The following is a 56,946-nucleotide window of genomic DNA, read 5'->3' as shown; positions in this document are numbered from 1 at the left end:
ACATTTGCCCAGACCCCTGCCTGCCCCGGCGGGGCCCCTCAGCTCGCAGAGACATCGGACGAAGACGCACTTCGGAATCCGAACACCAGGCAAAAAAAAGACCCGGCAGAGGGAGGGATCTGCCGGGTCCGGATTGCGTGGGGGGAGGGACCCACGCAATGAGCGTTGCGTCGCGTCAGTGGTTGTTCGCGTCCGCCGTTGATTCGTTGTAGCCCTGCACCAGTTTGGACCAGGCCTTGCCGGCCTGCAGGCCGAGACCGACCACATCCTGCTGGGCCTGGCCCAGCCGCTGCAGGTTGTCCTGCCACAGCTGTGCACCCTTGTTGAGCACCCCGGCCGTGTCGTCGCTGCGGGCCAGTTCACCCAGCCAGCCGCCGGTCGCGGTCAGGTTGCGCTCCATCACCTTCAACTGCACGCCGAACATGCTCTCCGCGTTCTCCAACGCCAGCCGGTTCGCACGCGTGGCTGCGGCGGCGAGCTGGCGGGTGGCATCACTGAAGCGATCGCTGAAGGCGGCGGCCATGGGGCATCAGGGAGTGGCTTGATGCATTGCAGCATACGCCGTTGATGCGGCAATGCAACAAAAATAACAAAGGCGCCCAAGGCGCCTTTGAAACACCTTTCAGATCAATGGGTTGATCAGGCCGTCGGGCCGCGGTAGCGGCAGCCGGAGGTGCAGGTTTCGTGCACGGTGATCTCGCTCAGCGCCGGCAGGCTGGGCTTGAGTTCGTTCCAGATCCACACCGCCAGGTTCTCGCTGGTCGGGTTCTCCAGGCCGGGGATGTCATTGAGGTAGTGATGGTCCAGGCGGTCGTAGATCGGCTGGAAGGCCGCCTTCACGTCGCCGAAGTCCATGATCCAGCCGGTCTGCGCCCCCGGCTCGCCCTCGACCTTCAGTTCCACCCGGAACGAGTGGCCATGCAGGCGCGCGCACTTGTGCCCCGGCGGCACGTTGGGGAGGCGGTGCGCCGCCTCGAGCATGAAGACTTTGAAGATTTCCATGGCGCGATTGTACGCCGCAGGTGGCCGGCCATCCTGAGCGGATGTTGGGCTTTCGTGAAGTAACTCTTTCCATCCGGATGAAGAGATGATAGTTTCTCTTATATCCGTATGAAGAGATGTTATTGGCCGGACCCCGGCCAGGCATGGACTACTGCGGAACTACGTCGCCCTTTCCACCTCCCCCACATCGTCATGCCCAAGCACACCCTGCTCGTGGCGGCCCTGGCCGTCGCTCTGGCCGCGCCTTTGTCCGCCGCCGCCGAAACCTCCGCCGATGCCAGTGGCGAAGCCAGTACCCTGGCCGCCGTGCGCGTCACCGGTTCCAACATCAAGCGCACCGATACCGAGGCCTCCAACCCGGTGCAGGTGATCGGCCGCCAACAGTTGGAACAGACCGGCAAGGCCACCGTGGCCGATGTGCTGCGTTCGATCTCGGCCAACACCGGCAACGCCAGCAACGAAACCACCAACAATGGTTGGGCGTCCGGCTCGGCAGGTATCGGCCTGCGTGGCCTGTCGCAGAAAAACACGCTGGTGCTGCTCAACGGCCGTCGCCTGGCCAACTACGGCTTCCCGGCCGGTGGCCTGTCCGATACCTTCGTCGATCTCAATGCGCTGCCGCTGGTCGCGGTCGAGCGCATTGAGGTGCTCAAGGACGGCGCCTCGGCGGTGTACGGCTCCGACGCCGTGGCCGGTGTGGTCAACATCATCACCCGGCAGAACTTCGAAGGCGCCGAGATCGGCGGCAGCTTCGGCGGTGCCGACCAGGGCGGCCTGCACGAGCAGAACCTGAAGTTCGTCGGCGGCCTGGGTGATCTCGACACCGATGGCTACAACATCCTCTTCAGCCTGCAGGGGTACAACCGCGAGCGCCTGGACCAGGACGAACGCAACCTGACCAGGAGCGGCATCTACACCGACAAGCCGGGTGGCCGCTGGAACGGCTGGTCGGCCAAGGGCGCGCGCTACCTGGTCAACGGCGTCTCGGTGCCGATGCTCGATGCCAACGGTAACTGCCCGACCGGTACCACCCGCGTGGCCAGCGCACCGATTGACGGCCTGGCCGGTGACACCTGCGGCTTCAACCAGGCACCGTTCACCACGCTGATCCCCTCCACCAAGCGCTACCAGGCCTATGCCAACGGCACCTTCCGCCTGAACGACAATGTCGAAGCCTTCGGCGAAGTGCTGTACAGCCAGATCAAGAGTGCCGCGTGGTTCGGCAGCAGCCCGTTCTTCACCCTGGAGAGCGGCCGCTTCGCACTGAACGCGAACAGCGGCCTGGCAGAGCCGGTGTCGTCGCTGCTGCCGGCCAACAATCCGTACAACCCGTACGGCCGCGCGATCCCGATCGAGTACACCTTCTTCGACCTGGGCGGCACGATCAAGACCAACCGTTCCACCGCCTACCGCGGCGTGTTCGGCCTGCGTGGCACCACCGCGAAGTGGGACTGGGAAGTGGCCGCGTTCGGTGCACGTAGCAGCGAGCGCGAGAGCGTGTCCGGTGGCTTCGCCAACCGCTGGGCGCTGGCCGACGCGCTGGCCACGGGCAGCTACAACCTGCTCAACCCGGCGGCCACGCCGCAGTCGGTGCGTGATTCGATCAACATCGCCACGCTGCGTCCGGCCGAATCCAAGCTGCAGGGCATCGATGCGAAGATTTCCGGCAGCCTGGGCCACACCTGGGCCGGCGAGATCGGCTTCGCTGCGGGTGCCGAGTGGCGCCGCGAAAAGCTCGACTCCAACAACCCGTGGCAGATCGATGCCGGCCTGCAGGTGCGCCCGGCCATTGCTGAAGTGCACGGCAAGCGCCAGGTCAGTGCGGCCTACGCCGAAGTGAACGTGCCGCTGGCCTCGACGCTGGAACTGTCCGCCGCCGCGCGCGCTGATCACTACGATGATTTCGGCGATGCGTTCTCGCCGAAGATCGGCCTGCGCTGGCAGCCGCTGGATGTCCTGCTGGTGCGCGCCTCGGCGTCGAAGGGCTTCCGTGCACCGTCGCTGTCGGAAAACTCCAACAGCACCAGCATCGCCTACGGCAGCGTGGTCGACCCGCGTGATCCGGACGTGCCGGGCTCGCGTCAGAACCCCACCTTCTTCACCGTCGGCAACAACGAACTGAAGCCGGAGCGCACCAGGAGCGTCAACTTCGGTGTGGTGCTGTCGCCGTGGGCCAACACCAACCTGAGCGTGGACTACTACCGCATCCAGCTGGACAACCTGGTCGGCACCAACAACACCCAGACCCTGGTCAACGACAACGTGGCCGGCGCCGTGCAGCGCGATGAGCGCGGCAAGCTGCAGGCGGTCTACAACCGCTACCAGAACCTGAGCGAGCTGAAGACCTCGGGCATCGATGTCGAGCTGCGCCAGCGCATCCCGACCGCGGCGCTGGGTGACTTCACCGTGTCCTCGGCCTACACCCACGTGCGCGACTACCGTCGCCCGACCGTGGTCGGTGGGCCGCTGGTCGACTACGCCGGCAGCAACCTGGGCGCGACCCTGCCCAAGGACAAGGCCACCACCACGCTGGACTGGAAGTACGGTGATTTCAACGCAGCCGTGACCTGGTACTACACCAGCAGCTACCGCCAGGAGGCCAGCACCGCCGCCAAAGCCGTGCAGCAGCGCGTCGGCAGCTACAGCCAGTACGACCTGTACCTGGCCTACACCGGCATCGACAAGCTGACCGTGTATGCCAAGGTGCAGAACCTGGCCGACAAGACGCCGCCGTACGACGCCTCGTTCCCGGGCATCCGCGCGCCGTACGACTTCAGCCAGTACGACCTGCGTGGCCGCTACTTCACGCTGGGCTTCGATTACCGCTTCTGATCCATCCGCCGCGGCCGGTCACCTGAGGGGACCGGCCGCGCGATCGTCTGCCGTTGTGTTCCAGGGGAGTCACCGTGTCCTTGCATCGCCGTGCCGTTCTTCCGTTGCTGCTTGCCGCCGCCACCGCCCTGTCCTCGCCGCAGCCGGCGCGGGCACAGAGCGCGTACTTCTTTCCGCAGGTCACCGACGCAGCGGCGTTCGATGCAGCGGTGCCGACGCCGGAGCAGTTCCTCGGCTACCCGATCGGCAGCCGTTACACCCGGCACGACCAGCTGGTGGCGTACTTCCAGGAACTGGCGAAACGCTCGGACAAGATCAGCGTGCGCGAGATCGGCCGCAGCTATGAAGGCCGCCCGCTGTTGATCGCCACCGTCACCGCTGCAGGCAATCATGCGCGGCTGGAACAGATCCGCCAGCAGCACGCGACCCTGGCCGATCCGGCGCAGCCGCGCAGCGCCGCCGGTGACAGCCCGGTGGTGGTGTGGCTGGGCTACAGCGTCCACGGCAACGAGACCTCCAGTGCCGAGGCAGCGATGCTGACGGCGTACTACCTGGTGGCCAACCGCAGCGCAGAAACCCAGCAATGGCTGCAGCAGGCAGTGGTGCTGTTCGATCCAGCGCAGAATCCGGATGGTCGTGACCGTGCTGCCAACTGGCACAACGCCTGGGCGTCCGACCCAGCTTCTGCCGACCCCGCCGACAAGGAACACGTCGAGCCGTTCCCGCAGGGTCGTACCAACCACTACTTCACCGATCTCAACCGCGACTGGCTGGCCCTGACCCAGCAGGACTCACGGCCGAAGGTGGAGGTGTTCCACCAGTGGTACCCGAACGTGCAGATCGACTTCCACGAAATGGGCAAGGACAGCACCTACTACTTCGAGCCCTCGCCGAAGAGCATGCACAGTCCGCTGATTCCGGCGGCGTCGTATGAATTCAACAAGACCCTCGCCAAGTACCACGCGCAGGCGCTGGATGCGCTGGGGTCGCTGTACTACACCGGCGAGAATTTCGACAACTTCTCGCCGGTGTATGGTTCCACCTATCCGGACTTCCATGGTGCCGTCGGCGTTACCGTCGAGCAGGCCAGCTCGCGCGGCCGCGTGCAGGAATCGGTGAATGGCCTGCTGACCTTCCCCTTCACCATCCGCAACCAGGTCGCCACCGGGCTGGGCACGGTGCGTGGCGCGGCGAGCGAGCGCAGTGGCCTGTTCGACCTGCAGAAGCAGTTCTTCCAGAGCGCGCTGAAGCAGGCTGCGCAGCAGCCGGTGAAGAGCTTCGTGTTCGGCGATGCGCATGACCCGGCCCTGACCCGTCGCCTGCTGGAACTGCTGCTGCTGCACCGGATCGAGGTGCGCGCACTGGACCGTGCCGTCACTGTCGATGGGCAGCGCTTCGATGCCGGCAGCGCCTACGTGGTACCGGTGCAGCAGGCGCAGTTCCGCCTGGTGCATTCGATCTTTGCCGAGACGCCGCCGATCAAGGGTGATGTGTTCTACGGCAGCACCAGCTATGCGATCGCACCGGCCTACGGCGTGGCCTTTGCGGGCAGCCGCAGCCGCATCGAAGGCGGCGCACGCGTGGCCGCGCTGCCGGTGGAGCGGGGCGCGGTGCTGGGCGGCGAGGCCGGATTCGCCTACGCCATCGACTGGCGCGACTACAACGCCGGGCGCGCGCTGGCCGCGCTGCAGGGCAAGGGCGTGAATGCACGCGCGGCATTCCAGCCGTTCACCACCGCGACCGCGCAGGGCGACATCAGCTTCGCCGCCGGCAGCCTGGTCATTCCGGTTGCCGGGCAATCGCTGCAGGGCGCGGCGCTGCTCGAGACAGTGACATCGGCCGCGCGCGAGGTGGGCGTACAGGTCCACGCGCTGTCCAGCGGCCGGAGCCGCGAAGGCATCGACCTCGGCAGTGACGGCGTCAAGGCGCTGCGCAAGCCTGCGGTGGCACTGGTGATGGGCGAGGGCGTGGCCGCCACCGAAATCGGATCGGCGTGGTTCCTGCTCGACCAGCAGCTGCAGTTGCCAGCCAGCAAGCTGGATCCGCAGCAGCTGGGCAAGGTACCGCTGGACCGCTACACCACGATCGTGCTGTCCGGTGGCACCTACACGGGCGTCGATGCCACGGCGGTGGCTGCACTGAAGCGCTGGGTGCAGGCCGGAGGTTCACTGGTGACCTACGGCAGTGCCTCGAAGTGGGCGATCGAGCAGAAGCTGGCCGACGGCGAAAAGCTCGGCAAGGAAGAAGAGGCTGCTGATGCAAGTCGCCGCGCGTTTGGCGACCAGCGCGACATCGCTGCGATCGAGCGGGTCAGCGGCAACATCCTCAGTGCCGATGTGGATACCAGCCATCCGTTGGCGTTCGGCGTGCCGCGCCGGCAGCTGGCGATCAACAAGGAGAACACAGTGACGCTGCAGCCGAGCGCGAACCCGTTTTCCACGGTGGTGCGCATCGACACGCCGCCGCGGGTGAATGGCTATCTGTCCGAGCGCAACCGCACGCGGGTGGCGGGTAGTGCGTGGCTGCTGGTGTCGGCGCAGGGGCAGGGCAACGTGGTGCTGTTTGCCGATGACCCGGCGCACCGCAAGTACTGGCACGGAACGGACCGACTGCTGATCAACGCGATCTTCTTCGGGAATCTGGTGAATCCGGCGAAAGCGCGGGGTTGAGGTGTTTGGCGCCGAGTTTCTGTTGTGCTTGGGAGGCAGGGGGCCTCAGCCAGGACACGCCGTAAACCCATCCATGGGGGCTCGATGGCGCCATCCTTGGAGCCAACGGTCCTGGCTGAGGCCCCCTGCCTCCCATGACAGTTTCCTGCGGGCGCGGACGCATCAGACCCCAAGGCGGGAGCAAGGGCAAAAGCAAAAGCAAAGCCAGGAATTGCGACTTCGGCTTTTGCCTTTGAATTTGAATTTGAATTTGGATTTGATCTTTCTTCTCCCGGCTACCCGGCGGGACAAGAAGGCGCAGGCAATGCTTGAAGCGGATGGGCATGGGGGCAGCGCAGAACCGTTGGCGCCATGGATGGCGCCATCGAGCTTACATGGACGTATTTACAGCGTGTTCTGCGCTGCCCCCATGCCCATTCGCCCTCGGTACTGCCACCGCGTGCTTTATCACCCGGTAGCCCGCAACAAAAAAGGACGGCGCGTCAGCGCCGTCCCTCGATAGCCCCCGCGCAGCGGGAAGCACCCTCCATGTCAGCTGGGATCAGCCGGCGCGACCGCCGCCGTTGCCACCCTGGCCACGACCGCGGCCGCCACCATTGCCACCACCGCCACGGCGCTGGCCCTGGCCGGCACCTGCACGCTGCTGGCCATTGCCACCGCCTTCGCGGCGGCCACCGCCGGCCTTCTTCGGGCCTGCGTGCGCGTGGCGCGGCGCATCACCGTGCGGACGGCGCGCATGGCTCTTGCGCGGTGCGCGCTCGCCGGTATCGTGCTCGGCCTTGCCCGGCGCACTGTTGCCCCAGCGGATCGGCACCTGCAGCTCGAAGCCCGGCACATCGCGGATGTCCATGTCGCGGCCCAGCAGGCGCACGATCGCACGCAGCAGCTTCACTTCATCCTGTGCCACCAGCGAAATCGCCTGGCCGGTCGCGCCGTTGCGGCCGGTACGGCCGATGCGGTGCACGTAGTCCTCGGCCACCATCGGCAGGTCGAAGTTGATCACCTTCGGCAGCTCGTTGATGTCGATGCCGCGCGCAGCGATATCGGTCGCCACCAGCACGGTCACGCGGCCGGCCTTGAAGTCACCCAGTGCACGCAGGCGCTGCCCCTGGCTCTTGTTGCCGTGGATCGCCGCGGTCTTGATGCCCGACTTTTCCAGGAACGAGGCCAGCTTGTCGCTGCCGTGCTTGGTGCGGGCGAACACCAGGGTCTGCTCGCGGCTGTCCTGCGCCAGCAGGTGCAGCAGCAGGTCGCGCTTGCGACCGGCATCGACCGGGTGCACGCGGTGGGTGATGGTTTCGGCCACGGTGTTCTTCGGCGTCACCTGGATCTGTTCCGGGTTGCGCATGAACTCCAGCGCCAGCTGGCGGATGTTGTCCTCGAAGGTGGCCGAGAACAGCAGGGTCTGCCGGTTCTGCTTCGGCAGCTTGGCCAGGATGCGCTTGATCGACGGCAGGAAGCCCATGTCGAGCATGCGGTCGGCTTCGTCCAGCACCAGCAGTTCAATGCCGGACAGGTCGATGCTGCGGCGCTCCAGGTGGTCGATCAGGCGGCCCGGGCAGGCCACCAGCAGGTCCACGCCACGGCGCAGGATGTCCAGCTGGTTGCCCATGCCGACGCCACCGTAGATGCAGGCGCTGGGAATGCGCAGGTACTTGCTGTAGCCGCGCAGGCTGTCGTGCACCTGGGTGGCCAGTTCGCGGGTCGGGGCCAGGATCAGCGCGCGCGGCTTGCGCGGGCCGCTGCGCACTTCCTGCGAGGCGGTGCCCAGGTGCTGCAGCAGTGGCAGGCCGAAGGCGGCGGTCTTGCCGGTGCCGGTTTGTGCGCCGGCCAGCAGGTCACGACCGGCCAGTGCCAGCGGGATCGCCTGCTGCTGGATCGGGGTCGGGTTTTCGTAGCCCTGCTCGGCAAGCGCACGCAGCAGGAAGGGCGCCAGGCCCAGCGATTCAAAAGACATTGAGTTTGCTCCAAGTACAAGAAACGCCTGTCCGAACGGACAGACGGGGGCAGATCAAACTGATCGGCTGACTCGGAGCGTTCCCGTGAACCGCGCTGCGAGAATTGGGTGCAGCCGGCACGAAGCGCAGGCTGGAATGCGTGACGAACGGCGTCGGAGTGGGGGCGGGCGAAGAGGGCGGACCCTGATCGCCGGCGATCCCGGAGGGAAACGGACGGCCGCTGCAGACCGTGCAAGTCTAAACGATGTTTGAGACTTCACGCAAAAAGACCTGTTCAGGTAGGGGTTCTCTCTGCAGGGCTGCGCCCTGCACCCGCAGAGGCTGAAGCAACGTCAAAGGCCGGGTTCCTGTGGGTAGGCGGGGTGGGTCCGGTGGCAGGGGGCGCTGCAAGTACGTCCATGTAAGCTCGGTCGCCGCATCCATGCGGCTCACGCCCCTGTCACCGGACCCACCCCGCCTTCGACAGTTTTCCGCGATCTGTCGAATCTCATTCGATCAATTTCGGTGTCTGACGGATCTCGACGATGAATGATGTGGATGTTCGATCAGTCATTGGGAACCTGTCGGGGGTGGGGCGGTGTGGGTGGGCAGGACCGTTGGCGCCATGGATGGCGCCATCGAGCCCCCATGGACGGGTTTACGGCGTGTCCTGCCGGCCCACACCGCCCCGCCCAACCAGCAGAAAGCCAGAGCCGCTTTTGACGTTGCCGTTGCTGTTGCATTGAGCAGGTGCAGGGCTGCAAGCCCTGCCGAACCCCCCACTACGGTAGGGTGGGCCGATGCCGCGCTGCAGCTTGGCGCCGCCGCAGATTTGATTACACTTGAAACTTGTTTGCCCACGACTCCGGACACCCACCCATGAAGCTTGGTTCTTTGAAGGAAGGCGGCCGCGACGGCACCCTGATCGTCGTCTCGCGTGACCTGCGCCACGGCGTGCGCGCCACCGGCATTGCCGCCACCCTGCAGCAGGCTCTGGAAGACTGGAGCCACATCGCGCCGCGCCTGAACGCCCTGTACGAATCGCTCAATGCCGGCGATGCCGACGGCGTGTTCGACCTCGACCCGCAGGCCCTGGCCGCGCCGATGCCGCGCGCCTATGAATTCGTCGACGGCAGTGCCTACCTGCCGCACGTCGAGCGCGTGCGCCGCGCCCGTGGCGCCGAGGTGCCGGAGAGCTTCTACACCGATCCGCTGATGTACCAGGCCACCAGCGCCGGCTTCTGCGGCCCGCGTGACGCGGTCAAGGTGGTCAGCGAGGACTACGGTATCGACCTGGAAGCGGAGATCGTGGTGATCACCGACGACGTGCCGATGGCGGCGACCCCGGAACAGGCCGCCGGCCACATCCAGCTGGTCGGCCTGGTCAACGATGTGTCGCTGCGCAACCTGATTCCGGGCGAGCTGGCCAAGGGCTTCGGCTTCCTGCAGTCCAAGCCGCGCTCGGCGCTGTCGCCGGTGTTCGTGACCCCCGACGAACTGGGCGCTGCGTGGCAGGACAGCAAGGTGCACCTGCCGCTGCTGACCCACATCAACGGCAAGTGGTTCGGTGCGCCGGAAGCGGGCGTGGACATGCAGTTCAATTTCGCCCAGTTGGTCGCGCATGCGGCCAAGACCCGTCCGTTGGGCGCCGGCACCATCGTCGGCTCGGGCACCATCGCCAATGAAGACACCAGCAAGGGTGCGTCGTGCTTCGCCGAGCAGCGCGTGGTCGAAACCCTGCGCGACGGCAAGCCGAGCACGCCGTTCATGTCGTTCGGCGACGTGGTCCGCATCGAGATGCTCGATGCCGCCGGTAACAGCATCTTCGGTGCGATCGAGCAGCGCATCGAACAGGCCGCCAAGCCCTGAGCATGGAGGCGGCCATGGAGATTCCGGTCGACGACGGCATCGTGCTGTACACCTACTGGCGATCCAGCGCCGCCTACCGCGTGCGCATCGGTCTGGAGCTGAAGGGCCTGGCCTGGGAGGCCCGGCCGGTACATCTGGTGCGCGACGGCGGAGAGCAGCACCTGGACGCCTATCGCGCGCTCAACCCGCAGCAGCAGGTGCCGACCCTGCTGCATGAGGGGCATGTGCTGACCCAGTCGCTGGCGATCCTTGAATACCTGGACGAGCGCTTCCCGCAGGTGCCGCTGCTGCCGGCCGACGCCGCCGGCCGCGCGCGGGTGCGGGCACTGGCCCAGCTGGTGACCTGCGACATCCACCCGATCAACAATCTGCGGGTGATGCAGTACCTGGAACGCAGTCTGCAGCTGCCGGCCGATGCACGCACGCAGTGGACGCTGCACTGGATTGCCGAGGGCTTTGCGGCGATGGAAGCGCTGTTGGCCAACAGCCGTGACACCGGCACCTTCTGCCACGGTGACCGCCCCGGGCTGGCCGACCTCTGCCTGCTGCCGCAGCTGTACAACGCCCATCGTTTCGGCCTGGACCTTGCGCCGTACCCGACCCTTCGCCGCATCGAGGCCGCCTGTCAGGCGCTGGACGCCTTCGACCGCGCGCGCCCGGAAAACCAGCCCGACGCAGCCTGAAAGTAGAGGGACGGAGGGGATCAAGTCGCAAGTGCATTCACGACTTAATCCCCTCCGTCCCCTTTTTGCAGCAGTTGCGCGAGATCATCGCGGAACAGTGCATAGGCCCGTTCGCGGCGCGCGCCATCGCCTTGTCGCAGCACCCACGCCGGGTGCACGGTGGCGTAGCCGCGGGTGCCTTCCTCCAGCGTGTGCCAGCGTCCACGGTCGCGCGACAGATTGAAATCACGGCCAAATACCGAGGCTGCCGCGGTTGCGCCCAGGCAGACGATGAGCTGCGGCCGCACGCGCGCAATCTCGCCCATCAGCCACGGCCGGCAGGCCTGGATGTGGCGGCTTTCCGGCCGCTTGTGCAGCCGCACCTTGCCACGCCGCTCATGGTGGAAGTGCTTCACCGCGTTGGTCAGGTACAGCGTGGCGCGATCGATTCCCAGCTCGGCCAATGCGCGGTCCAGCAACTGGCCGGCAGGGCCGGCGAACGGCTGGCCGCGCAGATCCTCGGTATCGCCAGGCTGCTCGCCGATCACCATCACCCGCGCATCGGCCGGCCCCTGGCCGAACACCGTCTGCGTGGCGGTCTCCCACAGCGGGCACTGGCGGCAGGCGCTGGCCTGCTGTCGCAGCGTCTGCAGGGTGGCGGTATCTGGGCGCGCTGCCGCAGCGTCCCCACGCATGGGAATCCTGCGCTGGGGTGCCTGCGCGGGCCGGTCATGCATTTCCTGCACGCGATCGCCCGCATCGCGCACCAGGCGCGGCAGCAGCTGCGCCTCGGGCAGGTGGCGCCAGTATCTGGCCGGCATCTCCTGCATCATCATCCGGGTGTTGAGCCGGGCCGGATTGAAGATGCTGGCGTAATAGGTCTGCCACAGGGCCTCGCGCGCATCCTCGGCCGGGGCGTCCTCGCGGCGTGCGCCGGGGCCGAAGGCCAGCGCCTGTCCATCCCAGGCGACGCTGCGCGAAGGAGTGAGGATGGCCCAGCGCATGCCGGTGAAGCGGCGTGCGAAGAACGGCGCGACCCGGTCGACGATGTGGTGCTGTGGCTCGAACCAGGCGATGAACGCATCAGGTTGGCCGGGCAGCTCGCGGAAGCGCACGAATGCCTTCATCTTGTGCGTGTCACGGCGGACGGCCTGGGCCAATGTCATCGCACGCAGCACATCGGCATCGGCGGGATTGGTCAGCACCGCGCGTTCGCCATGGGTGATCCGCCACAGCAGCCGGTACAGCAGTGACAGGCGCTGCGGTTCGCCATGGCACAGGCAGCTGTCGGCCAGTTCCAGGAATTCGCGCGGGACGCCGGGAACGCTTGCCTGTGCCGCCACCGGTGCCTGCTGCACCGGCGGCGCATCCAGCAGCGATGCCTCGCCGCCTTCGAGCCAGTCCAATTGCTCGGGCCGCACGCCCCGCAGCAGCGCATCACGCGCGCCGTCGCGCCAGGCCTGCAGCGACCACGGCGGATCCACCCGCTGCGACCAGCGCGGCGCGTCAGGCTGCCGGCGGTGCATCGAACAGTGATCCCTGGCGCGGCGGCGGGGCCAGTTGTGCTCGCAGCGCGGCCGGGTCATCCAATGCCTTGCGCGGGTGATGGTCGGCCAACAGCACGAACGGTAGCAGTTTGCTCATCGGCGCCTTCAGGCGGGCGATGTCCGCCACGCGCAGGCGCCCGTGCCGGCGCGCCATCAGCACGCGCTCTGCATTGCGCACGCCGAGGCCGGGCACCCGCAGCAGCATTTCCTTCGGTGCACGGTTCAGATCGACCGGGAAGCGTTCGGGATGGCGGATCGCCCAGGCCATCTTCGGATCGATATCCAGATCGAGCATTCCGCCTTGGGTGGTGTCGGTGATCTCGTCCACGCCGTAGCCATAGAAGCGCAACAGCCAGTCGGCCTGGTACAGCCGGTGCTCGCGTTGCAGGGGTGGGGGCTGCAGCGGCAGCTGCCGGCTGGCATCGGGAATCGGACTGAACGCGGAGTAGTAGACCCGGCGCATCCGGTAACTGCCGTAGAGGCTGTCGGCGCTGGCCAGGATCTGCTGGTCGTTGGCCCCGTCCGCGCCGACGATCATCTGCGTGCTCTGCCCGGCCGGGGCGAAACGGGGAGGGCGCGGGCGTGCGCTGCGGCTGGCCGTCGGCGCCACCGCTGCGGGGGCCTTGCGCGCCTCCTTGGCTTCCTCGATGCGCCAACGCAGTTCGCCCATCGCGCCGCGTATCGAGTGCACCGTCTTCTCCGGCGCCAAGGCGCTCAGCCCGGCTTCGGTCGGCAGTTCGACGTTGATCGACAGGCGGTCGGCGTAACGCCCGGCGCTGGCCAGCAGTTCCGGCGAGGCCTCGGGAATGGTCTTGAGGTGGATGTAGCCGGCGTAGCGGTGTTCTTCGCGCAGTTGCCGGGCTACCTCCACCATCTGCTCCATGGTGTAGTCCGCATTGCGGATGATGCCGCTGGAGAGGAACAGGCCCTCGATGTAGTTGCGCTTGTAGAAGTCCAGGGTGAGCGTGACCACCTCGTCCACGCTGAAGCGCGCGCGTGGCACATTGCTGGACACGCGATTGACGCAATAGGCGCAGTCGTAGACGCAGAAGTTGGTCAGCAGGATCTTCAGCAGCGATACGCAGCGGCCATCGGGCGTATAGCTGTGGCAGATGCCCATGCCCTCGGTGCTGCCGATACCGCCGCTGGCGCGCGAATCGCGCTTGCCCGAGCCGCTGGAGGCGCAGGAGGCGTCGTATTTGGCGGCATCGGCCAGAATGGCCAGCTTGCGGATGGTTTCCATTGAGGAAACCTACGGATGAGGGGTCTCATTGGATGAGACGTCCCCTGAATTCTTCAGGAAAAGGGGACGGAGGGGATCAAGTCGTGAGTGCATATACGACTTGATCCCCTCCGTCCCCTTTTTCGTGCGGTCAGAAGCCGTGGGTGATGCTGGGTGCGCCGGCCGAGAAATCCGCGTACGGGTCATGCTCGCCGCTGCTGCCTTCGGACAGGCGGAACTTCAGTGCCAGGCCATCGCGCGAGTCGGCCGCGCGCAGCGCTTCCTCCTGCTCGATGGTGCCGGCCTTGGCCAGCCGGAACAGGCACTGGTCGAAACTCTCCATGCCCTCTTCCAGCGATGCTTCCATCGCCGCCTTGATTTCGTGCACCTGGCCGCGACGCAGCAGGTCGCGGATCATCGGCGTGTTGAGCAGCACTTCGGTGGCCGGCAGGCGACGGCCTTCCTTGTTCTTCACCAGGCGCTGGCTGATCACCGCACGCAGGTTCAGCGCCAGGTTCATCAGCACGTTCTTGTGCGCGCTTTCCGGGAAGAAGTTGAGGATGCGCTCGATGGTCTGGTCGGCGTTGTTGGAGTGCAGGGTGGCCAGGCACAGGTGGCCGGTTTCGGCGAAGGCGATCGCCGCTTCCATCGTCTCTGCGTCCAGGATCTCGCCGATCAGGATCACGTCCGGCGCCTCACGCATGGCGTTCTTCAGCGCGTTGTGGAAGGCATGGGTATCCAGCCCGACCTCGCGCTGGTTGACGATCGACATCTTGTGCTTGTGCAGGTATTCGATCGGGTCTTCGATGGTGAGGATGTGACCGGTGGTGGTGCTGTTGCGGTGGTCGATCATCGACGCCAGCGAGGTGGACTTGCCGGAACCGGTGGACCCCACCACCAGTACCAGCCCGCGCGGGGTCATGATGACGTCCTTCAGCACCTGCGGCAGGTTCAGCTCCTCGATGCTCGGAATCCGGCTGCGGATGGCACGGATGACCATGCCCACTTCGCCGCGCTGCTTGAACACATTGACGCGGAAGCGACCGGCATCGGGCAGGGCGATGGCCATGTTGAGTTCCAGCTCGCGCTCGAACTGCGGCACCTGGCCTTCGTCCATCAGCGAGTAGGCGATCTTCTTGACCATGCCCGGCGGCAGGCCGGTGTTGCCCAGCGGATAGAGCTTCCCCTCGATCTTGATGTAGACCGGTGCCCCGGTGGTCAGAAACATGTCCGAAGCGTTCTTTTCGGTCATCAGCTTCAGGAAGTAGCCGATATCCATTGCGAATTTTCCCCAACGAAACGGCCGACGCCCGTTGCCAGCACGGTGTCGGCTTGACGACAATGGCCGTGAACCGACAACCGGTACGGCCTCCCCAATGAAACGACTTAGCTTCGCACGAATGCGCCACAGCCTGTATGTGATGGCGTTTGCATTCGCACTGTCTGCCCCCGCCTGGGCGCAGGATGGCGCGATGGAACTGGCCCAGGCCCGGCAGGCGGTCGACAAGGCCACCCAGGCCGATGCCGACCAGTACGCCCCGGACCTGATCGGGCTGGCCCGGCAGGGGCTGGAGCAGGCCCAGCGCGCCGCCGGCGACCGCCGCGAGCGCAAGAATGCCCCGGCCATGGCCCTGCGTGCCGCCGCCGATGCCGACCTGGCCCGCGTGCGCAGCGAGGAAGCCACCGTGACCGCCCAGCTGCAGCTGCGCCGCAACGAGGTCAACCAGCTGCAACGCCAGCTGTCGACCGGGGAGGATCGCCGGTGAAGCCGATGACTGCCGCAACCCTGGCCGCGCTGCTGGCGCTGCCGATCCTGGCCGTGGCCGCCGACAACCCGATGGTGGCGCAGCTGAGCCAGCGCCTGATGGCCATCCAGGCCAACCCGGATACCGCTGAGCTGGGCGCCTTCGAGCGCATGCAGGCCCAGCAGGCCATCGCCACCCTGGACAAGGCCAAGCGCCGCGACCAGGAGCTGGCCACCTACCTGGCCGAGCGCCGGGTGGAGATCGCCGAGACGGCCGTGCGTACCGCGCTGGCCGCCCGCGAGGTCGACCGCCTGGAGCGGACCCGCAGCGACCTGCTGATCGAGGCCAGCCGCCGCGATGCCGCGCGTGCCCGCCAGGAAGCCGAACAGCTGCGCATGCAGGCACAGATGCAGGCCGAGGAGGCTGAACGCCTGCGCCAGGCCGCCGAGGCCGAGACCCTGGCCCGCCAGGACGCCGAGAACGCCCTGACCAGCGTCGCCGGCAAGCAGCAGCAGCGCCTCAGCGCCGCCCAGCAGAACGCTGCCAAGCTGGCCCGCGAGGAAGCCGAGCTGGTGTCCGGTCAGAAGCTGCCGGGCTCGAAGTTCGATGGCCGCGGCGAGGTCTTCACCTTCCGTGGCGATGCGTTTGCCGCCGGCGCCTCCAGCCTGTCCGGCGGCGCCCGCAACCAGGCCAAGGCGTTGGCCGAATACCTGAACATCGGCAAGAAGGGCCGCCTGCGCATCGAGGCTTACGACAGTGCCAACGGCGTAGGCCAGAAGCGTGCCGAGGCCCTGCGCGATGCCCTGGTTGCGGCGGGTGTCGCGAGCAACCGGATCCAGCTTGCCGGCAAGAAGGCGGCCTCCACCCAGGCACGTTCGGCTGAGGTCATCATCGCCCCGTAATTGCTTGATATTGTTTGTTTTTCGTTGTGATGAGCATTCAGCCTGAACCCCGCCCCGGCGGGGTTCGGTCTTTTTGATGCAGGGGTCTTGTACCCCGCCTTGAGCAGGCGTAGGGTCAATCGTCCGGGACGCAATGCCGCGGACCGGACGATGGGAGGGCCGGGCCGATGCAAGCAGGGCGCGAACCGCAGCAGATCGACGTGCGCAGGCCAGTGCTGCAGGTCGTTGCAGGCGTCCAGGTGGTCATCGACCGGCGCTCCTCCATGAACAACGCCCCGTGCCTTGCGGCCGGGGCGTTCGTGTATCTGTCGAAGGAGGTCCATCATGTTTGAAGATCAGCCCCAGAGCGAGATCGACGCACGTCGCGCGCGTGATCCGGAGTTCAGGGCACTCCATGACCAGCACCGCAAGTTGAACAAGAAGTGCATGGACGCGGAGTTGGGTGTACTCCCGATCGATGATGTCACCCTGGGTCGCATGAAGCGCGAGAAGCTGCTGGCCAAGCAACGACTTCTGCGAATGTACGAAACACCGCTCCCAACGACGTCCCCCACGCTTTGACGCACCCCGTCACGCCCGGAACGGCGTGACCCGGCCATCGATGGCCCCGCCGGGCTCTCCTGCCCCGGCATCGCGGCACCGCCGATGAGGCGGCCGCGCCAAGGCACCACAGGCGGTGGTGCCTTGGCCTGCAGGCACAACTCACCGATGCGGGCGGTACCGGTCTCCTCGTCGATCCGGGGCCGTCCGCATCTCTTTCTGCGGGCTTGCGGCCCGTCTCCGCGCCGACCTGACATTCATCGCCATCCGACGGATAATCATCGGTCCGGCCCCCTGCGGCGCGAACCGAAAGTCCTCCGAATGCCCATTCATTCTTCCGTCCTCGAACTCATCGGCCAGACCCCGATCGTCAAGGCCCAGCGCCTGGACACCGGCGTCTGCGAGCTCTACCTGAAGCTCGAAAGCGCCAACCCGGGTGGATCGATCAAGGATCGCATCGGCCTGTCGATGATCGAGGCGGCGGAGCAGCGCGGCGACCTGAAGCCGGGTGCGACCCTGGTCGAGGGTACCGCCGGCAACACCGGGCTGGGCCTGGCCCTGGTCGCGCAGCAGAAGGGTTACAAGCTGATCCTGGTCGTTCCCGACAAGATGAGCCGCGAGAAGATCTTCAACCTGAAGGCGATGGGCGCCGAAGTCCGCCTGACCCGCTCGGACGTGGCCAAGGGCCATCCGGAGTACTACCAGGACCTGGCCAAGACCATCGCCGAGCAGACCCCGGGCGCCTACTTCATCAACCAGTTCGGCAACCCGGACAACCCGGCCGCGCATGAATTCGGTACCGGCCCGGAGATCCTGGAGCAGATGGGCGGCGACCTCGACGCCATCGTGTTCGGCTGCGGCAGCTCCGGCACCATGACCGGCCTGTCGCGTGCCTTCGCCACGCTGTCGCCGAAGACCGAGCTGGTGCTGGCCGATCCGGTCGGCTCGATCCTGGCCGAATACATCAATGACGGCGTGCTCAACGACAAGTCGGGCAGCTGGCTGGTGGAGGGCATCGGCGAGGACTTCCTGCCGTCGATCTCCGACTTCAGCCGCGTCAAGAAGGCTTACGCCATCAGCGATGCCGAGAGCTTCCACACCGCGCGCGAGCTGCTGGGCAAGGAAGGCATCCTCGGCGGTTCGTCCACCGGCACCCTGCTGGCCGCGGCACTGAAGTACTGCAAGGAGCAGACCACGCCGAAGAAGGTGCTGGTGCTGGTCTGCGATACCGGCAACAAGTACCTGTCGAAGATGTACAACGACTACTGGATGCTGGACAACGGCTTCCTGGAGCGCCCGCAGCACGGTGACCTGCGCGACCTGATCCTGCGCCCGTACGGCCAGCGCGACACCGTGGTGATCGGCCCGAACGACCTGCTGACCACCGCCTACCAGCGCATGAAGCTGTACGACGTGTCGCAGCTGCCGGTGATGGACGGTGACCAGCTGGTCGGCATCGTCGACGAAAGCGACGTGCTGCTGCACGTCTATGGTGACGAAGCGCGTTTCCGCGACACCGTCGCCACCGCCATGGTCAGCAAGCTGGACCGGCTGGACGTGAAGTCGCCGATCGAGGCGCTGCTGCCGGTGTTCGACCGCGGCCAGGTGGCGATCGTGATGGACGGCAACGCCTTCCTGGGCCTTATCACCCGTATCGACCTGCTGAACTATCTGCGCCGTCGCGTGCAGTAAGCCGTTGATCGCAGACGTTCGCTGCTGAATCCCGGTTTATCCGCGTCAAAGGTCGTTAAGGCCGCGCTGGTAGACTTCCGCACCTTCGATGGCGCCGCGTGTCGGCGCCCCTCAGGAAAGAACATGTCCAACGCTACTTCCCAGGATCGCGCCCTGGCCCTGGCCACGCTGGCCATCCACGGCGGCCAATCGCCCGACCCCAGCACCGGCGCGGTGATGCCGCCGATCTACGCCACCTCGACCTATGCGCAGTCCAGCCCGGGCGAGCACCAGGGCTTCGAGTACTCGCGTACCCACAACCCGACCCGCTTCGCCTATGAGCGCTGCGTAGCGTCGCTGGAAGGCGGTACCCGCGGCTTCGCCTTCGCCTCGGGCATGGCGGCCAGCTCGACCGTGATCGAACTATTGGACGCCGGCAGCCACGTGGTGGCGATGGACGATATCTATGGCGGCAGCTTCCGCCTGTTCGAGCGCGTGCGTCGCCGCACCGCCGGGCTGGATTTCAGCTTCGTCGACCTGACCGACCTGGCTGCGTTCGAGGCAGCCATCACGTCGAAGACGAAGATGGTCTGGATCGAGACCCCGACCAACCCGATGCTGAAGATCGTCGACATCGCCGCGGTGGCCGCCATCGCCAAGCGCCATGGCCTGATCGTGGTGGTCGACAACACCTTCGCCTCGCCGATGCTGCAGCGCCCGCTGGAACTGGGCGCGGACCTGGTCCTGCATTCGGCCACCAAGTACCTCAACGGCCACTCGGACATGGTGGGTGGTATGGTCGTGGTTGGCGACAACGCCGAACTGGCCGAGCAGATGGCCTTCCTGCAGAACTCGGTGGGTGGCGTGCAGGGTCCGTTCGACAGCTTCCTGGCCCTGCGTGGCCTGAAGACCCTGCCGCTGCGCATGAAGGCGCACTGCGCCAACGCTCTGGCCCTGGCCCAGTGGCTGGACAAGCACCCGGCGGTGGAGAAGGTGATCTACCCGGGCCTGCCGTCGCACCCGCAGCATGAGCTGGCGGGCAGGCAGATGGCCGGCTACGGCGGCATCGTCTCGATCGTGCTCAAGGGCGGTTTCGAGGCGGCCAAGCGCTTCTGCGAGAAGACCGAGCTGTTCACCCTGGCCGAATCGCTGGGCGGTGTGGAGAGCCTGGTGAACCATCCGGCGGTGATGACGCATGCCTCGATTCCGGTCGCGCGGCGGGAACAGCTGGGGATCAGTGATGCGCTGGTAAGGCTGAGCGTGGGTGTTGAGGATCTGGGGGATCTGCAGGTGGATCTTGAGCGGGCGCTGGGTTGATCCGATGAGCACTGTCGACGGACGTGGTCCGCTGCGCGATCTCTGGAATCATCGTGCGCTGTTGGGACGGATGGTCAAGCGAGATGTCCGGGGCCGATACCAGGGATCGATTTTCGGCACGCTGTGGTCATTCGCTACCCCCCTGCTGCTGCTGTGTGCCTACTGGTTTTTCCTCGGTGTCGTGCTGCAGGCGCGTTTTGGCGCAACGCCGCAGGTCGCCTTTCCCGTTGTCCTGTTCTCTGGATTGATCACTCATCTGTTTTTTGCTGAAGTTCTGGGGCGGGCCTCGGGGTTGATCTTTGAGCATGCTACTTATGTGAAAAAAGTGGTCTTCCCGCTCACGGTACTGCCGTGGATGACACTGGCAACCGGTGCGTTTCATCTATGCGTGAACCTGTCCATTCTGCTGATCGGCCAGTTCCTCATTGTAGGTAGCATCCCTCCGACCTGGCCGTTGATCTTCCTGGTGATGTTGCCGGCGCTGCCCCTGCTGCTCGGGCTGTCCTGGATGCTCTCCGCATTCGCAGTGTTCCTGCGTGATATCCAGCAGGTCGTGCCGTTGATTCTTACCCTGATGATGTTTGCCAGTCCCATTTTCTTCCCCATGGAGATGGTTCCTGAGCAGTATCGACCGTTCCTGGTCCTCAATCCCACGACCGTGATCATCGAGCAGGTGCGTGCGGTTGCCATTCACGGCGAGCTCCCTGATTTCCGGGTGCTGGGCATTTATTCGATCGTGGCTTTGGTGGTGATGAGTCTCGGCTACGGGGCATTTGTGCGCACACGCAAGGGGTTTGCCGATGTGCTCTGACCAATTGATTGTCGATGTCGATCATGTCGACAAGAGCTTCCTGCTGTACGACAAACCTTCGCATCGTCTTTGGCAGATGCTGCTGGGGAGTCGGCGTACCTTCTACCGGGAGCATCGTGTCCTCAAAGACATTGATTTCAAGGTGCTGCGAGGGCAGACGCTTGGCCTGGTAGGTCGCAACGGTGCAGGCAAGTCTACTCTGCTCAGCATACTGTGCGGAACGCTGACGCCGAGTGCCGGTTTTGCGCGAGTGTATGGCCGGGTGGCGGCGCTACTCGAGCTGGGCGCAGGCTTCAATCCGGAGTTGACGGGTCGCGAGAACATCGACCTCTGTGCACAGATCTATGGCCTCTCCGAGGAGCAGATTCGTGAGCGGCGAGATTCGATCATTGAGTTCGCCGACATTGGTGATTACATTGATCGTCCGGTGAAAACCTACTCAAGCGGCATGTTCACCCGCTTGGGGTTCTCGGTGGTCGCGCACGTCGACGCGGACGTGCTTATCGTGGATGAGGCTCTGGCGGTAGGAGATGCCTTCTTCGTGCAGAAGTGCATGCGCTTCCTCCACGCATTCCGCGACAAGGGCGGTACGTTGGTGTTCGTCAGTCATGACATGGGTGCAGTGACCGCGCTGTGTGACCGGGTCATCTGGTTGAAGGATGGCTGCGTGTTCATGGATGCGCCGCCGAAGCAGGTGGCGGCCGCCTATCTGGCAGATCTATACGAGGTAGAGCCTGTAGCAGACCTCCCTGGCCTGGATCAGTTTGTCCTAGACGATTCTGAGGAAAAAGAGGAAGAGGTGGATGGTCGCCTTTCCTGGTTGAATCACACCCAGTTTCGCAATGACATCCGGCTCGGAGCATTCAATGCCTCGCACGACTTCGGGGTGCGGGGCGCCGAGTTCATCAAGGGCGGGTTCTATGATCGCCAGGGACGCCGGCTTACCTGGGTAGTCGGCGGGGAGTGGGTCGAGCTCCGGTTGCGCGTGCGTGCCACCGCGCCGATTCGGTCATTGATCGTTGGTTTTGTTGTAAAGGATCGACAGGGGCAGCCTCTATTTGGAGACAACAGCTATCTGACCCATCGTGATGATCCAGTCAGTATCAAGGCAGGCGATGCGGTCGAGTTTTACTTCCGGTTCCGGATGCCGGTGCTGCCCGCTGGGGACTATGCGGTCAGTGCTGCCATTAGCGATGGTGTGCAGGAAGATCACGTCATGCACCAGTGGGTGCATGATGCTTTGATTCTCAGTAGTCGTGCCAGTAGTGTCGCGACGGGACTGATCGGAATTCCAATGCTCGAGATTGGTCATTCGAGGATGGCAACAACAGGGGCGTGCAATGACGCGGGAAAATAACTTTGATGCAATGCGCATTATTGCGGCATTGGTGGTGATCTTCGGGCACGCGCATCCGCTTTCTGCGCAGCCCGATCCGACGCTGCTTGGCAATGCCGTGCAAAGCGTAGCAGTCAAGATCTTCTTTGTTGTGAGTGGTTTCCTGGTCGCAAAGAGCTGGTGGTCCGATCCGCATTTCGGGCGCTTCCTGATCCGACGCGGGCTTCGTCTGTTCCCGGCACTGTTCGTGCTGCTCGCGTTGACCGTCCTTGCGCTGGGGCCGTTGTTCACGACGCTTCCGATTCATGAGTATCTTGTCAACGAGGGCACCATCCGCTACTTCGTCTACAATATTGTCCTCTATCCGGTGTATGCGTTGCCGGGGGTATTCGCGGGCAATACGTATCCCGGGGCGGTCAATGGATCCTTGTGGAGTCTGCCGGTAGAAGTATCGATGTATCTGCTTCTCCCGGTGCTTGCGACCATTGCGGCGATTGCCAGAAGCCGTATCGTGTTTGTCGCGATCTCGCTCATAGGGATCGCGCTGAGCCTCTACTATCTGATGATTGTTCCGGCAGAGAGCCAGATTGTTTGGTGGGGAACGGGTTCCCGCTCAGTGGCGGATGTCGGCCCCTACTTCTTCCTCGGTGCGATTATCGCAGTCACGCCGATGGAGCGCATGCTTAACCCAGGGACTGCACTCTTTCTGGTCGCCATTGCTGCGTTGTTTCAGTTGCCGCACTACTGGATGCAACAGCTGGTGCTGATGGTGGTGCTGCCCTACGTGGTCCTGTCATTCTCTACGATTGCCACGCCCATGATTTCGCGGGTCGGTCGATTCGGTGATCCTTCCTACGGCATCTACCTCTATGGGTTCCCGGTGCAGCAGGCCTTGTTTGCCGTTGGGGGCAATAGCATGGGGCCATTGGAGAACACTGCTTTTGCAGTGCCCATTGTCGTCGCACTGGCGTATTTGTCGTGGCACTCGGTCGAAAAGCGTGCCTTGTCGTTCAAGCCGGGCAAGCGCATCTCTGGCCGAACCGTAAACTCGAAGGAAATCCCCTCATCATGAAAGATTGCATCCTGATTACCGGTGGAGCTGGCTTCATCGGTAGTGCTCTATCTCATCTCCTTCGCGCTGAAGATCAGCGTCCCATCGTTGCCATCGACAATCTACATCCGCAAGTTCATCCTAAGCGGTTGCGCCCGGCGGACCTGCATCGGGACGTTGAGCTTGTGGTGGCCGATGTCTGTGAGCCAGACACCTGGGAGGCCTTCATGGCTCACTGGAGGCCTTCGCTTGTTGTGCATCTCGCTGCAGAGACGGGAACTGGCCAGTCCCTCAGTGAGGCATCCAGGCACACGCATGTGAATGTCACTGGCACGGCACGCATGCTCGATGCGTTCGCCGCGGTGGGTCATGTTCCGGATCGAATCGTGTTGACCAGTAGCCGGGCCGTGTACGGAGAGGGACTTTGGGAGAAGGCGACGGGGGAGCGCTTCCAGCCCGGTCAGCGTTCCAAGCGTATGCTTGATGATGCGCAGTGGGATTTCCCCGGCGCGACGGCAATTCCTTTCCGTGCTGACGTCACGCCGGCGAATCCGACCAGTGTCTATGGCGCCACCAAACTTGCCCAGGAACACATCATCAGTGCTTGGGCGCTCAGCTTCGGCACTGATGTTGCTATCCTGCGATTGCAGAACGTCTACGGTGCCGGACAGTCCCTCGACAACCCCTACACCGGGATCGTCTCACTGTTCTCCCGCCTCGCCAAAGCGAAGCAAAGCATTCCACTGTACGAAGACGGATTGATGCGTCGGGACTTTGTGTATATCAGCGACGTGGCGCGCGCCGTGCTCGCTGCGACGAAGGAGGCCGCAGCGGTCGGCCGGGTTTACGACATCGGATACGGATTGCCCTCGACGATCAAAGACCTCGCTGACGAGGTCGCACGCCATTATGGGGCGCCTGCGCCTCATGTCTGCGGCAAGTACCGGAATGGTGACGTTCGCCACGCGGGCTGCGACGTGTCCCGGTCTCTTGAACTTGGTTGGTCGCCAGAGGTCACTATGTCGCAAGGAGTCGCCCATCTCTGCGATTGGATTGATGTTCGTCTCTCGGGGGAGGGCGGATGATGACAAAGGATAATCTGCCACGCCTGGGCCGCCTTAGAGTTCATTCGATCCTTTACGGTAATGAACCTCATCGAATCAGCCAGGCGGTCGCTCATCTGGAACGTGCAGCTCACGTGGCCTTGGAGCAGGGCGTCTTTGACAGTGTCGAGCTGGCCTACGGGGACTGCTCGCCCGGCGATGAGTTGCGCGGTACCGTGCTTGCACAGGCGCGTGAGAACTCTGCGCTGGCCGGGGTCGAGTATCATTTCTTCGATGCCAACCTAGGTTCTGCGCACGGGCACAATCGACTGCTCAACATCGGTAATTCCGAGTTCGTGATCATCATGAACCCTGACATTATGATGGCGCCGAATGCGATCGTTGAGCTTGCCCGAGTTTTTTCTGACGAGAAGGTCGGAATGGCTGAGGCAAAGCAGCTGCCAATCGAGCATCCGAAACAGTACGACGTAGCAACCGGCGATACCTCCTGGGCGGCGACTGCCTGTACCCTCATTTCGAGAGAGGTGCTCAGGGCGCTCGAAGGCTTCGATCACCAGACGTTCTTCCTGTACTGCGATGATGTGGACTTCTCGTGGCGAGTTAAGCTTGCAGGCTACCGTGTTCTCTATTGTCCTGCCGCCGCGGCGTTTCATGACAAACGACTTGGTGACGGTGGTGAATGGAATGTTGGTTGGGCGGAGAAATACTACTCGGCCGAAGCTGCCATGCTGCTCGCCTACAAGTACAGCAGGCAGGATCTGGCGGAAGAGATCCATTCTTACTTCAAGAACAGTGGCGATGCTGTCTGGCTGAAGGCTGCTGACGAATACGCCCGGCGAAAGGTCGCTGGCGAGCTTCCTGCACAGCTTGATCCCGCGCACAAGGTTGCTGTTTTCACCAATGGCGCGTATGCCAACCATAGGTTCGGAATGTGATGGAAATCTACGACAACAGTTTTTCAGACCATAACGTCTATGGCCACATCGCCAGTCTCTTCGCCCGCTTCGAGCCAGCCGCGGGAAGCTATTTCCTCGATTTCGGCTGCGGTTTTGGGCGCCTCGCTGAGGTCGTGGAAGAGCGCTTCGGTGTCAAATACGTAGGTTTTGATATCAATGAGCCCGGTTTGGAGTCTCTCCGTGCGCGCGGATTTTCCGCGCACTATGCTGATCTTGGGGATGACGAAGCTGCGTTTGAGTTGGTGCGGCGCGTGCTTCCTGAAGGTGCTGCAATCGCTGCGCTATGCACGATTGACACGCTCGAACATCTTCCTGATCCACTTGCTGCGCTTAGGCTCTACGCTCGCATCGGGCGCGGGCATTCAGTTCCGCTTCTTGTGTCGGTGCCCAACGTCGCGCACACTGACATTGGCGCAAAGCTAACGGTGGGTCGCTTCGATTACACCGAGGCCGGCCTGCTTGACCATACTCACATGCAGTACTTCACCAGCGACCGATTCACCTCGTTGATGAAAGACGGTGGATGGCACGAGGTTCATCGCCACGATGTGTCGCTGATTCGCAGCGACCAGCATTTCCCCGCTCAGTTGCCTGTCCTTGCCCCGAAAGCACCGCTGGCTGAGCTACTTGCCGGAATTCGTGAGCAGGCCGACGGTTATGGGTATGTGAATCAGTTCGTACGTGCTTACCTGCCGGGGCCGGAAACTGGCAAGGTACACGTGCCTTACGTTGCTGCGCGTGAGCGTGAAGATGCTCCTTTCCTATCCGTCGTTATTCGCACTGTGGGGCGACGGATCGAAACCCTGCGCGAGTCATTGCTCTGCTTGACTGCGCAAACGTGCCAAGACTTCGAGATTGTTGTCGTCGGCCATAATCTGGATGTCCAGCGCCAGATCGCGGTGGAGCAGCTGATCGCTGAGCTTCTGGAGAGCGTCCGTCTTCGGACCCGGCTGGTCACAGTCGACGGAGGTGGGCGCTCCGCACCACTGAACGTTGGCTTTTTGTCAGCCGAAGGCCGTTATGTTGTTGCGTTCGATGATGATGACCTTGTGTTCGGTAACTGGGTCGAAACCTTCAAGGGACTGGAAGAGGGCAACTCTGGTCAGCTGCTGAGGGTAACGGCGGCCGCTCAGGATTGGGAGCGCATCAGGCGGGGCGACGCGGTGGCTTCTCGTGCGATCAGTGGGATGCGCATGCTCTATCCAGACAAATTTGAGTTGATTGCCCATCTGGCGGAAAACAGAACTCCTCTGCATTCCATCGCGTTCCCGCGAGTACTATTCTCGAATCTAGGTTATCGATTCGATCCGGAGCTGAGCACGGCAGAGGATTGGGATTTGATCATCCGAGTTGCTCCGTTGTCGGGTGTGGCCTCATCCAAGGTGGTTACAGCGCTGTATCGCCTCTGGAAGAGTGGTGATAATTCCACTTCTGCCCATGATCAGTTCGAATGGCAGAGCAACTATTTCAAGACACTCAAGAAGATCAATGCTGTTCCGCTTCTTCTGCCAGCGGGCTCGGTTGTCAAACTCCGGAAGATGTATCTGACGTTGGAGCGATTGCAGGGGCATGTCGAGGTTGATGTCGACAGTGCAATTGTGGTTGATCCGCAGATTGAAGACGATGCAAGGATCGAGCAACTTCGTCTGCGATATCATGAGTTGATAAATTCACTCTCGTGGCAGATGACCGGACCCCTGAGGCAGATCCGTCGAATCTTGCGGCGGCAGCCTCGATCCCGGAATCCTAGGATTTGGACAATGAGTGAGCAGGATTTGGAGTTCCACATCCGTCAGATCCTTAACTCATCTTCCTGGCGCCTGACGAGAGTTCTGCGATCGCTTCGACGTAAGTAGCGGAGAGTTACTGCGCGATAGCCGGTGGGCTATCGCGCGCCATTTTCGCGCGAGGGGCGGAACGTCGATGATGATGATCTCGGAAGTGTAGCGTGCGGCTTCGCAAATAGATTCAATTGGCATCTGAACGCCTCACAATGAACTACGTCTTGTGGGTAGACGTCCCACGGGAATCGGAAATGGGGTCATCTTCGTATCTCCTCCCCCGATGAAGACGATTGGGCGCAAGCAGGCGCTTAAGGGCCAAGCCGGGTATGCCGCGCTTGTAGTCGCGTCGGGCCCTGCACTCAATCAACGTGACGCCGTCATTCCACGATTGCTTGTTGGGGAGATAAGGAGCGGTAATCCCCCCCCGCTTTTAGCAGTCGCCAAAAGTGAAACTATGCTGCCAGTGCAAGTTTCTGCATTGGCGTGATGCCGCCGAGCGCCATGTTCGGCCGCTCATGGATGTAAGCCCATAGCCAACGAGTGGCGATGTCCTGGACCTGTTCGATGTCGTTGAACAGGTTGCTGGCAAGCCAAGCGTAACCCACGGTCCGGTTATAGCGCTCAATGTAGGCGTTCTGCTGAGGATTGCCTGGCTGGATGTAGAGCAGCGCGATATCGTGCCGCTCGGCCCATGCTTGCAGGGCTCCGCTGATCTACTCGGGCCCGTTGTCGCAGCGTATGGCGCGGGGCTCTCCGCGCCATTGAATGCCCTGTTCCAAGCTGCGGATGACGCGCACCGCAGGCAAGGAGATTTCGACCTCCATCGCTAGTCCTTGGCGGTTGAAGTCATCCAAAACGTTGAGCATCCGGAAGCTGCGTCCATCAGCCAGCTGATCATGCATGAGATCCATCGACCAGGTCTGGTTGGCCGCCTCAGGCACCGCCAGAGGCGCCGACACTTCCCGGACGATGCGCTTGCGCGGCCTGACGCGCAGATTCAGCTCCAACTCGCGATAGATCCGATACACGCGCTTGTGGTTCCAAGCGAAGCCCTTCACGTTGCGCAGGTGCAGGAAGCACAGCCCAAAGCCCCAATCGCGGTAGGCGCTGGTCAGCCTGAGCAACCAGTCGGCGATCATCGCGTTCTCTTGGCTGGCCTTGGCCTGATAGCGGTAGCAGGTCTGACTCACCTCGAACGTCCTGCACGCATGAACGATGCTGGTGATGCCTGCCTGGACCGCCTGCCTGGCCATCTCGCGCCGCTGAGACGGCATCACCATTTTTTGAGAGCGCTTCCTTCAGCAGCTCGGCGCTAAGCTGCGTATCGGCGTACAACTTCTTCAGCCGCCGGTTCTCGTCCTGTAGCTCTTTGAGCTGGGACACCGTGGACACATCCATGCCGCCGAACTTGCTGCGCCACTTGTAGAACGTCGCTGAGGTGATGCCATGCTGCCGGCAAAGGTCAGGGACAGGCGTGCCGGCCTCGGCCTGCTTGAGTACGGCGATGATCTGGCTGTCGGTGAATCGTGACTTCTTCATGGGATCTCCTCGGGTTAGGTTACGAGAAAATTCCACTTCTGGCTGCGGCTAATCTGTGGGGGAATTACCAAGGCACGGCAGTGCCACTCTGGCCAGAGGATGAATTCCGCCAATCTGAGCCTCATTGACTACGATGCTCGGTCCATCGAGCTGCGATCGTGCGCCCGTGCGCGCGTAGCGGCACTTCAATGAATCTGAAGTTGGCTTCGGCCAATAGCAGGGCTGTCCCCAGCGCTGCACATACGTAAACGACATGGCTGACTGGAGACGAGTGCGCGCCGACGCCGACCCACTCGGAAACTGGCTTGGCGAGATAGTAGACGGGCACATGGGTGAGATAAAGGGCGTAGGACCTGCTCCCGATGTAGGCAGCAAGTCGTCCGGCACGTCCGCTGATGCCCAGGTAGGAGTTGCCGTAGGAGGCTGCCCATACCAGCACGGCCGCCACTAACATGATGCAGGTCGTATGGAGCTGGATCACATGCGACTTTGCTGCAAGCATGCCGATGGACAGGATGCACAAGACAAAGAAGGTGAGACCGAGTGGCCTCCACCCGAGGAATTTTGGCTCTATCTTCTTCAGAAGCCCTCTGTCCGCTGCCAGCGCGATCAGGACGCCAGCTGCAAGCGCGTCGGTTCTGACGAACCAGAGAAGTGAAAGGATGGGGCGATGCAAGAGTGCCTGGACTGCAATGATGAGGACCAGGGCAACGGGTAGCCTTTTCCAGCCAAGCGTATAGACCAGTACCGGCAATAACAGATAGCACTGCTCTTCAAGCGACAGGCTCCAGTACACCTGGTTGATTCCGCAGCCTTGACTCTCGCCCGCATAGCAGGACCAGAAATGGAGGTTGGCGACATAGAGTGTGGCGGAGGCCAGATCCATCAGGTTCTGGCTCACACTTCGCAGGTGTCCATCATTGATGGGGAGTGCGCTCATGAGGACCACCACGAGCAGCCAGAAAATGGCAGACGGCGTCAGGCGCCAAAATCGTCGAATCCAGAACGGAATGGCCAGCCTGGAAAATGATGGGATTCGGGGGTGTTCACGAAGCAGGCTGGCGGTAATCACATAACCTGAGATGCAGAAGAAGATGTCAACGCCACCCCAGAAAAAGACGACGTCGGTGATCTTTTTGAAGGCAGGGCTCTGCCAATACAGGAGGATCTCCAAGTGCGCAAATAGGGTCAAGCCCACCGCAGCTGCGCGAAGGATCTCAATGTCGAGGTTGTGGGGTTGGCTTCGCAATGCGACTTCTCTGAATACCTGCACGGTAGTGTTGTCTTTCAGCGGGCGGCCGTGCTCACAGGCCTACGGGTCCGCGGCAATACCTGCATCCAAGCGGTCGTACCAGTCCGATTCACCGGAGGCGTCGCTTTCTATTATGAGCAATGAGGTCCCACGCCAGATATTCCTGGCGTCGCCGCATAGGGGGCTCAGTCCCTTCAGGATGCGCCTGCTTCGGGTTGACGCAGGACACCCGGTTTTCGACGTCCTCCATTTGCAAACTGAATGGCTACAAAAGCAGGAATCAACATGATGTACGGCGCCATGTGCTTTTCGAATTCGTAGTACCCGTCGCCCAGGACTACAAAAAGCGGAGCAATCAATCCAAAGCAGATAAGGGCGAAGAATGAAGTCGCCGTTCGGCGGACTGCAACAATGACTACCAGCAGAAGGGCGCCAAGCTGAAACGCCCACCCAGACAATCCAACTGCATTGAATCCGCGGTCTGCGATGGTTTTGGCCGAACGTAGATGGCTAAGCGAATAGTCCGACTGCCACGCTGTTGCCACTGTGTTCCGAAGCAGCGCCCATGCCAAAGCGGGTTGGCTGGCCACTCTCATCACGTACATGTGGGGTTTGCCTGCGTCAAATGCATTCTGGATCTGTACCGCACGGGTAGCGGCAGTCGCAGGGGACCATCGCTCGGTCGAAATCTCGGCTCCCGTTGGCCAATAGCTGGTCCCAAGCAGAGGGAGGCTCGGATCAGGTTCGTAGATTGAACTTCGAGCCTGCATGTCCAACCGATTCTCGCTGAAGTAATGCAGGCGCTGCTCGAAGGTCCTGGCAGGCCAGTCGGCAGATCGCTGTAATGCCCATCCGATACCATTGTAGGTTCTGTTGTAATTGTTGACCGCACTCATCTCGCCGAAATGAGCGAGATACGCTTGGTATGAGAATCCGCAAACTGTCAGGAAAAGACAGGTGGCCAGCTTTTGGCGGTAGCGGCCTCCCCGCGGATCCATCCAGAGCACCGTTACTAGCAACACCGGCAGCATCAGTATCATCTGTGCTTTGCATGCAAGGATGGCTGCCGAGCTGAGTGCGAAAAGTCGATACTTGCCTTCCTGGGTGAGGGCGATGATCCCTGCTGCAAGCGTTGGGGCGAGCGCGAGAACCATTGCTTCTTCATAAAGTGATCTGAAATAGACTGCGTAAATCCCAGTGAACACAGAAAGCGAGGCCACGGTTACCGTGATCGTTCGACGGAGCTGAGGGCTGGCCAGTCCCATTCGTACTAGGATGAAGGTCCCTGACAGGAAGACGGCAAGAAGCACGCTGGAGACCGTCCACATCGGCATGGATTTGGGGCTGCCGACTCGACTTGCAAGGCCTGTTAGTTGGGCGACACCAGCCATGAGAGAGTCTGGGGAAACCTGCTGCTCATTGCGGTAGGCGTACTCTTCCTTCAAGGGCTCCCATCCTTTGGTGAGGATCGGCATCGACTGGTGGACGCGAAGGAAGTCGCCATTGTTGATCATTCCCTTACCTGGGAATGTCAATCCGAGCGTCATAAGCAGAACAATTGCCGCGACGAACAGGGCGGCGGTGCGGCCTGATGTTTTCCAGAATCGCATTACTTGAACACCAGTCGTTTATCGAGATGGTACTTGATGATGTAGCCGGCTATGAGCCCTATCACACCGCCGACATATCTCATTGAATCTGAGTCGAATGCAAGTTCGAATGCGTACTCCGTGGCCCAGAAGACAGCTGTTGTTGCGAGTCCCATGACGCTATACAGCAGGAATGTCTTTGCTTCCTGGTTGGCGCTCTCGCTTGCGTAAAGAAAGATGAACTTCTTATCGAGGACGTACTTGGTGACTAGGCCGACGGCGGTCCCAATCAGCATGGAAATGGCAATTGAGAACGGTCCGGTGTAAACATATATGGCAGCCGCCTGTGCCCCGATATTTACTGCGATCGAGATGGCTGCAAATGCCATGTACAGGATTACAAGACGTTGAATTCTCACAGTCGAATCCTGCGGAATACGAATTCCGGGATGTTAACGATGATCTTCATGATCACGTACCAGAAAGAAGGCAGGTAGGCCATCGAGCGCCGCTTGTCGATGGCAGTGAGAATTCCTGCAGCGACCTGGTCGGGCGTGGCCCACATTGCGCCCTTCTTGAAGCTCGCCGTCATAGGGGTATCAACGAAGCCTGGCTTGATCGTAAGCACATTGATCCCGGCCTTGAACAGCCGCTGGCTTAGCCCGCTGAGATAGGCTGAGACTGCGGCTTTGGCGCTTCCATAGAGATAGTTGCTCGCGCGACCACGGTCTCCCGCCACGGACGAAATGACCGCCAGTGTTGACCCGGGCGTCAGCATGGGCGCCAAGCGATTACTCAGTGCGATCGTGGCGGTGCCATTGATGTGGAACTCTTGAAGCGCGTAGGTAGTATCCGTGTCGCATGTTGCCTGGACCGGGAGTGTTCCGTGTGCAATGAGAACGATGTCCAGTCCGCCGAGATTCCTGGTGGAGGTTTCAATCATCGCCTCATGCGCGGACAGATCCGCAACGTTGAGCACGCTTATTGTCACCGCATGGGCTCCACGGACGCTGAGATCTGCCGCTAAGTCCATCAGGCGCTCTTCACTGCGGCCAACCAGGTGGAAAGCGGCCGCGCGAGCGGAGAGGCGGCGAGCAACGGCTACGGCAATGGCCGACGTCGCACCAATGATCAGTACTTTCTTCATCTTTACTCCATCACGCGTCGCCAGAAATCAGACGATATTCGAGGGTCGATATGTTCCTGGAAGGCCCGCAACGCTGCTCCATATCCCTGCATGAATAGCGATGGCGCCATGCGTGCATCCTTGGCGGGGTACAGCGTGCCCCCTGCTTCGGCGACGATAAGATCGAGGCGCCGTAACAGTTGGAAAACCGATGGGCCGGTATTGGGGAAGTCCAGGGCAAGTGTTGTACCAGGGCGTGCAAAGGACAGCATCCCGGGCGAGGGGCGATCGCCAAATTCCTTCAACACAGCGAGGAAAGAGCCTTGGCCGCTGTCTGAGATTTGCCTAAGCAGGGCGGGGACGGCGTCCTGTGCCGCGTCTGCTGGCAGCACGCACTGGTGCTGCAGGAAGCCGCGCGGACCGTACATCCTGTTCCAGTGACCGATCCCGTCCAAGGGATAGAAATAGCTTTGATAATGCTGTTGGCTGCGTACCTGTCTTGCACTCTGTCGCCAGTAGTACAGCGTATTGAAAGGACGCAACGTCAGGCGGTTGACAAGCGACACCGGTGGCGTCACGGGGAATGTCAGCCTTTGGCCATTGCCGGGCACCGGGACGGATGAGTCCCCGGTGGCGTGGTTGCTGCGGATGAAGTGACCTCGTCCTAGGGCTTTCCCTTTGGCCAGACAATCGATCCATGCCACGGTGTACTCATGGCTCGCCGCGGATGTGGCTGATAGCCGGAAAAAATCTGAAAGCGAGTCAAAGCGGATGCTCTCGGTTTCCAGCCATGGGCCGGGAACACGCTTAAGCTGGATTTCGCACCAGGTAATCAGGCCGGTAAGCCCAAGGCCGCCGATCGTAGCCGCCAAACGAGCCGACGGTGCCTCCTTGCTCAGGACCTCTCGCGTGCCGTCAGAGCGCAGCAGTTCCAGCGCGCGAACATGGTGGCCGAAGGTGCCGGCGACGTGGTGATTCTTTCCGTGCACGTCATTGCTGATGGCACCCCCAAGCGTCGCCCATCGTGTTCCAGGTGTCACCGGCAGGAACCAGCCCTTTGGCAGGGTCAGGGCAATGACCTGCGCGAGGGTCACTCCAGCTTCGGCACGTAGGATGCCGCTGACTGGATCGAAGCTAATGAATCGGTCCAGCGGTCGGGTGCACAGCAGCGTGCCAGCCGAGTTCAAGCAGCTGTCGCCGTAGCTGCGTCCATTACCCCGTGGCAGCGCCTTGCCCTCAAAGTCGGGCAGAGCGGCGCGCCGGCTGTCAACCATGACCAGCCGCTGGTCCCGGGTTTCGGGGTATCTCCCCCAAGACGCGCCGTCCACTGTTAGATGGCCCCCAGCACGACCAGAACTCCCACGGCTCCTACGATCTGGCTGGCGCGGTCCGTCACGGCGAACACTATTGGATCGTCATGCATATGACCGCGGTGCGCAACCAACCAGACCCTGCTGATCCAGTACAGCAGCACGGGGCAGAGAAGCCAAAGAACTTGGGGGTGGTGGTAGAGCACTAGACTGGCGGGACTGTTGATATAGAGTGCGAGGACCATGACTGCGATGTAACCAGCGCTTGTGCCGAGGGACTGGATGAGAGACAGGTCGCTGACGTTATAACCCCGGCCGATGGCGGTCTGCTTCCCGCTGAGCTTGGCCGACTCGAGCTCGGCAAAGCGCTTCAACAGTGCCAGGCTGAGGAAGATGAACATCGAGAACGCAAGCAGCCAGAACGACATTTCCGCGCCGATCGCCACGCTTCCGCCGATGATCCGGACCGTGTACAGTGCCGCAAGCAGAATTACGTCGATCATGACGATTCGCTTGAGCTTCAATGAATAGCTCAACGTCATGGTGTAGTAGCCCGCCAGCACCGCCGCGAACTGCCAACTGCAGGCAAATGCAATTGCCAAGCCCCCGATTGTCAGCAAGGGAGCTGCCAACAAGCCGTGCAGAATGGGTATGCGGCCCGCTGCAAACGGTCGATTCCGCTTGCGTGGGTGCATGCGGTCGGGGGTGAGGTCCAAGAGATCGTTAAGTACGTACACTCCGGAAGCGCAAAGACCGAAGGCAAGGAATGCAATGATGGCTTGCGCGCCGGCCTCTGGATCCAGGATGCGATGGGCCGTGAACAAGGGGACCAGCACCAGGAGATTCTTCATCCACTGGTATATGCGCAGTGCCTTGACCCATGTGCGCAGGTCGGCCGTGGCTGGGGGAAGAACGTCTGTTACTTCAACAACGTCACGAGCACGTCGTGACAGCGCTGCCGGACCATTGACCACCATCGCAGAGGCGGCATGGCGCCAGACATCAAGATCGACGGAGCCATTGCCGAGATAGTCGAAGCCTTTTTCGCCGAAGCGCGCTACGAGTGCCTCGGCCTTGCGATGCCCGGCCAGGTTCTGTCGCCCGTTGCTACACATCACTTCTTCGAACAGACCCAGATGCTCTGCAATGGGCGCCACCAGCAGTTCGTCGGAAGCGGTGCATAAAACGCGCGGGCGTTGGGAGGTCGTCCGCAGTATCTGCAGCACGCGCTCATCGTAGGGGAGTGATTCGGGAGGAAGCGCCACTCTCTGAGCGAGCTCGCGCTTCAGGGCTGCTTTTCCCTTCAAAAGCCAGAAAGGAATAAGGAGCACGTAGAGAGGATTCCTGGCAAGAAGCGCTAGGAACGACTCGTAAAGCACGTCTGTACGCAGTAGCGTACCGTCCAGGTCAACGCACAGCGCGCGTTTTTCGAGGCTCACGTGATGAGACCTCGACTCGACTGGAACACGTTCAAGTACATTCAGGCCACTCCGCGGGCAATGGTTGGCAAGTATAGCGACTGGAGGTAGCAATGGCCCCGGCGACAGTTGCCGGGGCCAGCTATTGGTAATCGCCCGAAGGTCGGCTACAGCGCCTTTTCCAGCTCCGGCAGGATCGCGAACAGATCCCCCACCAGGCCGATGTCGGCGATCTCGAAGATCGGCGCATCGCCATCCTTGTTGATCGCGACGATCGTGCCGGCATCCTTGATGCCGGTCAGGTGCTGGATGGCACCGCTGATGCCTACGGCCACGTACAGTTCCGGCGCGATGATCTTGCCGGTCTGGCCCACCTGCAGATCGCTGGGCACGTAGCCGGCGTCGACCGCGGCACGCGAGGCACCGACGGCGGCACCGAGCTTGTCGGCCAGCTGGAAGATGACCTTGAAGTTCTCTTCCGAACCGACGCCACGGCCACCGGAGACCACGCGCTTGGCAGCCTGCAGGTCCGGGCGGTCGCTGGCACCAGCGGCGAGGCCGACGAAGCGGGTGTGGGTCGGCAGGGCTGCATCGACGCTGGCCGCTTCGATGGCGGCGCTGCCGCCCTGGGCGGCTTCCGGCCACGAGGCGGCACGCACGGTGGCGACCACGATCTGGTCGGCCGGGGCTTCCACGGTGATGATCGCGTTGCCGGCGTAGATCGGGCGCTTGAAGGTGTGGCTGCCTTCGACGGTCATCAGGTCGGAGACCTGGTTGACGCCCAGCAGGGCGGCCACGCAGGGCATCAGGTCCTTGCCGAAGGTGGTCGACGGGCCGAACACGTGGGTGTAGCCCTTGGCCAGCTGCGCGATCTGCGGCGCCAGCACCTGGGCGATGGCCTGCGCGTTGGCGGCGTTGGCCACGGTCAGGACCTTGGCGACGCCACTGATCTTCGCGGCCTCGGCGGCGACGGCGGCCGGATCGGAGGCCAGCACCACGACATCGATGCTGGCACCGCTGATGGCGGCGGCGGCGCTGACAGTCTTGGCGGTGGCGGCGTTGAGCTTGCCGTCGTGGTGTTCGGCGATGACGAGAATCTTGCTCATTACAGCAGCCCCTTCTGCTTGAGTGCGGCCACCAGTTCGGCCGCGTCCTTGACCATCACACCCTTGCTGCGCTTGGACGGTGCGGCGTATTGGGTGGTCTTGAAGGTATCGGCGGCTTCAACGCCGAGGTCGGCCAGCTGCAGGGTCTCCAGCGGCTTGGCCTTGGCCTTCATGATGTCCGGCAGCTTGATGAAGCGCGGCTCGTTCAGGCGCAGGTCGGTGGTGACCACCGCCGGCAGGTCCACTTCCAGCGTTTCCAGGCCGGCGTCGACTTCGCGGATCACCGTGGCCTTGCCGTCGGCAATGTCCAGCTTGCTGGCGAAGGTCGCCTGCGGACGGCCCCACAACGTGGCCAGCATCTGGCCGGTCTGGTTGGCGTCGTCGTCGATGGCCTGCTTGCCCAGGATCACCAGGTCCGGCTGTTCCTTCTCGATCAGCTTGAGCAGGGTGCGGGCGGCGGTCAACGGCTGGATGGCCTGATCGGTGACGACGTGAATGGCACGGTTGGCGCCCATGGCCAGGCCGTTGCGCAGATGCGCCTGGGCATCGGCCGGAGCAATGGTGGCGACCACGACTTCGCTGGCGATGCCCTTGTCGCGCAGGCGCAGGGCTTCTTCCAGCGCGATTTCATCGAAGGGGTTAGGGGACAGCTTGACGCCGTCGGTGACCACGCCGGAACCGTCCGGCTTGACCTGAATGCGGACGTTGTAGTCCACCACGCGCTTGTACGCGACGAGGATTTTCATCTGGTACGGGGTCCTTCAATAATGGAGAGAACGTCCGGTTCTCGCACAGCAACCGGTTCGGGGGTGGGATCCCGATTCTAGCTGGCTTGAGGGAACCATGCGAATGCGTATGGTTATGCTGCAGTGCAGTATGGCTCGTGTGGATCGGGTGCGTCGTTCACGTCACGCAGGCAGTCGTGAAGACGAACCACATGTATCCTGTACTGCTGTGCAGGGTGCTTGGTAGCGCCCCCTTGGATGAATTTAGATCAGGAGAACAGGTAGTGCCCACATGGCTTGTCACCGGCGGTGCCGGATTCATTGGCGGTAACTTTGTTCTCGAAGCGGTCGCCCGTGGCATCAAGGTCGTCAATCTCGACGCCCTGACCTACGCCGGCAACCTGAAGACACTGTCCAGCCTGGACGGCAACCCGAACCACGTGTTCGTGCAGGGTGACATCGGCGACAGTGCCCTTGTAGCCCGCCTGCTGGCCGAGCACCAGCCGGACGCAGTGCTGAACTTCGCCGCCGAAAGCCACGTGGACCGTTCCATCGACGGCCCAGGCGCCTTCATCCAGACCAATGTGGTGGGCACCTTGGGTTTGCTTGAAGCGGTACGCGACTACTGGAAGGCGCTGCCGGCCGAACAAGCGGCGGCCTTCCGCTTCCTGCACGTGTCGACCGACGAGGTGTACGGCACCCTGGGCGAGACCGGCAGGTTCAGCGAAACCACGCCGTACGCCCCGAATTCCCCGTATTCGGCGTCGAAGGCCGCTTCGGACCACCTGGTGCGTGCGTTCCACCACACCTACGGGTTGCCGGTGCTGACCACCAACTGCTCCAACAACTACGGCCCGTATCACTTCCCCGAGAAGCTGATCCCGCTGGTGATTGCCAAGGCGCTGGCTGGCGAACCGCTGCCGGTGTACGGCGATGGCAAGCAGGTGCGCGACTGGCTGTTCGTGTCCGATCACTGCGAAGCGATCCGCACCGTGCTGGCCAAGGGCCAGGTCGGCGAGACCTACAACGTCGGCGGCAATTCGGAAAAGCAGAACATCGAAGTGGTGCAGGCCATCTGCGCACTGCTGGACCAGCGCCGCCCGCGTGCGGATGGCCAGCCGCGCAGCAGCCAGATCACCTATGTCACTGATCGCCCCGGCCACGACCGCCGTTACGCGATCGATGCCTCCAAGCTGAAGAACGACCTGGGCTGGGAACCGGCCTACACCTTCGAGCAGGGCATCACCTTTACCGTTGACTGGTACCTGGACAACCAGGAATGGGTCAACGGCGTGCTCGACGGCAGCTACCGTCTGCAGCGCATCGGCACCGCGGCCTGAACCCAGGAGACACCATGACCCAGCGCAAGGGCATCATCCTCGCCGGTGGCTCCGGCACCCGGCTGTATCCGATCACCAAGGGCGTCAGCAAGCAGCTGTTGCCGGTGTATGACAAGCCAATGATCTACTACCCGCTCAGCGTGCTGATGCTGGCGGGCATCCGTGAAGTGCTCATCATCAATACCCCGCACGAACAGGCGTTGTTCCAGCAGTTGCTGGGCGATGGCTCGCAGTGGGGCATGGACATCCAGTACGCGGTGCAGCCCAGCCCCGATGGGCTTGCCCAGGCGTATCTGATCGGCAAGGAGTTCGTCGCCGGCAAGCCGAGCTGCCTGGTGCTGGGTGACAATATCTTCCATGGCCATGGCTTGCGTGAAGTCCTCAAGCGTGCCGATGAGCGCGTGGACGGTGCCACCGTGTTTGGCTATTGGGTGAATGATCCGGAACGCTATGGCGTGGCCGAGTTCGACAAGACCGGCAAGGTCATCGACCTGGTGGAGAAGCCGGAGAATCCGCGTTCGAACTATGCAGTGACCGGCCTCTACTTCTACGACGGCAACGCCAGCGCGCATGCCGCCGAACTAAAGCCGTCGCCGCGTGGCGAACTGGAGATCACCGATCTCAACAAGCGCTATCTGGGCGAGAGCAACCTGCACCTGGAAGCGCTCGGCCGTGGCTATGCCTGGCTCGATACCGGCACCCACCAGTCGCTGCTGGAAGCCTCCAACTTCATCGAGACCATCCAGACCCGGCAGGGCCTGCAGGTCTGCTGCCCGGAAGAAATCGCGTTTGGCCAGGGCTGGATCACCGCCGAACAGCTGGAAGCACTGGCCGCGCCGCTGATCAAGAATGGCTACGGCCAGTACCTGCACAAGCTCGCCCTGCGTGGAGTTGTTCCGTGAAAGTGATTGAAACCAAGTTGCCTGGCTGCGTGGTGATCGAGCCGGCGGTGTTCGGCGATGCCCGTGGCTACTTCTTCGAAACCTGGAATGCCGAGCGCTTCGCTGCGCTGGGCCTGCCGGATCGCTTCGTGCAGAGCAACGTCTCGACTTCGGCCAAGGGTGTCCTGCGCGGGCTGCATTACCAGTGGCCGCGCCCGCAGGGCAAGCTGGTCAGCGTGCTGGAAGGCGAGGTCTATGACGTGGCCGTCGACATCCGTCGCGGCTCGCCGACCTTCGGCCAGTGGGAAGCGGTGGTGCTGAGCGCGGGGAACAAGAAGCAGTTCTGGATTCCGGAAGGCTTCGCCCACGGCTTTGCCGTACTGTCCGAGCGCGCGGTGTTCAGCTATCTGTGCACCGAGGTCTACCTGAAGGACTTCGATGCCGGCGTGCGCTGGAACGATGCCGATATCGCCGTGGACTGGCCGATCAGTGCGCCGACGTTGTCGGCCAAGGACGAGAATGCCCCCTTCCTGAAGGACATCGCCGAAGACCGCCTGCCGGTCTACGTGCCATGACCGTTCTGGTCTTCGGTGGCAACGGCCAGGTCGGCCAGGAGCTGCTGCGCGCGCTGGCGCCGCTGGGCAAGGTGGTCGCGACCACCCGCAGCGGCACTCTGCCGGATGGCAGCGCCTGCGAAACCGCCGATTTCGGCCAACCTGAAAGCCTGCCGGCCCTGCTGGACCGGCTGCAGCCGTCGATCGTGGTCAACGCCGCGGCCTACACGGCCGTCGATCGTGCCGAACAGGAGGTCGACGCGGCCTTTGCGGCCAATGCGCAGGCGCCGGGGGTGATCGCGCGCTGGTGTGCGGCGCATAGCGTGCCATTCGTGCATTACTCCACCGACTACGTGTTCGATGGCCAGGGCACCGCGCCCTACCGTGAGGACGAGCCGACCGCGCCGCTGGGTGTGTATGGCACCAGCAAGCGTGATGGCGAGGATGCGGTGCGTGCGGCCGGTGGTCGCCACCTGATCTTCCGCACGGCGTGGGTGTATGCCTCGCATGGGGCCAATTTCCTGCGCACCATGCTGCGCGTCGGCGCCGAGCGCGATCAGCTGCGCGTCGTCGCCGACCAGGTGGGCACGCCAACCCCGGCGGCATTGATCGCCGATGTCACCGCGCAGGCGTTGCAGCACCCGGGCCAGTTGTCCGGTACCTGGCACCTGACTGCCAGCGGCCAGACCAGCTGGCATGGTTTTGCCGAGGCGATTTTCGCCGAATCGCTGGCTGCGGGCGTGCTGGTGAAGGCGCCGTCGGTCGAGGCGATTCCCAGCTCCGAGTACCCGACCGCGGCCAAGCGCCCGGCCTGGTCAGTGCTGGACAACCGCAAGCTGCAGCAGGATTTCGGCATCGTGCTGCCGGCATGGCAGGACGGCCTGAAGCGGGTGATGGCGGAGATTGCCTGAGCCTGTAGGCGACGTGCCGACCAACGGTCGGCACCCACCTCGACCAACGGTCGGCAGCCTCCAGCGGGCGCGGGGTCAACTGCGCCCGTAGGTGTCCTCGAAGCGCACGATGTCGTCCTCGCCCAGGTAGCTGCCGGACTGCACTTCGATCAGTTCCAGCGGCAGCTTGCCCGGATTGCGCAGGCGGTGGGTCACGCCCAGCGGAATGTAGGTGCTCTGGTTCTCGCTAAGCAGGATCACTTCATCGCCACGGGTCACTTCGGCGGTGCCGCTGACCACGATCCAGTGCTCGGCGCGATGGTGGTGCATCTGCAGGCTCAGCGTGCCACCGGGCTTGACCGTGATCCGCTTGACCTGGAAGCGCTCGCCGTTGTCGATCGAATCGTAGGCGCCCCACGGGCGATAGACCTTGCGATGCCAGGTGGCCTCGCTGCGGCCTTCGGCCTTCAGCTGTGCCACCACGGTCTTGACCTCCTGCATGCGGTCGGCCTTGCCCACCAGCACCGCATCGTCGGTCTCGACCACGATCACGTCATCGAGGCCGACCATGGCCACCAGGCGCTGGGCATAGGCATAGGTGTTGCGGCAATCAATGGCGATCACATCGCCCTGGTGGGCGTTGCCGTCGCCATCCTGCTGCGAGACATCGCGCAGTGCGGTCCACGAACCGACATCGTTCCAGCCGGCATCCAGCGGGATCACGACTGCATCGGCAGTCCTTTCCATCACCGCGTAGTCGATCGAGTCCGACGGCACCGCCGTGAAGGCATCCTTGTCCAGACGGGTGAAGTCGGCATCGCGGCGCGCCTGCTGCCAAGCTTGGCGGCTGCGAGCCAGCATTTCCGGCTGGAAGCGCTCCAGCTCCTGCAGGTAACGCGACGCCTTGAACAGGAACATGCCGCTGTTCCAGTAGTACTGGCCGCTGCTGACGTAGCCGGCGGCGGTCTCCAGGTCGGGCTTTTCGACGAAGCGTTCGACGGCACGCAGGCCCTGGCCGTTGGCAGCCTTGATATAGCCGTAGCCGGTTTCCGGGCCGGTCGGCACGATGCCGAAGGTGACCAGCTTGCCGGCTTCAGCGGCACTGGCGGCGGCCTGCACCGCGTTGCGGAAGGCCGCCTCGTCGGTGATCACATGATCGGAGGGCAGCACCAGCAGCAGCGCGTCGGCACCGTCACGGGTGGCTTCCAGCGCAGCCACGGCGATGGCCGGTGCGGTATTGCGGCCCACCGGTTCAAGGATGATCGCGGCCGGTTCGGTGCCGACCTGCTGCAGCTGTTCGGCGGCAACGAAGCGGTGTTCCTCGTTGGCAATCACCAGCGGGCCACGTGCCGCCAGTGGGGCGACGCGTTGCCAGGTGGCCTGCAGCATCGTCAGCTCGCCGGCCAGTGGCAGGAACTGCTTCGGGTAGGCCTCGCGCGAAAGCGGCCACAGGCGGGTACCGGATCCGCCGGACAGGATGACGGGCTGGATGCTGCTCATGCGGGCCTCGGTTACTGCTGGATCAGACGGGAAATTTCGTCGGTGCGCGCCTGCATCAACGCAGCGTCACCGCGCGCTTCGACGTTCAAGCGCAGCAGCGGTTCGGTGTTGGAGCTGCGCAGGTTGAAGCGCCAGTCGCCGAAGTCGGCACTGATGCCATCGGTGTGGTCCAGCCTGGGCGATTGCGCCGCGAAGTGCTCCATCACGCGCGCCACTGCGGCCTTGGCATCGTCCACCTTGAAGTTGATCTCGCCGCTGCACGGATAGGCGGCCATCCGGTCTTCCACCCAGTCGGCCAGCGAACGGCCACTTTCGGAGACCAGCTGGGCGATCAGCAGCCACGGAATCATCCCGGAGTCGGCGTAGGCGAATTCGCGGAAGTAGTGATGGGCGCTCATCTCGCCGCCATACACGGCATCCTCGGCTCGCATCTTTTCCTTGATGAACGCATGCCCGCTCTTGCACTGCACCGCGACACCGCCGGCCTGCTCGACCATGTCCTCCGTGTTCCAGACCAGGCGCGGGTCATGCACGATCCTGCCGCCGGGATGGCGCGCCAGGATCGCCTTGGCCAGCAGGCCGACCAGGTAGTAGCCCTCGATGAAGCGGCCGCTGTGGTCGAAGAAGAAGCAACGGTCGAAGTCACCGTCCCAGGCGATGCCGAAGTCGGCACCGTGTTCGCGCACCGCGTCGGCGGTGGCGGCGCGGTTCTCCGGCAGCAGCGGGTTGGGAATGCCGTTAGGGAAGCTGCCGTCCGGCTCGTGGCAGATGCGGATGAACTCGAACGGCAGGTGCGGTGCCAGCAGGTCGACGATGGCGCCGGCGCCGCCATTGCCCGCATTGACCACCAGCTTCAGCGGCTTCAGTTTGCTGGCATCGACGTAGCTCAGCAGATGCTGGATGTAGGCGTGCTTGTCATGCTGGGCGGTCTGCCCGGCACGCGGCGGCTGGGCCTCGGAGGAATCGGCGGCGACCGCGTCGGAAATCGCGAACAGGCCGGTATCCGAACTGATCGGCCGCGCGTTCTCCTTCACCAGCTTCATGCCGTTGTAGTCCATCGGGTTGTGGCTGGCGGTCACCATCACGCCGCCGGCCGCGCCGAGGTGATCGGTCTGGAAGTAGACCTCTTCGGTGCCGCACAGGCCGATGTCGATCACCTCACGGCCGGTCCCACGCAGGCCTGCGGCCAGCGCATCCTGCAGTGCCGGACTGGTAAGGCGCACATCATGGCCGAGGACCACCGGGCCTGGAGCGAGCTGTGCGGCCAGGGCGACGCCGATGCGACGGGCCAGGTCCTCGTTCAGTTCTTCCGGCACACGGCCGCGGATATCGTAGGCCTTGAAAGCGGGCAGGGGCATCGATCAGATCCTTTGTGAGCTCAGCCCCCGATTGTAGTCCCAGTCCCGTATGGGAATCGTTTCCATCGGGAAACGCCACCTGACTGGGTGTTCCGGTCAGTGCTGCGGCGGCCGCCGGCCCGGCCTGCGGGTGCGTCTGGCCGGCAGGCCCGGCAGTGGCGCCAGCAGTGCCTGCACGTCTTCTCCGCTGAAGCGCGGCCCGGCGCTGCCACCGCCTTCGAGAATCGATTCGGCCAGCAGAGCCTTGCGCTCCTGCAGCTCGGCAATCCGCTCTTCGATGCTGCCTGCAGTGATCAACCGGTAGACGAACACCGGCTGCTGCTGGCCGATCCGGTGAGCGCGGTCACTGGCCTGGTTCTCGGCAGCGGGATTCCACCAGGGATCGAAATGGATGACGGTGTCGGCCGCGGTCAGGTTCAACCCCACGCCACCTGCCTTGAGGCTGATCAGGAACACCGGGATTTCACCGTGCATGAAACGTTGCACCGGCGTGGCCCGGTCCTGGGTATCACCGGTCAGGGTCACATAGGCCAGTCCCAGATCGTCCAGCGCCTGCGCGATCAGCGACAGCATGCCGGTGAACTGCGAGAACAACAGGATGCGACGACCTTCCTCGACCATCGGCGGCAGCATCTCGCGCAACAGATCCAGTTTGGCCGAGCCTGCAGCCCGTGCCGGTGCGTTGCCCGGCAGCAGGCGCGGATCGCAGCAGACCTGGCGCAGTTTCAGCAATGCATCCAGCACCACGATATGGCTGCGCGCCAGCCCGCTGCCGCTGATGGCCTCACGCACCTGCTTTTCCATCGCTGCACGTACGGTTTCATAGAGATCACGCTGGCCGCCCTCCATTTCGACCGCACGGGTAATGAGGGTCTTGGGCGGAAGCTCCGACGCGACCTGGTCCTTGCGTCGGCGCAGGATGAACGGGCGCAACCGCTGCGCCAGCAGCTGGGCACGGCGATGGTCGCTGCCGCGTTCGATGGGGTGGCGCCAATACTGGTTGAACTGCTTCTCGGTGCCGAGCAGGCCGGGCAGCAGGAAATCGAACTGCGTCCACAGTTCGCCCAGGTGGTTTTCCAGCGGCGTGCCGGTCAGACACAGGCGATGGCGGGCCTGCAACGTGCGCAGGGTGACGGCAGCGCGTGATTTCGGATTCTTCACCTGCTGGGCTTCATCCAGAATCAGCAGATGGTAGGCATATGCCTGCAGCGCCTGCTCGTCGCGCCACAGCAGAGGGTAGGTGGTGAGTACAAGGTCGTGCCCGGGAATCGCCTCGAACAGCGTTTCACGTGCCGGCCCATGCAGAGTCAGCACGCGCAGGCCCGGGGTGAAGCGTGCCGCTTCGCTCTGCCAGTTGTGCAGCAGCGAAGTGGGCACCACCAGCAGCGCTGGACGGTCCAGGCGGCCGGCTTCCTTCTCGACCAGCACATGCGCCAGCGTCTGTACGGTCTTGCCCAGCCCCATGTCATCGGCCAGCACGCCCCCCAGGCCCTGCTGGCGCAGGTACTGCAGCCACGACAGGCCTTCGCGCTGATAGGGACGCAGCGTTGCCTCCAGCCCTGCCGGCGGCGGTACTTCGCTCGGTGCGGGTGCCTGCATCAGCCGCTGCACGAGCGCCTGGGTATCCTTGCGGCCACGGAACTGCAGGCGCGCAGTGTCCTGCAGCGCCTGCAGGCGGCCACGGTCAAGCGCAGACAGGCGCAGCGGCGCGCCACGCTGGGTAAACAGGTCCGCCAACAGGGCCATGATCGGCTTGAGTCGTGCGGCCCGCAGTGCCAGGCGCGTGTTGTCGCCCGTCGTCAACAGGATGTTCTCGTCGTCGCCGATGTCATCCAGCTGGCCACGCATCCAGCGAGGGTCGGCCTGCAGCACCTGCTGCAGCAGCGGAACCATCGACACATCGCGGCCTTCCACCTGGATGTCCAGGCCCAGGTTGAACCAGCCCGCGTCTTCCGGGTCCGCCTGGATGTCCAGGTCGATCTCCTCCACCCGGGTGATGCGATGGCGGAAATCCTCGTCCGCCTCCACCTTCCAGCCCAAGGCTTCCAGGCGCGGCACGTCGTCCAGCAGGAACCGTGTCCAGTCATGGGTACGCAGCTGGAACTGCGGGCCGGCGCCTTCCAGTGGCGCCCGCGGAGCCGTGTCGCGATGCAAGCCCACCGTGCGCAGCTCGGCCTCGCGCCGTGATTCCTCACCCAGGTCGCGGGGCAGCAGTGCGAGTTGGCCCTCCGGATCGTGGGCGAACAGGCTCGGATCATCCAGGAACCGCACGTGCTCGTCGTACTCGAAGGCCACGGTTGCGATATCGGCCCATTGCGAAGGGTCGCGGGGGCCGAGCCACGGCGGCCGGAATTTGATCGTATGCAGGCGCAGCACGGGGGTCATGGCGCTGATCTGCAGCGTAGGCAGTGTGTCGCCTGCACCGGGGCGCGGCAGCGCGGGGTCGATCTGTTGCAGCAGTTGCGCCACGATCGGTTCCTCATCGGGGAGCAGGTGGGGAAGGGCGAGGAACGCGTCTGCGTCCTCCGGCTTGACGTCCAGCAGGAGAAGGCCGACTTCACCGGAGACCGGATCCAGGTAACCGGCACTAGATCCCAGTACGAGGCCGTCCGCGTCGCCTTCCACGCTCAGTGCGGGCGCCAGCAGCAACCTGCCGTGAGTCGTCTCTGCGCTCCACCCCAGCGTACCGCGACGTGGTGCGCCGGGCCTGGCCGGCACGCGATCATGCATGCCACATGACACCCAGCCATGCCCGCTGGACACGATCGACTGCAGGATCGTGCCGACGTCGAACCACTCCGGCGGTTTTACCGACTGATGCAGGGCCCACAGCTGCGCCACCGCGGCCAGGTCGGCCTGCGTCAGGTAGGCGGGCGGTTCCAGCAACAGCTGAGGGGTGATTTCCTGCCACTTGTCGAACTCGATCGTATCGTCGAGGGCGTATTTGACGCGGCGGAGCAGGATGGAAGGCCGGTGATTGAACGTGGACAGCTCGAAGATGATGCCGTTTCTACGTGACCGGGGAGGCTGGGCTCTGACGGACTGCCAGCGTGACAGCTGTTCCAGCAGTTCGCGGCGTGGCGACTGGACCGGTTCGTGCTCTGACGCTGGATCGTCATCGCCCAGGTCTGCTGCGTCCAGCATGTGGGCGACCAGCACGGCTGCCACGTGCTTGCAGTGATGGCCGACAGGGCACGAGCATTCACTTTGCAGGCGGCTGCGAGGATGGCGCAGGCTGGCTTCCAGATCGATTTCCACCCGGTAGGGATATCTGGCCGAGCCTTTCACTTCGGCGATGAGCATTCCACTGGTCAGATGCATGTTGCGGACACCGGACAGGCAACGTTCGCTCTTTTCCAGTGTCCACGCGTCCATCCAGCGGAGCAGGTCTTCTTCGGTGTAGGTCTGGGCCATCAACGAGGGTGGGCCGGGCATGGGGCCGGCCATGGCAGGGGAACCGGGCATTCTACGGAACCCAGTGCGATGCCCGTGCAATGCTGCGGCGCATCCAGGCCCTTCGCCGCCCTCCAGCTAGAATGCGGTCATCCTCAACGTGCAGGGTAGTACAGCAATGCAGCAATCGACTTCCACCGGCAAGCGCAGCAAGCGCTTCGCCAGTGCGGCGGAGGCCCTGCAAGGGGTGGTCGCCGATGGCCAGACGCTGGCCGTGGGCGGCTTCGGCCTGTGTGGCATTCCCGAGGCATTGATCGCCGCGCTGCGCGACAGTGGTGCCAAAGGGCTCACTGTGATCTCCAACAATGCCGGCGTTGATGGTTTCGGCCTCGGCCAACTGCTGGAAACCCGGCAGATCAAGAAGATGATCTCGTCCTACGTGGGTGAGAACAAGGAGTTCGAGCGGCAGTTCCTGGCCGGCGAGCTCGAGCTGGAATTCAACCCGCAAGGCACCCTGGCCGAGCGCCTGCGTGCCGGCGGTGCGGGCATCCCGGCGTTCTTCACTGCCACCGGCTACGGCACCGTGGTGGCCGAGGGCAAGGAAACCCGCGAGTTCGACGGCAAGCACTACGTGATGGAAACCGCGCTGCGCGCCGACGTGGCGCTGGTCAAGGCGTGGAAGGCCGACGAGGCCGGCAACCTGGTGTTCCGCAAGACCGCTCGGAATTTCAACCCGGCCTGTGCGATGGCCGGCAAGGTCTGCATCGCCGAGGTCGAGGAGATCGTGCCGGTTGGCGCCATCGATCCGGACCAGGTGCACCTGCCGGGCATCTACGTGCACCGCATCGTGCACAACGCGCATCCTGAAAAACGCATCGAACAGCGCACCATCCGCGCGGAGGGCAACTGACATGGCGTGGACCCGTGACGAGATGGCGGCACGCGCCGCCCGCGAACTGACCGATGGTGCGTACGTGAACCTGGGCATCGGCCTGCCGACCCTGGTAGCCAACCACATCCCTGAAGGCGTGGACGTGTGGCTGCAGTCGGAGAACGGCCTGCTCGGTATCGGCCCGTTCCCGACCGACGCGGAAGTGGACGCCGACCTGATCAATGCCGGCAAGCAGACCGTGACCGCACGCGCCGGCGCCAGCTATTTCGGCAGCCACGACAGCTTCGCGATGATCCGCGGTGGCCACGTCAACCTGGCCATCCTCGGTGCCATGCAGGTCACCGACAAGGGCGACCTGGCCAACTGGATGGTGCCCGGCAAGATGGTCAAGGGCATGGGCGGCGCGATGGACCTGGTGGCCGGGGTGCAGCGCGTGGTGGTGCTGATGGAGCACACCGCCAAGAACGGCGAGCACAAGATCCTGGCCGAATGCACGCTGCCGCTGACCGGCGTCGGCGTGGTCGACCGCATCATCACCGACCTGGCGGTGTTCGACGTGACTGACAAGGGCCTGCTGCTGGTGGAGGCCGCGCCGGGTGTAAGCGATGAAGAGCTGAAGGAAAAGACCGGCGTCGCGTTCCAGCGCGGCTGAGGCTGCAAGGGCGGCCAAGCGTGCCGCCCTGTTTCTAGAGGTGCCGCCATGCTGTTCCCCCACGACCTGCCCGACGCCAACGTTCAGCACCTGCCGGGCTGGCTGGCCGCTGCCGACGCCGACCGGCTCATGGGGGCGCTGCAGGCCGACGTGCCGTGGGAGGTCCACCGCATCCGGATGTTCGGCAACTGGGTGGATTCGCCGCGGCTGAGCTGCTGGATCGGAGATCCGCAGGCGCGCTACCGCTACTCCGGTGCCGAGTTCGTGCCGCATCCGTGGCCGCGCGTGTTGCAGGTCGTGCGCAAGCGCCTGCAGGCCGAAGGCCACGGCCGCTTCAACAGCGTGCTGTTGAATCGCTATCGCAGCGGGGGTGACTCCATGGGCTGGCACAGCGATGACGAGCCGGAGCTGGGACCCGCCCCTGTGATCGCGTCGCTGAGCCTGGGCGCCACGCGCCGTTTCCTGCTGCGCCGACGCAATGATACGGCGCGCAAGGCCGAATTCGCGCTGGGCCACGGTGACCTGCTGCTGATGGTCGGGCAGACCCAGCGCTTCTACCAGCACGCGCTGCCGAAGATGGCGCGGGTGCAGGGCGAGCGGATCAACCTGACGTTCCGCTGGATCCAGCCCAGCTGAAAGAAATCACGCGCGTACCAGATCGATGCAGGCTGACAGCAGGCCGCGACCGAAATTGCTGTAGTTTCCGGAGAGCAATTGCCCCATCACGGCCGGTAAACGCCGCATGCGGGAGGCGGGCAGCGTCGCTCGTACCGAAACGTGATGCTGCTTGCGCTCCACCCACGCCAGCAATGGCTGGGCCAGGCTCAGTTCGCGTCCTCGCGCCAGCAACAAGCCCGATTGCACGCACTCGGTCTCCAGTTGCCGCTTGCGTCGTACCGCGCGTGGCGCCGTGTCATTGCCGCCCAGGCCCAGCTGGTTGTTGCTGTGCAGGCGATAGCCGATGAGTGCCTCGGGAAGGCTGTCGATGTCCCCACGCATGGCTGCCAGCGTGCCGATCCAGGCATCGTGCACCCAGTCCTTGTCCGGTAGTGGCAGAGCATCGGCCAGCACCGAATGACGGAACGCCATCGCCGCGCCCGTCATCAGGTTTCGCTTGAGCATCAGACGGAAGCCGCCGCCGGCATGCATGCGCGCCAGATCCTCGGGCAGGTAACGCAGCGCATCGAACAATGTCTGCTGCAGCGGCTGCCCGGCCTCATCGATCAACTGAGCATTGCAGTGCAGGGCAAGCAAGCCAGGCCGCGCATCGAACTCGGTGCAGAAGCGCGCTATCTTGTTGGCATGCCATACATCATCCTGGTCGCACAGGAAGATGATCTCACCAGTGCAGGCACGCAGCGCACCATCGAAGTTCCGTCGATAGCCGACGTTCTGTGGGTTCACCTGCAGGTCCACGGTAATGCCCGCAGCTTCGGCACGTGGCACGAAGGCCTGCAACAACGCCAAGGTGCCATCAGTCGATAGATCATCCCGGATCACGATCTGGTTGGGGCGGCGTGTTTGTGCCAGCAGGCTGTCGAGCTGCTTCTCTAGGAAGCGCTCACCGTTGTACGTGCAGACGGCAATGGAGACGGACGCGGGCATCAGTGTGGCAAGGGACGTGATTCGTCATTATCGCACGTACCCACTGGGGCCTCGCCGGGCGTGCCCGGCGACGCTGCCATCAGCGCGTGACGGTCGGCTGGTCGGCCTGCCCGCTCACCAGCGTCCAGCCCACCACATCCTGCGCCAGCTGCTGCAGGCCGCGCTCGAACGCGGCGGTCACCGCCGGCACGTCGGTACTGCCGACCGGCTGTGCCTGGCGGAACGTACGGTTGGCGACCACGCGCTGGTCGGCGACGTGGATCAGCTTGGCGTTGACCTCGATCACCACGGTCGGCGTGGCCTGGCCCTGGTAGTCCGACTCGAAGCGGCGCACGTCGGTGGACAGCTTGTAGTCGGCGCGGATGCCGGCGGTGCTGCGGGCGACGCCGTGGATGCGTCCGGAATCCTCAAAGCCGCGCAGCAGGGTGTCCTCGATCATGTCGGTGGCCGGCTGGGCCCAGCTGGCGCCCTTGTAGATCTCCAGCTGCGATGGGGTCGGCCGCACGTTGATGCGCGGGCTGTCGACCATGCGTGCGGCGCTGGGCTTGGCCAGTACCAGCTGCCAGCTGGCCTGCGGCCACGCCGGATCGGCCTTCACCTGCACGGCGGGCGAGTACAGCGTCACCGCGGTTTTCTCGCTGCTGCCAAGGATGGAGCAGGCGCCCAGCAGGGTGACCAGCGAAGCGGCCAGCAGCAGGCGCGGAAGGGGCATCGGGCTCATTTGGGTTCGAACTCCTTCGGTGCGTCGCGGCCCAGCAGGTAGCGCGCGGGGTTGTTCTCGAGGCGGTCGCTGACCCGGCGCAGGTCGCGGATCAGGCCGCGCAGTTCGGTCAGCGTCGGGCCCAGCTGGCCGAGGCCATCATTGGCGAAGCTGTTGATCGCGGCGCGGTTCTCGCCAAGGATCGAATCGGCGTTGCCGGCGGCCGAGTCGAGCTTGGCCAGGGTGCCGTCGAGCTTGTCGATGATGCCCGGCAGCTGCTGCACCAGATTCCTGTCCAGGCGCTCGATGGTGCCGTTGGTGGTCTTCAGCGTGGTGTCCAGGCTGCGGGCGGCATCGCGCGCGCTGAGCAGCAGCGCCTGCGTGCCCTGGTCACGGTCGGCCAGCCCGCCGCTGATCGTCTCCAGGTTGGCCAGCGTCGCGTTGATCGAGGCCACGTTGCGATCGCTGAGGATCTGATCCATGCGCTCGACGATGCGGTTGGCAACGTCGGTGATGTTCTGCAGCGCCGACGGCGTGGTCGGGATGATCGGGGCCGGGTCCTTGTTGACCGTGGTCAGCGCCGGCGACTGCGGCGTGCCGCCGCTGAGCTGGATGATCGATGGGCCGGTCAGGCTGGTGATCGCCAGCTTGGCGCGGGTATCGGTCTTGACCGGGGTGGTCGAGTTCAGGCGGATGCGTGCGACCACCTGGCGCGGGTCGTCCGGCACCAGGTTCAGTTCGATGATCGAACCGACCGCGATGCCGTTGTACTGCACCGGGCTGCCCACCGACAGGCCGGTCACCGCCTCGCGGAACACCACGCGGTATTCCTGCCAGGTGCGGTCGGAGGAGTACTTGGCCGCCCACAGGCCGAAGGCCAGCAGGGCCAGGCCGGTGATCAGGGTGAACGCGCCGATCAGCACGTAGTTGGCTTTGGTTTCCATGGCTCAGGCACTCTCGATCTGTTCGCCGCGCGCGGCACGCGCACGCGGTCCGTGGAAGTATTCCTGGATCCACGGATGATCCAGTTTCTCGATGTCCGGCAGTGGCGCGTTGGCCACCACTTTGCGGTCGGCGATCACCGCCACCCGGTCGCAGATGGCGTACAGCGTGTCCAGGTCGTGGGTGATCAGGAACACGGTCAGCCCCAGCGCCTCCTGCAGGGTCTTGATCAGGCGGTCGAACGCGGCCGCACCGATCGGGTCGAGGCCTGCGGTCGGTTCATCCAGGAACAGCAGCGGCGGGTCCAGCGCCAGCGCGCGGGCCAGGCCGGCGCGCTTGCGCATGCCACCGGACAACTGCGATGGCAGCTTGTTGATCGCATCGGCGGGCAGGCCGGCCAGCTTCACCTTCAGCAGCGCCAGCTCGTAGTGCCAGCGCTCGGGCAATTCGCGGTGGTGTTCCTTCAAAGGCACCTGCACGTTCTCGCCCACGGTCAGTGAAGAGAACAGGGCGCCGTCCTGGAACAGCACGCCGGTATTCCGTTCGATGTGCAGGCGGCTCTCGGCGTCGTCGGCACGCGCATCGCGGCCCAGCACCTCGATCTGGCCGGCGTCGGGCGTGCGCAGGCCCAGGATCGAGCGCATCAGCACCGACTTGCCGGTGCCCGAGCCACCCACCACGCCCAGGATCTCGCCACGGCGCACGTCCAGGTCCAGGTCTTCATGCACGGTCTGGCTGCCGAAGCGGTTGACCAGCCCACGCACGCGGATGGCCAGGTCGTGGCCGTCGCCGTCCTGCATGGGTATTTCTTCGGGAGTCGGATGCGTGCTCATGTCACCAGTCCATGTGCATGAACCACAACGCCGCGAAGGCGTCGATGATGATCACCAGCGAGATCGTCTGCACCACGCTGGAGGTGGTGCGTTCACCGACCGACTGCGCCGTGCCTTCCACCTTCAGCCCTTCCAGGCAGCCGATCAGGCCGATCACCAGCGCAAACACCGGCGCCTTCGACAGGCCGACCAGCATGTGCCGCACTTCCATTGTCTCGTGCATGCGCGCGATGTACATCTGCGGCGGGATGTCGAGGTCGAACGCGCCGACAGTGATGCCGCCGGCCAGGCCCGCGATCATCGCGATGAAGGTCAGCAGGGGCAGGGTGACCAGCAGCGCCAGCAGGCGTGGCAGCACCAGCAGGTCGATCGGATCCAGGCCCAGCGTGCGCATCGCGTCGATTTCCTCGCGCGCCTTCATCGCGCCGATCTGCGCGGTGAACGCACTGGCGGTGCGGCCGGCCAGCACGATCGCGGTCAGCAGCACGGCGAACTCGCGCAGGAAGGCGATGTTGACCAGCTCGACCACGTAGATCTCGGCGCCGAAGTCGCGCAGGATGGTCGAGCCGAGGAAGGCGATCACCGCGCCGACCAGGTAGGACAGCAGCGCCACCAGCGGTACTGCGTCCAGCCCGACCTGCTCCATCTGGTGGACGGTGGCGGTCAGGCGGAAACGGCGGGGCTCCTTGACCAGGCGTGCTGCCTTGACCAGGTTCTCGCCGAGGAAACTGCACAGCGCCTTGATGTTGTGGCCAGTGGCATGGACGCTGACACCGAGCCGTTCCAGCGCCGCCAGCACGCCGAAATCGCGCTTGGGCCGGGGCCGGTCGTCGGCCACTTCCTCGATGGTGCAGACCAGCGCCTGGTGGTCCGGCCGGAACTGCAACGCGTCCTCGCCAAGGTCGGCGCGATGCGCTACGCGCAGTACCTGCAGCACGCCGGCCGAATCCATCTTCTCGATGCCGGTGGCGTCGATGCCGGTCAGCGTGTCGGGAACGCTGCGCAGGACTTCGGCCGCGGCCAGCGCGGTCTTCAGGGTCCAGGTGCCGGACAGGCGGATCAGGCCCGGGTCATGGGCATCCTGTTCGAGCTGGGGGGCGTGGTTCGGGGTCACTTGGGCCATTCGGGTCGCAGCATAACCGTTCTGTCTGGGGCATCGCGTCGAACCCGGATGAATTTATCCAGTGCGGCCCGGCAGTAGGTAATACTACGGCGCATGTCCGCAGACGCTCACACGATCCCCACGCCCCAGGCCACCTACGCGCAGCGCGTGGCCTTTGTTTCCGAGATCGCCGGACGCCTGCACAGCTACGGCACCACGGCCCAGCGCCTGGAAACGGCAGTGGTGGCACTGGCCCGCCAGCTCGATCTGGATTGTGAACCGTGGTCGAATCCCACCGGTATCATCCTCAGTTTCAGCGACCCGGCACAGGCGATCGGCTCCAGCGACATCACCCGCGTGATCCGCCTGGCACCCGGCGAGAACGACCTGCACAAGCTCAGCGTCGCCGACCATATCGCCGAGGAAGTGGCCAACGGGCGGATGAGCATTGCCCAGGGCCACACCGCGCTGCGCCAGCTGGACAAGGATCCGGGCCGGCGCGGCAAGCTGCGCACCATTCTTTCATTCACCCTCGGCGCGGCCGGCGTGGCCGGCATGTGGAAGCTGCCGTGGCTGGACATCGCCACCGCCGGTGTCATCGGGCTGATGATCGGCCTGCTCGGCATGGTCACCGACCGTCGCCCGGCCACCCGCGAAGCGGCCGAGGCGCTGGCGGCGCTGCTGGCCGGCATGGTCGCAACCCTGGTTGCGTCCTTCGTCGGCGCACTCAACCTCAACACGGTGATCATCGCCTCGCTGGTGGTGCTGCTGCCCGGCATGTCGCTGACCAATGCGGTCAATGAACTCGCCAGCCAGCATTGGGTCTCCGGTACCGCGCGCTTCGCCGGCGCGTTGACCACCATCATGAAGCTCAGCGTGGGTGCGATGATCGCGGTGACCCTGGCCGATGTACTCGGCCTGGACCCGGTGATCCGCGCCACGCGGCCGCAGGGGCCGTGGGTGGAGTGGGGTTCGCTGCTGACCGCGGCATTCGCCTTCGCGATGCTGTTCAAGGCCAACCGGCGCGATTACCCGTGGGTGATCGCGGCCTCGGTGGCGGGTTACGCGATCTCCAAGTTCGGCGGGCACGCCTGGGGCGCGCCGGCCGGCATCTTCCTGTCAGCGATGCTGCTGACCGCCGGTGGCAATCTGTTCGGCCGCCTCGTTGGCCGCCCAGGAGCGATCATCCGCCTGCCCGGCATCATCATGATGGTGCCCGGCAGCACCAGCCTGCGCGGCGTGCTGACCCTGGTCCAGCAGCAGGACGTTGGCGCGGGCCAAAGCGTGTTCCTCACCGTGCTCAACGTGGTGATGGCGCTGGTGGCCGGCCTGCTGTTCGGCAACCTGCTGATGCCGGCGCGCAAAACCCTGTAGGTGTGGACCGTTGGCCCGCACACCGAAGAATGAAAAACGCCGGCTTCCGCCGGCGTTTTTCATTGCATCCCGATCCGGCCTCAGGCCTTCTTGATCAGGAAATCTTCCGGCTTCTTGTTGCCCTTGGCGGTCAGCTCGGCCATCCAGCGCGGCTGCTTGCCACGACCGGTCCAGGTTTCCTTGGGGTTGGCCGGGTTGCGGTACTTCGGGGCAACCTTGCCCAGCTTGCGGCCGGCGGTCTTGGACGGTGCCTTGGCTGCCGGGGCGGCTTTGCGCGCGCGCGGGGCCGGGGCGCCGCCGAACAGTTCTTCGATGGTGTAGCCCTCGGTCTTGGCCAGCTTGGTCAGCTGGGCCCGGACCTTGGTGATTGGCCGGCGCTTGGCGACGATGGTCTGCTGCTTCTTGGCGGTACGGATCAGGGCGCCCAGCTCGCGTGCCGACAGGCCGGTCAGGTCAATGCTCATTTACGGTTACTCCGGAAACTAAAATGTGGACGGGACGAGCCAGTCCATGGCGTCGCGGGACAGAATAAAGATGAATTAATCACAGCACAAATGCAGGCGGGTCATGGCCTGGCAGCATCCCGGCTGCATTGCGTCGATTTTGACCGGATTATGTCCGCTGCAATATTGCTCAATTGGGCGACAGGCAAAAAAAAGACCGGGGCATGCCCCGGTCTTCTCCTGATCAGCCCTGCAGTCGCTGCAGCAGGGTGGCCTTGTCCAGGCTTTCCGCTTCGCTGGCGCGGCGCGAGCGGTACTCGTAGGTACCGGCGGCCAGGCCGCGCTCGCTCACCACCACGCGGTGCGGAATGCCGATCAGTTCCATGTCGGCGAACATCGCGCCCGGGCGCAGGCCGCGGTCGTCCAGCGCGGCATCGAGGCCGGCGTCGCGGAGTTCCTGCAGCAGGCTGGCAGCAGCATCGGCCACGGCGGCGTCGCCCTTCGGGTTGATCACGCACACCACCACCTGCCACGGCGCCATCGCGTCCGGCCAGATGATGCCGGCATCGTCATGGTTCTGTTCGATCGCGGCAGCCACCACGCGCGAGATACCGATGCCGTAGCAGCCCATCGCCATCACCGCCGCCTTGCCGTTCTCGTCCAGCACGGTGGCATCCAGCGCTTCGGCATATTTGCGGCCGAGCTGGAACACGTGGCCGACTTCGATGCCACGGGCGATCTTCAGTTCGCCACCGTCCAGCGCGCGGTCACCGGCACGCACGTTGCGGATGTCGGCCACTTCCGGTTCCGGAAGGTCGCGGCCCCAGTTGACCCCGGCCAGGTGGAAACCGGCCTCGTTGGCGCCGACGACGAAGTCGGACATCGCGGCCACTTCGCGGTCGGCGACCACGCGGATGGCCTTGGCCGGGGCGACCGGGCCGAGGAAGCCCGGCACGCTGCCCAGATACTCGGCGATTTCCGCCTCGCTGGCGAAGCGCTGCTCGTCCAGGCCGGCGACCTTGGCCAGCTTGATCTCGTTGACCTCATGGTCGCCGCGCACCAGCACCAGCACGAACTGCTGTGCTTCGCCCTCACCGGCGATCAGCGCCACCGACTTCACCGTGCGCTGCAGCTCGATGCCGAGCAGCGCCGCGACGTCCTCGCAGGTTTTCTGGGTAGGGGTGTCGACCTTGCGCATGGCTTCACTGGCAGCCGCACGCGGTGCCGGATCGGCGGCGATCGCCGCTTCCATGTTCGCGGCGTAGTCCGAACCGGTGGAGAACACCAGCGCGTCCTCGCCGGAATCGGCGATGACGTGGAATTCCTGCGAGGCATCGCCACCGATCGCACCGGAGTCGGCCTGCACCATGCGGAAGTCCAGGCCGAGGCGAGTGAAGATGCGGCTGTAGGCCGACTTCATGTTCTCGTATTCGCGCACCAGACACTCATCGTGCAGGTGGAACGAATAGGCGTCCTTCATCAGGAATTCGCGCGAACGCATCACG

At 63.9% G+C, this 56,946-nt stretch carries 48 protein-coding genes and 1 pseudogene (1 of these 49 running past the window's edge); 24 read left to right on the top strand and 25 right to left on the bottom strand.

What is annotated here, in order from left to right; all coding sequences use genetic code 11:
* Window positions 1-175 precede the first annotated feature (175 nt).
* The gene (locus JLDANKMP_RS11025; RefSeq protein WP_212561100.1) at window positions 176-523 is read right to left on the bottom strand and encodes a phasin family protein; all 348 of its coding nucleotides are present in this window, start codon (window positions 521-523) and stop codon (window positions 176-178) included.
* Between the two features lie 116 nt (window positions 524-639).
* On the bottom strand, window positions 640-1,002 hold the full coding sequence (queD, locus tag JLDANKMP_RS11020; protein WP_005407953.1) for a 6-carboxytetrahydropterin synthase QueD: 363 nt from the start codon (window positions 1,000-1,002) through the stop codon (window positions 640-642).
* Window positions 1,003-1,194: 192 nt separating this feature from the next.
* Between queD and JLDANKMP_RS11015 the strand changes: the two genes are divergently transcribed.
* Complete coding sequence (locus tag JLDANKMP_RS11015) at window positions 1,195-3,834, top strand: TonB-dependent receptor (protein WP_212561099.1); 2,640 nt, start codon at window positions 1,195-1,197, stop codon at window positions 3,832-3,834.
* A gap of 74 nt (window positions 3,835-3,908) precedes the next feature.
* Window positions 3,909-6,503 (top strand): M14 family zinc carboxypeptidase, encoded by a 2,595-nt coding sequence (locus JLDANKMP_RS11010; RefSeq protein ID WP_212561098.1) that lies wholly within the window; start codon window positions 3,909-3,911, stop codon window positions 6,501-6,503.
* A 541-nt stretch (window positions 6,504-7,044) separates the two neighbouring features.
* On the opposite strand, the gene JLDANKMP_RS11005 is transcribed toward JLDANKMP_RS11010, so the two are convergent.
* Entirely contained in the window at window positions 7,045-8,460 is a 1,416-nt protein-coding gene (locus JLDANKMP_RS11005) for a DEAD/DEAH box helicase (RefSeq protein ID WP_099484941.1), read from the bottom strand.
* An 859-nt stretch (window positions 8,461-9,319) separates the two neighbouring features.
* Between JLDANKMP_RS11005 and JLDANKMP_RS11000 the strand changes: the two genes are divergently transcribed.
* Together JLDANKMP_RS11000 and maiA are read left to right on the top strand one after the other, a co-directional pair.
* Window positions 9,320-10,309, top strand: a complete 990-nt coding sequence (locus tag JLDANKMP_RS11000) for a fumarylacetoacetate hydrolase family protein (RefSeq protein ID WP_212561097.1) — start codon at window positions 9,320-9,322, stop codon at window positions 10,307-10,309.
* 14 nt (window positions 10,310-10,323) lie between these two features.
* Window positions 10,324-10,992, top strand: coding sequence for a maleylacetoacetate isomerase (maiA, locus tag JLDANKMP_RS10995; RefSeq protein ID WP_212561096.1), 669 nt, complete (start codon window positions 10,324-10,326; stop codon window positions 10,990-10,992).
* 44 nt (window positions 10,993-11,036) lie between these two features.
* On the opposite strand, the gene JLDANKMP_RS10990 is transcribed toward maiA, so the two are convergent.
* From JLDANKMP_RS10990 to JLDANKMP_RS10980, 3 genes are all read right to left on the bottom strand, one after another.
* A complete protein-coding gene (locus tag JLDANKMP_RS10990; RefSeq protein ID WP_212561095.1) occupies window positions 11,037-12,497 on the bottom strand; it encodes a UdgX family uracil-DNA binding protein in 1,461 nt (486 codons plus the stop codon).
* The gene (locus tag JLDANKMP_RS10985) at window positions 12,478-13,761 is read right to left on the bottom strand and encodes a putative DNA modification/repair radical SAM protein (RefSeq protein ID WP_005407960.1); all 1,284 of its coding nucleotides are present in this window, start codon (window positions 13,759-13,761) and stop codon (window positions 12,478-12,480) included. Before JLDANKMP_RS10985 ends, JLDANKMP_RS10990 begins: the two co-directional genes overlap by 20 nt.
* Before the next feature lie 130 nt (window positions 13,762-13,891).
* Window positions 13,892-15,019 (bottom strand): PilT/PilU family type 4a pilus ATPase, encoded by a 1,128-nt coding sequence (locus JLDANKMP_RS10980; RefSeq protein ID WP_004141526.1) that lies wholly within the window; start codon window positions 15,017-15,019, stop codon window positions 13,892-13,894.
* A 121-nt stretch (window positions 15,020-15,140) separates the two neighbouring features.
* On the opposite strand from JLDANKMP_RS10980, the gene JLDANKMP_RS10975 reads away from it, so the two are divergent.
* The 12 genes from JLDANKMP_RS10975 (at window position 15,141) to JLDANKMP_RS10920 (ending at window position 26,989) form a co-directional block, all read left to right on the top strand.
* Window positions 15,141-15,506 (top strand): DUF4398 domain-containing protein, encoded by a 366-nt coding sequence (locus JLDANKMP_RS10975; RefSeq protein ID WP_005407961.1) that lies wholly within the window; start codon window positions 15,141-15,143, stop codon window positions 15,504-15,506.
* Entirely contained in the window at window positions 15,503-16,387 is an 885-nt protein-coding gene (locus tag JLDANKMP_RS10970) for a hypothetical protein (RefSeq protein ID WP_212561094.1), read from the top strand. The genes JLDANKMP_RS10975 and JLDANKMP_RS10970 overlap by 4 nt, the downstream gene beginning before the upstream one ends.
* A gap of 167 nt (window positions 16,388-16,554) precedes the next feature.
* Complete coding sequence (locus tag JLDANKMP_RS10965; RefSeq protein ID WP_212561093.1) at window positions 16,555-16,719, top strand: hypothetical protein; 165 nt, start codon at window positions 16,555-16,557, stop codon at window positions 16,717-16,719.
* On the top strand, window positions 16,712-16,948 hold the full coding sequence (locus JLDANKMP_RS10960) for a YdcH family protein (protein WP_005407964.1): 237 nt from the start codon (window positions 16,712-16,714) through the stop codon (window positions 16,946-16,948). The genes JLDANKMP_RS10965 and JLDANKMP_RS10960 overlap by 8 nt, the downstream gene beginning before the upstream one ends.
* 300 nt (window positions 16,949-17,248) lie before the next feature.
* Entirely contained in the window at window positions 17,249-18,619 is a 1,371-nt protein-coding gene (locus JLDANKMP_RS10955) for a pyridoxal-phosphate dependent enzyme (RefSeq protein WP_212561092.1), read from the top strand.
* A gap of 123 nt (window positions 18,620-18,742) precedes the next feature.
* Window positions 18,743-19,915, top strand: coding sequence for a cystathionine gamma-synthase (locus JLDANKMP_RS10950; protein ID WP_212561091.1), 1,173 nt, complete (start codon window positions 18,743-18,745; stop codon window positions 19,913-19,915).
* A 4-nt stretch (window positions 19,916-19,919) separates the two neighbouring features.
* Window positions 19,920-20,726 carry an ABC transporter permease gene (locus JLDANKMP_RS10945; protein WP_212561090.1) on the top strand — a complete coding sequence of 269 codons (807 nt, stop codon included), beginning with the start codon at window positions 19,920-19,922 and terminating at the stop codon, window positions 20,724-20,726.
* Window positions 20,716-22,083 (top strand): ABC transporter ATP-binding protein, encoded by a 1,368-nt coding sequence (locus JLDANKMP_RS10940; protein WP_212561089.1) that lies wholly within the window; start codon window positions 20,716-20,718, stop codon window positions 22,081-22,083. The genes JLDANKMP_RS10945 and JLDANKMP_RS10940 overlap by 11 nt, the downstream gene beginning before the upstream one ends.
* Window positions 22,067-23,134, top strand: a complete 1,068-nt coding sequence (locus JLDANKMP_RS10935) for an acyltransferase (RefSeq protein WP_212561088.1) — start codon at window positions 22,067-22,069, stop codon at window positions 23,132-23,134. Before JLDANKMP_RS10940 ends, JLDANKMP_RS10935 begins: the two co-directional genes overlap by 17 nt.
* Window positions 23,131-24,198 (top strand): NAD(P)-dependent oxidoreductase, encoded by a 1,068-nt coding sequence (locus tag JLDANKMP_RS10930; protein WP_071306572.1) that lies wholly within the window; start codon window positions 23,131-23,133, stop codon window positions 24,196-24,198. Before JLDANKMP_RS10935 ends, JLDANKMP_RS10930 begins: the two co-directional genes overlap by 4 nt.
* Window positions 24,198-25,112, top strand: a complete 915-nt coding sequence (locus JLDANKMP_RS10925) for a glycosyltransferase family 2 protein (RefSeq protein WP_212561087.1) — start codon at window positions 24,198-24,200, stop codon at window positions 25,110-25,112. The genes JLDANKMP_RS10930 and JLDANKMP_RS10925 overlap by 1 nt, the downstream gene beginning before the upstream one ends.
* Complete coding sequence (locus JLDANKMP_RS10920; protein ID WP_212561086.1) at window positions 25,112-26,989, top strand: methyltransferase domain-containing protein; 1,878 nt, start codon at window positions 25,112-25,114, stop codon at window positions 26,987-26,989. Before JLDANKMP_RS10925 ends, JLDANKMP_RS10920 begins: the two co-directional genes overlap by 1 nt.
* A gap of 380 nt (window positions 26,990-27,369) precedes the next feature.
* Here the strand turns inward: JLDANKMP_RS10920 and JLDANKMP_RS10915 are convergent.
* From JLDANKMP_RS10915 to JLDANKMP_RS10875, 9 genes and pseudogenes are all read right to left on the bottom strand, one after another.
* A pseudogene (locus JLDANKMP_RS10915) lies at window positions 27,370-28,456 on the bottom strand (IS3 family transposase).
* Between the two features lie 121 nt (window positions 28,457-28,577).
* Window positions 28,578-29,729: an acyltransferase gene (locus JLDANKMP_RS10910; RefSeq protein WP_212561085.1), complete on the bottom strand. Its 1,152-nt coding sequence runs from the start codon at window positions 29,727-29,729 to the stop codon at window positions 28,578-28,580.
* 173 nt (window positions 29,730-29,902) lie between these two features.
* Entirely contained in the window at window positions 29,903-31,318 is a 1,416-nt protein-coding gene (locus tag JLDANKMP_RS10905; protein WP_212561084.1) for a hypothetical protein, read from the bottom strand.
* On the bottom strand, window positions 31,318-31,716 hold the full coding sequence (locus JLDANKMP_RS10900) for a GtrA family protein (protein ID WP_212561083.1): 399 nt from the start codon (window positions 31,714-31,716) through the stop codon (window positions 31,318-31,320). Before JLDANKMP_RS10900 ends, JLDANKMP_RS10905 begins: the two co-directional genes overlap by 1 nt.
* Complete coding sequence (locus JLDANKMP_RS10895; RefSeq protein WP_212561082.1) at window positions 31,713-32,444, bottom strand: SDR family oxidoreductase; 732 nt, start codon at window positions 32,442-32,444, stop codon at window positions 31,713-31,715. Before JLDANKMP_RS10895 ends, JLDANKMP_RS10900 begins: the two co-directional genes overlap by 4 nt.
* Before the next feature lie 2 nt (window positions 32,445-32,446).
* Window positions 32,447-33,697: an FAD-binding oxidoreductase gene (locus JLDANKMP_RS10890; RefSeq protein ID WP_212561081.1), complete on the bottom strand. Its 1,251-nt coding sequence runs from the start codon at window positions 33,695-33,697 to the stop codon at window positions 32,447-32,449.
* Between the two features lie 56 nt (window positions 33,698-33,753).
* Window positions 33,754-35,172 carry a UbiA family prenyltransferase gene (locus tag JLDANKMP_RS10885; RefSeq protein WP_212561080.1) on the bottom strand — a complete coding sequence of 473 codons (1,419 nt, stop codon included), beginning with the start codon at window positions 35,170-35,172 and terminating at the stop codon, window positions 33,754-33,756.
* A gap of 146 nt (window positions 35,173-35,318) precedes the next feature.
* Window positions 35,319-36,257: an electron transfer flavoprotein subunit alpha/FixB family protein gene (locus JLDANKMP_RS10880; RefSeq protein ID WP_212561079.1), complete on the bottom strand. Its 939-nt coding sequence runs from the start codon at window positions 36,255-36,257 to the stop codon at window positions 35,319-35,321.
* Window positions 36,257-37,003 (bottom strand): electron transfer flavoprotein subunit beta/FixA family protein, encoded by a 747-nt coding sequence (locus JLDANKMP_RS10875; RefSeq protein WP_171968631.1) that lies wholly within the window; start codon window positions 37,001-37,003, stop codon window positions 36,257-36,259. The genes JLDANKMP_RS10880 and JLDANKMP_RS10875 overlap by 1 nt, the downstream gene beginning before the upstream one ends.
* A gap of 263 nt (window positions 37,004-37,266) precedes the next feature.
* Here JLDANKMP_RS10875 and rfbB point away from each other — a divergent pair, with 263 nt between their 5' ends.
* From rfbB to rfbD, 4 genes are read left to right on the top strand one after another with little or no spacing between them, the layout of a single operon-like run.
* On the top strand, window positions 37,267-38,322 hold the full coding sequence (gene rfbB, locus JLDANKMP_RS10870) for a dTDP-glucose 4,6-dehydratase (protein WP_212561078.1): 1,056 nt from the start codon (window positions 37,267-37,269) through the stop codon (window positions 38,320-38,322).
* 14 nt (window positions 38,323-38,336) lie between these two features.
* Window positions 38,337-39,224, top strand: coding sequence for a glucose-1-phosphate thymidylyltransferase RfbA (rfbA, locus tag JLDANKMP_RS10865; RefSeq protein ID WP_212561077.1), 888 nt, complete (start codon window positions 38,337-38,339; stop codon window positions 39,222-39,224).
* Window positions 39,221-39,778 (top strand): dTDP-4-dehydrorhamnose 3,5-epimerase, encoded by a 558-nt coding sequence (gene rfbC, locus JLDANKMP_RS10860; protein WP_171968634.1) that lies wholly within the window; start codon window positions 39,221-39,223, stop codon window positions 39,776-39,778. Before rfbA ends, rfbC begins: the two co-directional genes overlap by 4 nt.
* Window positions 39,775-40,668: a dTDP-4-dehydrorhamnose reductase gene (rfbD, locus tag JLDANKMP_RS10855; RefSeq protein ID WP_212561076.1), complete on the top strand. Its 894-nt coding sequence runs from the start codon at window positions 39,775-39,777 to the stop codon at window positions 40,666-40,668. The genes rfbC and rfbD overlap by 4 nt, the downstream gene beginning before the upstream one ends.
* Before the next feature lie 75 nt (window positions 40,669-40,743).
* Here rfbD and JLDANKMP_RS10850 read toward each other — a convergent pair whose 3' ends face one another.
* The 3 genes from JLDANKMP_RS10850 to JLDANKMP_RS10840 all read right to left on the bottom strand — a co-directional run bounded on the left by JLDANKMP_RS10850 (window position 40,744) and on the right by JLDANKMP_RS10840 (window position 46,919).
* On the bottom strand, window positions 40,744-42,147 hold the full coding sequence (locus JLDANKMP_RS10850; protein WP_212561075.1) for a mannose-1-phosphate guanylyltransferase/mannose-6-phosphate isomerase: 1,404 nt from the start codon (window positions 42,145-42,147) through the stop codon (window positions 40,744-40,746).
* A gap of 11 nt (window positions 42,148-42,158) precedes the next feature.
* Window positions 42,159-43,505 carry a phosphomannomutase gene (locus JLDANKMP_RS10845; RefSeq protein ID WP_212561074.1) on the bottom strand — a complete coding sequence of 449 codons (1,347 nt, stop codon included), beginning with the start codon at window positions 43,503-43,505 and terminating at the stop codon, window positions 42,159-42,161.
* A gap of 96 nt (window positions 43,506-43,601) precedes the next feature.
* The gene (locus tag JLDANKMP_RS10840) at window positions 43,602-46,919 is read right to left on the bottom strand and encodes a DEAD/DEAH box helicase (RefSeq protein WP_212561186.1); all 3,318 of its coding nucleotides are present in this window, start codon (window positions 46,917-46,919) and stop codon (window positions 43,602-43,604) included.
* A gap of 157 nt (window positions 46,920-47,076) precedes the next feature.
* Between JLDANKMP_RS10840 and JLDANKMP_RS10835 the strand changes: the two genes are divergently transcribed.
* The 3 genes from JLDANKMP_RS10835 to JLDANKMP_RS10825 are packed head-to-tail and all read left to right on the top strand — an operon-like array spanning window position 47,077 to window position 49,078.
* Window positions 47,077-47,808, top strand: a complete 732-nt coding sequence (locus JLDANKMP_RS10835) for a CoA transferase subunit A (RefSeq protein WP_049402800.1) — start codon at window positions 47,077-47,079, stop codon at window positions 47,806-47,808.
* A 1-nt stretch (window position 47,809) separates the two neighbouring features.
* The gene (locus tag JLDANKMP_RS10830; RefSeq protein WP_171968637.1) at window positions 47,810-48,442 is read left to right on the top strand and encodes a CoA transferase subunit B; all 633 of its coding nucleotides are present in this window, start codon (window positions 47,810-47,812) and stop codon (window positions 48,440-48,442) included.
* Window positions 48,443-48,490: 48 nt separating this feature from the next.
* Window positions 48,491-49,078, top strand: coding sequence for an alpha-ketoglutarate-dependent dioxygenase AlkB (locus tag JLDANKMP_RS10825; RefSeq protein WP_171968638.1), 588 nt, complete (start codon window positions 48,491-48,493; stop codon window positions 49,076-49,078).
* Window positions 49,079-49,084: 6 nt separating this feature from the next.
* On the opposite strand, the gene JLDANKMP_RS10820 is transcribed toward JLDANKMP_RS10825, so the two are convergent.
* The 5 genes from JLDANKMP_RS10820 to JLDANKMP_RS10800 form a co-directional block, all read right to left on the bottom strand.
* On the bottom strand, window positions 49,085-50,047 hold the full coding sequence (locus tag JLDANKMP_RS10820; RefSeq protein ID WP_171968639.1) for a glycosyltransferase family 2 protein: 963 nt from the start codon (window positions 50,045-50,047) through the stop codon (window positions 49,085-49,087).
* Window positions 50,048-50,126: 79 nt separating this feature from the next.
* Window positions 50,127-50,768 carry an ABC-type transport auxiliary lipoprotein family protein gene (locus JLDANKMP_RS10815; RefSeq protein WP_212561073.1) on the bottom strand — a complete coding sequence of 214 codons (642 nt, stop codon included), beginning with the start codon at window positions 50,766-50,768 and terminating at the stop codon, window positions 50,127-50,129.
* Window positions 50,765-51,691 (bottom strand): MlaD family protein, encoded by a 927-nt coding sequence (locus JLDANKMP_RS10810; RefSeq protein WP_005408000.1) that lies wholly within the window; start codon window positions 51,689-51,691, stop codon window positions 50,765-50,767. Before JLDANKMP_RS10810 ends, JLDANKMP_RS10815 begins: the two co-directional genes overlap by 4 nt.
* Window positions 51,692-51,694: 3 nt before the next feature.
* Window positions 51,695-52,522 (bottom strand): ABC transporter ATP-binding protein, encoded by an 828-nt coding sequence (locus JLDANKMP_RS10805; RefSeq protein WP_005408001.1) that lies wholly within the window; start codon window positions 52,520-52,522, stop codon window positions 51,695-51,697.
* Between the two features lies 1 nt (window position 52,523).
* The gene (locus JLDANKMP_RS10800; protein ID WP_212561072.1) at window positions 52,524-53,645 is read right to left on the bottom strand and encodes an ABC transporter permease; all 1,122 of its coding nucleotides are present in this window, start codon (window positions 53,643-53,645) and stop codon (window positions 52,524-52,526) included.
* Window positions 53,646-53,738: 93 nt separating this feature from the next.
* On the opposite strand from JLDANKMP_RS10800, the gene JLDANKMP_RS10795 reads away from it, so the two are divergent.
* Window positions 53,739-54,998 carry a threonine/serine exporter family protein gene (locus tag JLDANKMP_RS10795; protein ID WP_005408003.1) on the top strand — a complete coding sequence of 420 codons (1,260 nt, stop codon included), beginning with the start codon at window positions 53,739-53,741 and terminating at the stop codon, window positions 54,996-54,998.
* Between the two features lie 80 nt (window positions 54,999-55,078).
* On the opposite strand, the gene JLDANKMP_RS10790 is transcribed toward JLDANKMP_RS10795, so the two are convergent.
* A complete protein-coding gene (locus JLDANKMP_RS10790) occupies window positions 55,079-55,462 on the bottom strand; it encodes an H-NS histone family protein (protein ID WP_005408004.1) in 384 nt (127 codons plus the stop codon).
* Between the two features lie 223 nt (window positions 55,463-55,685).
* On the bottom strand, window positions 55,686-56,946 hold the 3' portion of the coding sequence (locus JLDANKMP_RS10785) for a proline--tRNA ligase (RefSeq protein ID WP_005408005.1). Its footprint extends 443 nt past the window's final position; only the last 1,261 of its 1,704 coding nucleotides appear in the window; its start codon lies beyond the right edge, outside the window; its stop codon occupies window positions 55,686-55,688.

The sequence above is a fragment of the Stenotrophomonas sp. PE591 genome (assembly GCF_018320795.1).
Lineage (GTDB): Bacteria > Pseudomonadota > Gammaproteobacteria > Xanthomonadales > Xanthomonadaceae > Stenotrophomonas > Stenotrophomonas maltophilia.
This window is presented reverse-complemented; position numbering and strand designations above follow the sequence as displayed.

Excerpts from the sequence above, each read along its gene's own strand:
- JLDANKMP_RS11025 (WP_212561100.1), bottom strand. The coding sequence starts at position 523 with ATGGCCGCCGCCTTCAGCGATCGCTTCAGTGATGCCACCCGCCAGCTC.
- queD (WP_005407953.1), bottom strand. The coding sequence starts at position 1,002 with ATGGAAATCTTCAAAGTCTTCATGCTCGAGGCGGCGCACCGCCTCCCC.
- JLDANKMP_RS11015 (WP_212561099.1), top strand. The coding sequence starts at position 1,195 with ATGCCCAAGCACACCCTGCTCGTGGCGGCCCTGGCCGTCGCTCTGGCC.
- JLDANKMP_RS11005 (WP_099484941.1), bottom strand. The coding sequence starts at position 8,460 with ATGTCTTTTGAATCGCTGGGCCTGGCGCCCTTCCTGCTGCGTGCGCTT.
- JLDANKMP_RS11000 (WP_212561097.1), top strand. The coding sequence starts at position 9,320 with ATGAAGCTTGGTTCTTTGAAGGAAGGCGGCCGCGACGGCACCCTGATC.
- maiA (WP_212561096.1), top strand. The coding sequence starts at position 10,324 with ATGGAGATTCCGGTCGACGACGGCATCGTGCTGTACACCTACTGGCGA.
- JLDANKMP_RS10990 (WP_212561095.1), bottom strand. The coding sequence starts at position 12,497 with ATGCACCGCCGGCAGCCTGACGCGCCGCGCTGGTCGCAGCGGGTGGAT.
- JLDANKMP_RS10985 (WP_005407960.1), bottom strand. The coding sequence starts at position 13,761 with ATGGAAACCATCCGCAAGCTGGCCATTCTGGCCGATGCCGCCAAATAC.
- JLDANKMP_RS10980 (WP_004141526.1), bottom strand. The coding sequence starts at position 15,019 with ATGGATATCGGCTACTTCCTGAAGCTGATGACCGAAAAGAACGCTTCG.
- JLDANKMP_RS10975 (WP_005407961.1), top strand. The coding sequence starts at position 15,141 with ATGCGCCACAGCCTGTATGTGATGGCGTTTGCATTCGCACTGTCTGCC.
- JLDANKMP_RS10965 (WP_212561093.1), top strand. The coding sequence starts at position 16,555 with ATGCAAGCAGGGCGCGAACCGCAGCAGATCGACGTGCGCAGGCCAGTG.
- JLDANKMP_RS10960 (WP_005407964.1), top strand. The coding sequence starts at position 16,712 with ATGTTTGAAGATCAGCCCCAGAGCGAGATCGACGCACGTCGCGCGCGT.
- JLDANKMP_RS10955 (WP_212561092.1), top strand. The coding sequence starts at position 17,249 with ATGCCCATTCATTCTTCCGTCCTCGAACTCATCGGCCAGACCCCGATC.
- JLDANKMP_RS10950 (WP_212561091.1), top strand. The coding sequence starts at position 18,743 with ATGTCCAACGCTACTTCCCAGGATCGCGCCCTGGCCCTGGCCACGCTG.
- JLDANKMP_RS10945 (WP_212561090.1), top strand. The coding sequence starts at position 19,920 with ATGAGCACTGTCGACGGACGTGGTCCGCTGCGCGATCTCTGGAATCAT.
- JLDANKMP_RS10940 (WP_212561089.1), top strand. The coding sequence starts at position 20,716 with ATGTGCTCTGACCAATTGATTGTCGATGTCGATCATGTCGACAAGAGC.
- JLDANKMP_RS10935 (WP_212561088.1), top strand. The coding sequence starts at position 22,067 with ATGACGCGGGAAAATAACTTTGATGCAATGCGCATTATTGCGGCATTG.
- JLDANKMP_RS10930 (WP_071306572.1), top strand. The coding sequence starts at position 23,131 with ATGAAAGATTGCATCCTGATTACCGGTGGAGCTGGCTTCATCGGTAGT.
- JLDANKMP_RS10925 (WP_212561087.1), top strand. The coding sequence starts at position 24,198 with ATGACAAAGGATAATCTGCCACGCCTGGGCCGCCTTAGAGTTCATTCG.
- JLDANKMP_RS10920 (WP_212561086.1), top strand. The coding sequence starts at position 25,112 with ATGGAAATCTACGACAACAGTTTTTCAGACCATAACGTCTATGGCCAC.
- JLDANKMP_RS10905 (WP_212561084.1), bottom strand. The coding sequence starts at position 31,318 with ATGCGATTCTGGAAAACATCAGGCCGCACCGCCGCCCTGTTCGTCGCG.
- JLDANKMP_RS10895 (WP_212561082.1), bottom strand. The coding sequence starts at position 32,444 with ATGAAGAAAGTACTGATCATTGGTGCGACGTCGGCCATTGCCGTAGCC.
- JLDANKMP_RS10890 (WP_212561081.1), bottom strand. The coding sequence starts at position 33,697 with ATGGTTGACAGCCGGCGCGCCGCTCTGCCCGACTTTGAGGGCAAGGCG.
- JLDANKMP_RS10880 (WP_212561079.1), bottom strand. The coding sequence starts at position 36,257 with ATGAGCAAGATTCTCGTCATCGCCGAACACCACGACGGCAAGCTCAAC.
- JLDANKMP_RS10875 (WP_171968631.1), bottom strand. The coding sequence starts at position 37,003 with ATGAAAATCCTCGTCGCGTACAAGCGCGTGGTGGACTACAACGTCCGC.
- rfbA (WP_212561077.1), top strand. The coding sequence starts at position 38,337 with ATGACCCAGCGCAAGGGCATCATCCTCGCCGGTGGCTCCGGCACCCGG.
- rfbD (WP_212561076.1), top strand. The coding sequence starts at position 39,775 with ATGACCGTTCTGGTCTTCGGTGGCAACGGCCAGGTCGGCCAGGAGCTG.
- JLDANKMP_RS10850 (WP_212561075.1), bottom strand. The coding sequence starts at position 42,147 with ATGAGCAGCATCCAGCCCGTCATCCTGTCCGGCGGATCCGGTACCCGC.
- JLDANKMP_RS10845 (WP_212561074.1), bottom strand. The coding sequence starts at position 43,505 with ATGCCCCTGCCCGCTTTCAAGGCCTACGATATCCGCGGCCGTGTGCCG.
- JLDANKMP_RS10840 (WP_212561186.1), bottom strand. The coding sequence starts at position 46,919 with ATGGCCCAGACCTACACCGAAGAAGACCTGCTCCGCTGGATGGACGCG.
- JLDANKMP_RS10835 (WP_049402800.1), top strand. The coding sequence starts at position 47,077 with ATGCAGCAATCGACTTCCACCGGCAAGCGCAGCAAGCGCTTCGCCAGT.
- JLDANKMP_RS10830 (WP_171968637.1), top strand. The coding sequence starts at position 47,810 with ATGGCGTGGACCCGTGACGAGATGGCGGCACGCGCCGCCCGCGAACTG.
- JLDANKMP_RS10825 (WP_171968638.1), top strand. The coding sequence starts at position 48,491 with ATGCTGTTCCCCCACGACCTGCCCGACGCCAACGTTCAGCACCTGCCG.
- JLDANKMP_RS10820 (WP_171968639.1), bottom strand. The coding sequence starts at position 50,047 with ATGCCCGCGTCCGTCTCCATTGCCGTCTGCACGTACAACGGTGAGCGC.
- JLDANKMP_RS10815 (WP_212561073.1), bottom strand. The coding sequence starts at position 50,768 with ATGAGCCCGATGCCCCTTCCGCGCCTGCTGCTGGCCGCTTCGCTGGTC.
- JLDANKMP_RS10810 (WP_005408000.1), bottom strand. The coding sequence starts at position 51,691 with ATGGAAACCAAAGCCAACTACGTGCTGATCGGCGCGTTCACCCTGATC.
- JLDANKMP_RS10805 (WP_005408001.1), bottom strand. The coding sequence starts at position 52,522 with ATGAGCACGCATCCGACTCCCGAAGAAATACCCATGCAGGACGGCGAC.
- JLDANKMP_RS10800 (WP_212561072.1), bottom strand. The coding sequence starts at position 53,645 with ATGGCCCAAGTGACCCCGAACCACGCCCCCCAGCTCGAACAGGATGCC.
- JLDANKMP_RS10795 (WP_005408003.1), top strand. The coding sequence starts at position 53,739 with ATGTCCGCAGACGCTCACACGATCCCCACGCCCCAGGCCACCTACGCG.
- JLDANKMP_RS10790 (WP_005408004.1), bottom strand. The coding sequence starts at position 55,462 with ATGAGCATTGACCTGACCGGCCTGTCGGCACGCGAGCTGGGCGCCCTG.